This is a genomic window from Pseudomonas sp. PDM18 (genome assembly GCF_014852585.1).
GTDB lineage: Bacteria > Pseudomonadota > Gammaproteobacteria > Pseudomonadales > Pseudomonadaceae > Pseudomonas.
This window is the reverse complement of the sequence record NZ_JACVBX010000006.1, coordinates 55,662-111,232: the sequence shown is the minus strand read 5'-3', so window position 1 is coordinate 111,232 and position 55,571 is coordinate 55,662. Positions and strand designations below refer to the sequence as shown.

The window sequence follows — 55,571 nt, the reverse complement described above, 5'->3', positions numbered from 1 at the left end:
CGCTCCTACGAAAAGCGTTCAGATCCCGGAGGTATCAGAAGGTGCCGGGATAGGCGCCGCCATCGAGCAGCAGGTTTTGCCCGGTCAGGTAGCCGGCGTGGGCGCTGCAGAGGAAGGCGCAGAAGGTGCCGAACTCCTCGGCAGTGCCGAATCGCCCGGCGGGGATTGCCCGTTTTTCGGCTTCCACCAGTTCGCCTTCGTCGCGCCCGCTCAGTTGTGCCGCGCGATGGAGGCCGCTGCGCAGGCGGTCGGTATTGAAGGAGCCGGGCAGCAGGCCGTTGATGGTCACGTTATGGCCGGCCACCCGCGGCTGGCGGGCGAGGCCGGCGACGAAGCCGGTCAGGCCGCTGCGCGCGCCGTTGGACAGGCCGAGCACGTCGATGGGCGCCTTCACTGCGCCGGAGGTGATGTTGACGATGCGCCCGAAGCCGCGCTCGGCCATGCCATCGATGGTGGCCTTGATCAGCTCGATGGGCGTGAGCATGTTCAGCTCAAGGGCGCGCAGCCAGTCCTCGCGCTCCCAGTCGCGGAAATCGCCGGGTGGCGGGCCGCCGGCATTGTTCACCAGGATGTCCACCTGCGGGCAGGCGGCGAGCAGCGCGGCACGCACCTCCGGCTGGCTGATGTCGCCGGCCACTTCGCGCACTTCCACGCCCAGTTGGCGCAGCTCGGCGGCGGTAGCGGCGAGGGTATCGACGTCGCGGGCGTTGATCGCCAGGTTCACGCCCTCGCGGGCCAACGCCACGGCGCAACCCTTGCCCAGCCCCTTGCTGGCGGCGCAGACCACGGCCCAGCGGCCCTTGATGCCCAGATCCATGTTGTTCTCCTGTGTGTTTGCCCGGGGAGTGTCTTTGTAGGACGTGTTCGTCCTGCGAAATGGGAGTTCCGCTTTCGCCCGCAGCGCTCTGGTCAGGCAACGACCATCGGCGCCGGCAGCAGACTGATCCATTTACCGCTGCCTTCGCCGGACTTCAAGCGCCGCAGCGCTTCGGGCAGTTCGGCGAAGTCGAACAACTGCTTCGCTGGCGCCTGCAACTGGCCGCTGGCGACGCCCTGCATCAGGCTCGCTGCCGCCTGGTGCAGCTCCTGCCAGTCCAGCGCTTCGCCGTGGGCATGGATGCTGTTGAGCGCCACTTCGTGCAGCGAGATGGCAGTGCTGAAGGCTGGCAGCGGAGCGTTTTCCTGGCGGTCCTGAATGCACACCAGGTGGCCGTTGTAGCCCAGCAGCGGGGCGAGGCTGGCGGCGTGGTTGCCGCTGACGGTATCGAAGATGCCCTGCAGGCGGCGCGGGCCGAGGGCTTCGCGCAGGTGCTGGGACCACTGCCCGTCGCGGTAGTCGAAGACCCCGGCGATACCCAGTTGCAGCAGGTGTTCGCGGTGTTTCGGCGCCGCGGTCACCCACACGCGCAGCCCACGTTGCAGCGCCAGTTGCGCGAGCAGATAGCCGACCGCACCACCGGCGCCGGTCACCAGCACATCGCGGTGGTTGCAGGCCGGCAGCTTATTCAGTGCTTGCCAGGCCGTGAGGCCGGGGCAGGGCAGGCTGGCGGCGGTGGCGTCGTCCAGCGAATCGGGCACCGGGTAGACAGCACGGGCGCGCAGCAGGGTGTACTCGGCAAAGCTGCCGCCACGGGTCAGCGCCTGGTGGTAGGCGACGCGGGCGCCGGCGCGCAGGTTCACTTCGCTGCCCACCGCAATGACGATGCCGACACCATCCACGCCAGGTACCTGGCCTTGCTGCCAGTCGTCGCGGCCCCAGTCGATCATCTTCCAGTCCACCGGATTCAGCGCGATAGCGGTGTTGGCCACCATTACCTCGTCCGGACCGGGCTGCGGAATCGGCAGGCGCACCTGTTTCAGGCCATCGAGGCCGGCGCCGGGCGTCCAGGTCCAGGCGGCATAATCTGCAGTGATAGCGCTCATGAAGACTCCTTGGAAACGGGAAAGCCGCCCTCGGTGGGGCGGCTGTCGGTCAGCGGCGGATCAATCCCAGGCCGGGGCCAGGCTTTCCGGGCTGGTGATGCGTTCGTTGCGCTCCAGTGCGGCGATGGCGGCCATGTCGGCGTCGGTCAGGCGCAGGTCCACGGCACGCAGGTTGCCTTCGAGGTTCTCGCGCTTGGTCGACGACGGGATCACCGAGTAGCCCAGCTGCATGGCCCAGGCCAGGGTGACCTGCGCCGGGGTGACGCCGTGGCGCTTGGCGATCTCGATGATCGCCTCGTCGCCCAGCACCTTGCCGTAGCCCAGGGTCATGTAGGAGGTGATGTGGATGCCCTGGCTGCGGGCAAAATCCACTACCTTGCGGTTCTGCAGGTAGGGGTGCAGCTCGACCTGGTTGGTGGCGATCTGGCCGGCGCCCACGGCGGCAATGGCTTCCTGCATCAGCGCGATGGTGAAGTTGGAGACGCCGATTTCGCCAGTGAGACCCTGGGCCTTGGCTTCGGCCAAGGCGCCCATGAACTCGGCGACCGGCACTTCGCCCTTGGGCGACGGCCAGTGGATCAGGGTCAGCTCGACGCGGTCGGTACGCAGCTTGTGCAGGCTGTCCTTGAGGCTGGGGATCAGCTTGTCGGCGGCGTAGTTCTCGGTCCAGATCTTGGTGGTCAGGTACAGCTCGTCACGCTTGACCTTGGCACCTGCGATGGCCTCGCCGACATCGGCTTCGTTGCCGTAGATCTGCGCGGTGTCGATGGCGCGGTAGCCCAGGTCCAGTGCGGTGCGGATGGAGTCGATGACGGTCTGGCCCTTGAGGCGGAAGGTGCCGAGGCCGAATGCGGGAACGCTCATGGGAAGTCTCCTTGGTCGATCAGTGAGTGGGAACCGCGCCAGGGGCGGCGGGTTCCATGGAATTGCTGCGGTCCAGACGACCACTCAGGGCGGTCAGGCCGAAGGCGGCGAGGGTGACGACGGCGGCGATCCAGGGCGTATGACCCAGGCCCAGGTGGCTGACGACCAGGCCGCCCGCCCAGGATCCGCCGGCCACGCCGAGGTTGAATGCGGCGATGTTGAAGCCGGCGGCGACGTCTACGGCATCCGGCGCCACGCGCTCGGCCTGCTGCACGACATACACCTGCAGACCGGGCACGTTGCCGAAGGCGACTGCGCCCCAGGCCAGCACCGTCAGTACCACCAGCCACGGGTTGCCGGCGGTGAAGGTCAGCACCAGCAGAACCGAAGCCAGCAGGCCGAAGATGATCTTCAGTGCGCTGACCGGGCCGCGCTTGTCGGCCAGGCGGCCGCCCCAGATATTGCCGATGGCCACCGAGACACCGTAGGCCAGGAGTACCGCGCCGACCATGTTCGGACTGAAGCCGGCCAGGTCCTGGAGGATCGGCGCGAGGAAGGTGAAGGCGATCAGCGAGCCGCCGTAGCCCACGGCAGTCATCGCATAGACCAGCAGCAGACGCGGTTGCAGCAGCACGCGGGCCTGGCGCAGTAGCGGCGCCGGCGGGGTGTGCTGGATGTTCTTAGGCACGAACAGCAGGCTGCCGAGCAGGGCGACCACGCCGAAGGCGGCGACCACCAGGAAGGTCACGCGCCAGCCCAGGTGCTGGCCGATGAAGGTGCCCAGCGGGATACCGGTGACGAAGGCGACGGTCATGCCGCTGAACATGGTGGCGATGGCGCTGGCGGCCCTGTCCTTGCTCACCAGGTTGGTGGCGATGATCGAGCCGACCGAGAAGAACACGCCGTGGGCGAGACCGGTAAGGATGCGCGCGATGATCAGCGATTCGTAGCTGGGCGCCTGCCAGGCCACCAGGTTGCCGACGGTGAACAGCGCCATCAGGCCGACCAGCAACGCCTTGCGCGGGATGCGCCCGGTCATGGCGGTGAGCAGCGGCGCGCCGATGGCGACGCTCAGGGCGTAGAGGCTGACCAGCAGGCCTGCGGAGGGCAGGGTGACGCCGAGGTCGGTGGCGATGGTTGGAATCAGGCCGACGATGACGAACTCCGTCGTGCCGATGGCGAAGGCGCTAAGCGTCAATGCCAGGAGTGCAAGGGGCATGGTGTGGGGCTCCGGACGAATGGGATGCGATGGGAGGCATTGTCCGGAAGTCGGCCCTTGAGAAAAACGAGGGTAACGACAAAGGATAGTTGATCTGGAGTCACGAATTGCCTGGCCGGCTACGCTGGGAATATCCATCAAGGAGTATTCAGCCATGCATTACACCGGCACCTGCCACTGCGGCGCGGTGGCCTTCGCCTTCGACGCGGAACTCGACGAACTGGTGCGCTGCGACTGCTCGTTGTGTGGCAAGCGCAACGCCCTGATGGCCACCGTGCCGAAGGACAGCTTCCGCCTGACCCGCGGCGACCAGGGCTTGCGTCTGTATCGCTGGAACAGCGGTGTCGCGCTGCATTATTTCTGCGGGACGTGCGGCATCTACGTCTATCACCAGCGCCGCAGCAACCCGGCGATGCTCAGCGTGAATGCCTGCTGCATCGACGGATTCGACCCCGAGTCCCTGCCGGTGCGGCGGGTGGATGGCAAGAGCATGACTACCGTAGCGGGGCAGTCGGATTAGAGCGTTCGCGCGCAAGCTCGCTCGCACAGGATCGTAGGGCGGATAACGCGCCAGCGTTATCCGCCGCGGTGACATAGGCGGATAACCCGTTCCGGGTTATGCGCCCTACGTGTTACGTGGGAAACCCACGGTCCAGCAGTACGCCGCGGAGGATTTCACGGGCAAGGTCCGCTCCCACGAAAAACCACGTCTTAACGCTCAGCCAGATCACCACAAAAAAAGCCCCGCACAAGGCGGGGCTTTTTCTTCATCTATTGCGCGATCAGTTGGTAGCGGCCGCGGCGGCCATCTCCGACACGCTCTCGCCACGGTGCTGGCTGAACTGCGGAGCCAGGGAGCCGACGATCATGCCGATGGCGCTGCAGATCAGGCCGACCAGCTGCGGCGGCCAGAAGTCGCCTTCCTGGTAGCCCAGCTCCAGCGATACCCAGCCGATCAGGCCGCAGGCGATGGCAGTGAGGGCGCCCTGGGTGGTCGCGCGCTTCCAGAACAGGCCGAAGAACAGCGGCACCACGGCGGCGACCAGGGTCACCTTGTAGGCGTTGCCGACCATCTCGTAGATGCTGGCGTTGGACAGCAGGGCGAACAGGCAGGTGGCGACGGTCATCGCCAGTACGCTGCAACGCATGGCCAGCAGGGCCTGGCGGTCGTTCATGTTGGGCAGGAAGTGCTTGACGATGTTCTCGGTCAGGGTCACCGATGGGGCCAGCAGGGCGCCCGAGGCGGAGGACATGATGGCCGAGAGCAGCGCGCCGAAGAACATGATCTGGGCGAACAGCGGGGTACGTTCCAGGATCAGGTGCGGCAGGATCTGCTGGGAGTCTTCGGCCAGCCAGTGCTTGACCATCTCCGGCTCGATCATCGAGGCGGCGTAGATCAGGAAGATCGGCAGCATGCAGAAGACCAGGTAGCAGCAGGCACCGGTCATGGTGGCGCGCTGGGCGATCTTCTCGGTCTTGGCCGACATCACGCGGGCATACACGTCCTGCTGCGGGATGGAGCCGAACATCATGGTCACCGCGGCGCCGAGGAAGGCGACGATGTCCTTGGCCGAGGTGCCGTGCAGGAAGGTGAACTTGCCTTCGCTGGCGGCGTGGCTGATCACGTTGACCGGGCCGCCGGCCATGTCGCCGATGAGCCAGACCAGGTAGAACAGGCCGCAGACGATGATGATCATCTGCAGGAAGTCAGTCAGCGCAACGGACCACATACCGCCGAACAGGGTGTGCAGCAGGACGATGACGGTACCGATGATCATGCCCTGGGTGGTGGTCAGGCCACCGTCGGAGAGCACGCTGAAGACCACGCCCAGCGCGGTGATCTGCGCGGCGACCCAGCCCATGTAGGAGATGATGATCACCAGACTGGTGAAGATTTCCACGTGCTGGCCGAAGCGCTTGCGGAAGAAGTCACCGATGGTGAGCAAGTTGAGGCGGTACAGCGGGCGGGCGAAGACGACGCCGACCAGCATCAGGCAGCCGAAGGAGCCGAAGGGGTCTTCGATGATCCCGGCGAAGCCTTCTTCGAGGAAGGTGGCCGGAATGCCCAGCACGGCTTCGGAGCCGAACCAGGTGGCGAACACCATGGTCACGACGAGGGGGAAGGACATGCTCCGGCCAGCGGCGGCATAGTCCGAGGAGTTGTGCACGCGGGTGGTGGCGTAGAAACCGACAGCTACGGTGATCACCAGATACACCGCTACAAACCAGATCAGCATTTGTTCGTTCCGTTGGCTCGCCGGGAACCGTACCGCCGAGACGAAGCTCGGGCAGGTGGGCCACGACTGACAAAGTTGTTTTTGTTGGGTTGCGCGGCCAAGGTCATCCGGTGCCCCAGGCAGTGGGAGCCGGAAAAACGTAACCAGTTGCGACAACGGGCCGCAGTCTGCCAAATCCGTCAAATATGTCAAACACTTGAATTGCTCATGAGCGAAAAAAATTACATCTCAAGACGAATGGCGTAGTTAAAGGATTGATTTGATTGGTTGCTAACGATCCTGACTGACCAGTTAGTCGTTTATTTTTTACAGTCATTGTTCGATAAGCAGAACATCCGCCAAGCCGCTAGGCTCTTGGCACGGCATGCCTTCGAAGGACCTTCATGTTCGAGCATCTCGACCTCGCCCAACTGCTTTCCAGCTACGGCTATCCGGTGCTGTTCCTCGGTTGCCTGCTCGAAGGCGAATCGATGCTGCTGCTCGCGGGCATCGCGGCGCACCAGGGGCTGCTCGGCTTCACCCCGGTGGTGTTCTGGGCGACGCTGGCGGGGACCCTGGGCGACCAACTGCTCTTCTGGATCGGCCGCCGTGCTGGGGATCGCGCGGTGCCTTGGCTGCAAAGGCGCGGCCTGGCCATCGAGCGGGTCACCGGATTGATCGAGCGTTATCCGCACCTGTCGATCTTCGCGGTGCGCTTTCTCTACGGCATGCGCCTGGCCGGGCCGCTGTTGATCGGGGCGAGCCGGGTAGGGCCGCTGCGTTTCCTGCTGATCAACCTGCTCGGCGCCTTGTGCTGGGCGCTGCTGTTCGCCAGCGCCGGATACTGGGCCGGCGAGTTGCTGGAACAATGGCTGGGCAACCTGCGGCCGTACCGTTTGCCGGTGTTCGTCGCGGTGCTGCTGGTGTTCGGCGGCCTGGCGGTGTGGCGCTACGGGCGGCATCGGCACAAGCGCAGGCTCGACAGATCGGCGAACTGATCGCCAAGTCCTTGATACAGAGCGGTTTGGATTCACGCGCGGCGCGATTAGAATCGCCGCTCTTTCGTTCAAGGACGCTGTCATGAGCCTTTACCAGCCCGGCATTCTCGCCACCCCGGTTCCCGCCCACGCCCGCCACCTGTTCTTCGATCTGAAGTCGCTGCAGGATCTGCCCGCCGCGCTGGAACGCCTGATGCAGTTCGCCGATGGCGAGCGCGCGGTGGTCGGCTTCGGCGAGTCGCTGGTGCGTGCGCTGGGCCGCCGCATCGAGGGGCTTCGCGAGTTTCCGGCGATCTCCGGCGTGGGCGTCGACAACCCGTCCACCCCGCATGCACTGTGGGTCTGGCTGCGCGGTGATGAGCGCGGCGAACTGCTTCTGCGCACCCAGCAAGTCCAGTCCCTGCTGGCGCCGGCGCTGGAGCTGGGTGGCCTGACCGAGGCCTTCCGCCATGGCAGCGGCCACGACCTGACCGGCTACGAGGATGGCACTGAGAACCCGCAGGACGATGATGCCATCGCCGCGGCCATCGTCGAAGGTGGTGCAGGCCTGGCCGGCGGCAGCTTCGCCGCGATCCAGCAGTGGCGTCACCAACTGCAGGATTTCGCGGCGCTGCCGCAGCACGAGCGCGACGACATCATGGGCCGTCGCCTGAGCGACAACGAGGAACTGGACGACGCGCCGGAATCCGCCCACGTCAAGCGCACCGCCCAGGAAAGCTTCGAACCCGAAGCCTTCATCGTGCGCCGCTCCATGCCCTGGACCCAGGGGCAGGACGCCGGGCTGATGTTCCTCGCCTTCGGCTGCACCCTGGATGCCTTCGAAGTGCAACTGCGCCGCATGAGCGGGCTGGAAGACGGCATCACCGACGCCTTGTACCGCTTCAGCCGGCCGCTGACCGGCGGCTACTACTGGTGCCCGCCGCGCAAGGATGGAATGCTGGACCTGAGTGCATTGTTGGGCTGATCTGCCGCTGCGCCGCGAAAGCCCCGCCAGCGTGCGGGGCTTTTTTGTGGCCGCTGCGCGGCCCGATTGGCACAAAGCAGCCGGTAACCGCCAATGGCCCCTCGAACTTCTGCCGAATTGGCTATTGGGCCTCCTGGCCGCCGGGCGTAGCGTGGACTCATCTTCCCACTGTCGAGAACGCCGCCATGCCTGCCACCACTTCGCTGAAATGCCTCCTCGCCGGCCTTGGCTTGGCCCTGAGCCTGCCGCTCTTCGCCCACGACGCCACCCAGGAAAAGATCGAGGTTCAGCAGGAGCACAGGCTGCCCGACGCTGCGGGCAAGAAGGGGCTGATGATCATGGTCTCCTATGCGCCCGGGCAGTCCTCCGGCGCCCATGTGCACAGCGGTTCGGTGTTCGCCTACGTGCTCGAAGGCGCGGTGATCTCCCAGCTGGAGGGGCAGAAGCCGGTGACCTACCAGGCCGGCCAGTCCTGGTACGAAGCGCCGAACACGCCGCACCTGGTCTCGCGCAACGCCAGCAACGAAAAGCCGGCGAAGCTGCTGGTGTGGATGCTGCTGGATGAGAAGGCGCCGGTGCTGACGCCGCTGAAGCAGTGAGCGCAGGACGAAGAACCCCGCCGATTGGCGGGGTTCTTCATTACAGCGTCAGCCTCACTCCGGCGCGCCGGGCACCTTGCGCGGGGCCATGAAGTACATCCAGGCCAGGGCCAGGAAGTACATGGTGGGGATGATGGTGAACAGCACCGCATAGTTGTTGTGGGTGACGGTGAGGATGTAGCCGACGATCTGAGTCATGAACATGCCGCCAATCGCCGCGCACATGCCGCCGAAGCCAAACACCGTGCTCATCATGTGCTTGGGCGTGTAGTCCATCACCAGGCTCCAGATGTTCGCCGTCCAGGCCTGGTGCGCCCCTACACCCAAAGCGATGGCAGCCACGGCGATCCACAGGCCGCTGGCCTTGGCGGCGAAAACCACGCCGATGATCGCGCAGGCGCAGATGAACATTGACAGTAGGCGCGCGTTGATCGGCTTCATGCCGCGGCCGATCAGCCAGGACGAGAGGATGCCGCCGCCGATGCTGCCGAAATCCGCGGTCAGCCAGATCAGCATCAGCGGGATGCCCATTTGGGTTACGCTGATACCCAGGCCATATTGCTGGTTGAGAAAGGGCGGCAGCCAGTAGAGATAGAACCAGAACACCGGGGCGGTCAGCGAAAGGGCCACTGCGAAGGCCCAGGTGCCGCGCATGCGCAGAATGACGGAAAAGGGCACGCGCTCGGCCGGCGGTTCTGCGGCTTCCTGGATGTAATCCAGTTCACTCTGCTTCACCGTCGGGTGTTCTTCGGGATTGAAGTACTTCAGGCTCCACAGCACCACCCAGACGAAGCCCAGCGCACTCATGCACAGGAACGCCGCCTGCCAGCCCCAGGCCGCGAGGATCAGCGGCAGCAGCGCGGGGGTGACCATGGCGCCGACGTTGGTGCCGGCGTTGAAGATGCCGGTGGCCATGGCCCGCTCGCCGGCGGGGAACCACAGGCGCGTGGTCTTCACGCAGGCCGGGTAGTTGGCCGCTTCCGTAAGCCCGAGGATGAAGCGGCAGACCATGAAGCCGGCTGCTGAACTGGCCAGGCCGTGGGCGCCGGTGGCAAAGCTCCACAGCAGCACGGCGAAGAAGAACGCGCGCTTCACGCCGATGCGGTCGATCAGCCGGCCCTGCAGCACGAAGCCGATGGCATAGCCGACCTGGAACCAGAAGTTGATGTTGGCGTAGTCCATGGCCGTCCAGGCCATCTTCTCGGCGAGCACCGGCTGCATCACGCCCAGCGCGGCGCGGTCGATGTAGTTCAGGGTGGTGGCGAAGAACACCAGGGCGAGCATGCCCCAGCGCACCTTGCCGACGGCCATGGCGCCACGCACCTTGCCGAAGAAGGAAGAACCATGCGGGGCGACCGCGGCGAGGGGAGCGGATTGCGTGTGGATCATGATCGGAGCCATCCGTTATCGGGCTGACGCGCAGCCTCAGGAATTATTGTCGTGCCGCAGCCGTTGCGCGTGGTCCGCCGCTTATCGGCGTTGACTGACACAAGGACGTGCGGTGGCTGGCGAAAATCAGTGCGCGCGATGGCGTCCGTGTAGGCTGCACCGCCCAGGCATCGGATGGGCCAGAGTGCTTTGCAGATGGGAAATGGCGGCGGCGAGGAGAGGGTGGAGGATGTACATGAGCATTTACCCGTTCTTGAAATTGTTATGGATGACACACAGGCCATCTCGCAGCGGCTGTCAGTTCGCCGGGGATTGAGGCAGATCCCCGGCCAGCCGGATTGCGTCGACGTGGCTAAATCTTGATCAGCGGCCGGAACAGCGTCAATTCGATAAACGGCCTTTGGTTCGGTAATCGAACACAAAACTAACCAGTTAGTACACTTTAAATTGCCGGCAACCCGGACCGCCAGAATAATCAGACTCAGCCGGAGACCGATTCCAACAAGCCCTCAGCACGCCCGGCAGGAGTCAAAGAAATGCATCGTTCGATCGCCACCGTTTCCTTGAGCGGAACCCTGCCGGACAAGCTCGAAGCCATCGCCGCTGCCGGCTTTGACGGCGTGGAAATCTTCGAGAACGATCTCCTCTATTACGGCGGCAGTCCGCGCGACGTGCGCCGCGTCTGCGAGGGTCTGGGGCTGGCGATCACCCTGTTCCAGCCGTTCCGTGACTTCGAGGGTTGCCGCCGCGATCGCCTGGCGCGCAACCTCGACCGCCTGGAGCGCAAGTTCGACCTGATGCAGGAGCTGGGTACCGACCTGGTGCTGATGTGCAGCAACGTCGCCACCGATTCGCTGGGCGAGCGTGAATTCCTCCTCGAAGACCTTGGTCTGGCCGCCGAGCGTGCCGGCGCCCGTGGCCTGCGCGTGGGCTACGAAGCCCTGGCCTGGGGCCGCCACGTGAACACCTGGCAGCAAGTCTGGGACCTGGTGCACGAAGTGAATCACCCAGCGCTGGGCGTGATCCTCGATAGCTTCCACACCCTCTCGCTTAAGGGCGACCCGGCCGGGATCGCGCAGATTCCGGGGGAGAAGATCTTCTTCGTGCAGATGGCCGACGCACCGATTCTGGCCATGGACGTGCTGGAGTGGAGCCGGCACTTCCGCAACTTCCCCGGCCAGGGCGAGTTCGACCTGCCGGGCTTCCTCGCGCCGATCCTCAAGAGCGGCTATCGCGGCCCGCTGTCGCTGGAAATCTTCAACGACGGGTTCCGTGCCGCGCCGCCCCGCGCCAACGCCGCGGATGGACTGCGCTCGCTGCTGTTCCTCGAGGAAAAGACGCGCGCCCGGCTGGAAAGCGAAGGCGCGCCCAAGGAGCAGCTCGACTGCCTCTTCGCGCCGCCGACGGCCAGCCAGCTGGATGGCGTGGAGTTTCTCGAATTTGCCGTCGACGAAGCCCTCGGTGCGCGCCTGGGCAACTGGCTGGAGCGCCTGGGTTTCGCCCGCGCCGGCGAGCACCGCTCCAAGGCGGTGAGCCTGTTGCGCCAGGGCGATATCAATATCGTGCTCAACGCCGAGCCCTATTCCTTCGCCCACAGCTTCTTTGAGGCCCACGGCCCGTCGCTGTGCGCTACCGCCTTGCGCGTGCGGGACGCCGCCAGTGCGCTGGAGCGTGCGCAGGCCTACAAGGGCCAGCCGTATCGCGGGCTGGTCGGCCCCAACGAGCGGGAGATTCCCGCTGTGCGCGCGCCGGACGGAAGTCTGATCTATCTGGTGGAAGAGCGGGCCGCCGGACAGACCATTTATGACATCGACTTCCGCCTCGACCCTGAGGCCAAACCCAGCGGCCAGCTGCAGCGCATCGACCACATGGCCATGGCGTTGCCGGCGGACGGGCTGGACAGCTGGGTGCTGTTCTACAAGGGCCTGTTCGACTTCGAGGCCGACGACGAAGTGGTGTTGCCCGACCCCTACGGCCTGGTGAAGAGCCGCGCCCTGCGCAGCACCAACGGCAGTGTGCGGTTGCCGCTGAATATCTCGGAGAATCGCAACACCGCCATCTCCCATGCGCTGTCCAGTTATCGCGGCTCCGGCGTCCATCACATCGCCTTCGCCTGCGAAGACATCTTTGCCGAGGTGGCGCGGGCGAAGGACGCCGGAGTGCCGCTGCTGGAGATCCCGCTCAACTACTACGACGACCTCGCCGCGCGCTTCGACTTCGATGACGAGTTCCTCAGCGAGCTGGCCTACTTCAACGTGCTCTACGACCGCGACGCCAGCGGCGGCGAACTGTTCCACGTATACACCGAACCGTTCGAGGAGCGCTTCTTCTTCGAGATCATCCAGCGTCGCGGCGGCTATGCCGGTTATGGCGCAGCCAATGTCGCTGTGCGCCTGGCGGCCATGGCCCAGGCGCGCAATGGGGCGACGCGTCGGCCCAAGGTCTAGCCCTGCCGCGCTTTGCCTCCGAAGGGTGCCGGCGCGCATAATCCGCGCACCCCTTCACACAGCAGGCGCCCCTGGCGCCTGCCAGACGATGCCGAGCCATGACCGACAGCGCTATCCAGCCGACTCCCGCCGAAACCGCTCGCCGGGGCCGCAAGAACAACCCGGAGAAGACCCGCGAGGACATCCTCCAGGCGGCCATCGTCGAGTTCGTCCAGCAGGGCCTTTCCGGCGCGCGGGTGGATGCCATCGCCGAGCGCATGAACACCTCGAAGCGGATGATCTACTACTACTTCGGCAGCAAGGAGCAGCTCTACCAGGCGGTGCTGGAGAAGCTCTACGGTGATATCCGTGGCACCGAGCAGAGCCTGCACCTGGCCGAGCTGGACCCGCTGGAGGCGATGCGCCGGCTGGTGGATTTCACCTTCGACCACCATGATCGCAACGTCGATTTCGTGCGTATCGTCAGCATCGAGAACATCCACTACGGTCAGTTCGCCGCCGGCTCCGAGGCGATCCGTTCGATGAACAGCAACATCCTGCGCACCATCGAGGACATCCTCCAGCGCGGCGCCGCCAGCGGTGCGTTCCGCGATGGCCTGCAGGCCATCGACGTACACATGCTGATCAGCGGGTTCTGCTTCTATCGCGTGTCCAACCGGCATACCGTCGGCTCGCTGTTCCAGGTTGAGCTGGAAGACCCGGCGATCAAGGCGCGGCACAAGGACATGATCATCGAGGCGGTGTTGCGGTTTATTCAGCCGTAAGCCGGTTCGAATTGGAGCGCGGCTGTTCGCGAGCAAGCTCGCTCCTACAGGCGGGCACCTTTGCTCCTCGTAGGAGCGAGCTTGCTCGCGAACCCGGACTTGCGCCGGCCTTGCCGGCGGATCGCGGGCATGGTCCGCTTGCAACATCACATCGCGGCGAAATGCGCCAGCATCCGCTCGGCGTCCGCCTCGACGCCACTGAACAGCTCGAAAGCCTTCACCGCCTGGAACACCGCCATGTTGCCGCCATCCAGCGTGCGACAGCCGAGGCTGCGAGCGTGCCGGAGCAGTTCGGTCTCCAGCGGGAAGTAGATGATCTCCGCCACCCACAAGCCCGCGTGCAGCAGTTCCAGCGGCAGCGGCGCGCCGGGCAGTTTGGCCATGCCCACCGGCGTGGTGTTGACCAAACCGTCCGCCTCGCTGACTGCGCCGGCGAGGTCGTGTCCGATCCGCGCGCGCTGGCCGCCGAAATGCGCGTTGAGGTTGTCCACCAGCGCCTGGACGCGAGCTGAATCCACTTCGAAGATCGTCAGTTGCCGCACGCCTTCGCTGAGCAGAGCGTGGGCCACCGCTGCGCCCGCGCCACCAGCGCCCAGTTGCACCACGCGCTCGCGCGGTGCATCGCTGAGGTTGCGCCGGAAGCCTTCGGCAAAGCCCAGGCAGTCGGTGTTATGGCCGATGCGCTGGCCATCGCGGAGCACCACGGTATTCACCGCGCCGATGCCGCGCGCCTCGTCGGACAGCTCATGCAGCAGCGGAATCACCGCCTGCTTGCAAGGGAAGGTGATGTTCAGCCCGGTGTAGCCCATGCGCTCGGCGGCGGCGAGCAGGTCGGGCAGGGCGCCGGCATCGACGCCGAGGGTGTCCAGGTCGATCAGCCGGTAGAGATAGCGCAGCCCCTGGGCATCGCCCTCGCGCTCGTGCAGGGCGGGGGTGCGCGAGGCTTGGATGCCGGCGCCGATCAGGCCGGCCAGCACGGTGCGGTAGTCGTTCATGGCGCTCCCCCCTTCAGCAGCTTGGCGAAGTGCTGGATGCCGGCGCGATAGCCGTCGCTGCCCAGCCCGGCGATGACGCCCACGGCGACGGCGGAGACGAACGAGTGATGGCGGAACTCCTCACGCTTGTGCACGTTGGACAGGTGCACTTCGATCACCGGCAGCTCCACGGCGGCGAGCGCGTCGCGGATAGCCACCGAGGTGTGGGTCCAGGCGGCCGGGTTGATCAGGATGCCCGCACAGCGTCCGCGCGCCTGGTGGATCCAGTCGATCAGCTGGCCTTCATGGTTGGTCTGGCGGAACTCGATTTCCAGGCCGTGCTCGGCGCCGGCTTGCTGACAGAGAGCAGCGATGTCATCGAGGGTTTCGTGACCATAGGTGGTGGGCTCACGGGTGCCGAGCAGGTTGAGGTTCGGCCCGTTGAGCACGAGCAGGGTGTGGGGCATGAAGGGTGGCTCCGTTGTTTTTGTATGGCCGAAAGGAGAAAGGCCTGTAGGAGCAAAATGTACCAAATGGTTAATTTGGTCAATGCGACAATAGAGCAACGGTTAGTGTCACGATATCCTCGGTTAAAACGGCAAAAATCCGGGTAATGGCTCCTATCTGATGCTTTCGTGCGAAAAGTGCCGTGCGAGAGCGATGCCACAATCCGTGCGGTGATCGACCACGTGCGTAGGGGCGAACTCCGTCCGCGATCGATTCGACGTGGCAGAGGACTCTGCGGCGGACGTTGTCCGCCGTTCGCGGGCATGGCTCGCTCCTACACAAGCGCAAGTCTCCCTGTAGGAGACACCCAGCGAATCCTTGGCGACATCAATTCCGATCACCGCAACCTGGCTTGTCATGGGGCTCTCCGACGCTGCAGATGGAACTGCCTGTCGGGGGCTCACAGTGGCGCAGGCTTGCCGGTATCGTCGGTCTGGGGGGCTACCCAGTCCGATGGATTCCTTATCGGCGCTTGTCGTGAACGCGTGGGTGGGAAGTCTCCTACCGTCTGGCTTGCAGAAGCGGGTCTTGTCCCTCCACCCCCGACAGGTTCCTACCCTAACGCCATACAAGTGGGCCATGCCCGCGAACCGCCCAGCGCCGGGCCGCCGGCAAAAAAAGACCCGCCAGAAGGCGGGTCAGGAGGGGGAAGCCTGGAGGCCAGGCCAGTTGGAGAGATCAGGCTTCAGACGTGCAAGGCATGCCCCAGCGCGCGCAGCGCTGCTTCCTGCACCGCTTCGCCGAGGGTTGGGTGGGCGTGGATGGTGCCGGCGATGTCTTCCAGGCAGGCGGCCATTTCCAGCGACTGCACGAAGGCCGTGGACAGCTCCGAGACCGCCTTGCCCACGGCCTGCCAGCCAAGGATCAGGTGGTTGTCCTTGCGAGCCACCACGCGGACGAAGCCGTCGCTCGATTCCAGGGTCATGGCGCGGCCGTTGGCGGCGAACGGGAAGCTCGCGGTCAGGACCTCGTAGCCGGCGGCCTGGGCCTGTTCCGGTGACAGCCCGACCACCACCACCTCCGGATCGGTGAAGCACACCGCCGGGATCGCCGTGGGAGCGAAGGCGCGGCGCTTGCCGGCGATGATCTCGGCGACCATCTCGCCCTGGGCCATGGCGCGGTGGGCCAGCATGGGCTCGCCGGCGATATCGCCGATGGCCCAGACATCGCGCATGGAGGTGCGGCACTGGTCGTCGATCTGCACGGCGCGGCCGTTCATGTCCAGGCGCAGGGTGTCGAGGTTCCAGCCGGTCGTGTTGGGGTGGCGGCCGACGGCGACCAGTACCTGGTCGGTCTCGATCACCCGCTGCGAACCGGCGCCGTCCTGCACGCGCAGGCCTTTGCCGTCCGGCTCCAGGCCCATCACGCTGTGGCCCAGGTACAGCTCGATGCCCAGCTTGCGCAGGGAATTGGCCGCTGGCCTGGTCAGTTCCTCGTCATAGGTCGGCAGGATGCGCGGCTGCGCCTCCACCACCGTGACTTCCACGCCGAGCTTGCGGTACGCGATGCCCAGCTCCAGGCCGATATAGCCGCCGCCAACCACCGCCAGGCGCTTGGGCAGTGTCTTCGGCGCCAGTGCTTCGGTGGAGGAGATGACATTGCCACCCACCGGCAGGAAGGGCAGTTCCACGGATTTCGAACCGGCCGCCAGCAGCAGGTGTTCGGTGTGGATGTGCTGGGTGCCGCCTTCGGCAAGGTCGACCTCGACGGTCTTGCCGTCGACGATCTTCGCCCAGCCGCTGACCACGGTGACACCGTGCTTCTTCAGCAGCGCGGCGACGCCGGTGGTCAGGCGGTCGACGATGCCGTCCTTCCATTCCACAGTGCGCTGGATATCGATGCTCGGCGTCTGCACGCTGATGCCCAGCGGCGACTTGCCGGCGAACTCACGGGCCTTGAGGTATTCCTCGGCGGCGTGGATCAGCGCCTTGGACGGGATGCAGCCGATGTTCAGGCAGGTGCCGCCCAGGGCGGCGCCTTCCACCAGCACGGTGCGGATGCCCAACTGGCCGGCGCGGATCGCCGCGACGTAGCCGCCGGGGCCGCCACCGATCACCAGCAGGGTGGTTTCGAGAGTCTGGTTCTGTTTCATGTCAGCGGCTTCCGTCAATCGATGAACAGGGTAGCGGGGTGTTCGAGCAGGGCGCGTACGGCCTGAATGAAGGCCGCCGCGTCCATGCCATCGACCACCCGGTGATCGAAGGACGAGGACAGGTTCATCATCTTGCGCACCACCACCTGGCCGTTGACCACCATGGGCCGCTCGACCATGCGGTTGACGCCGACGATGGCCACTTCCGGGTAGTTGATCACCGGCGTGCTGACGATGCCGCCCAGGGCGCCGAGGCTGCTCAGGGTGATGGTCGAGCCGGAGAGCTCCTCGCGGCTGGCCTTGCCATGGCGCGCGGCTTCGGCGAGGCGCGCCACTTCTGCGGAGTTGCCCCACAGGTCGCGGGACTCGGCGTTGCGCAGCACCGGAACCATCAGCCCGTTGTCGCTCTGGGTGGCGACACCCAGGTGCACCGCGCCGTAGCGTGTGATCACGTCGGCTTCGTCGTCATAGCGCGCGTTGAGCTGCGGGATGTCGCGCAGGGCGACGACCATGGCGCGGGCAATGAAGGGCAGCAGGGTGAGCTTGCCGCGTGCCGCCGCGTGCTTGGCATTGAGGTGCACGCGCAGCGCTTCGAGGTCAGTGACGTCGATTTCCTCGACGTAGCTGAAGTGCGGGATGCGCCGCTTGGCCTCGGCCATCTTCTGCGCGATTTTGCGGCGCAGGCCGATCACCGGGATCTGGTGCTCGTCGTGGCGCGCGGCGTAGCCGGAGGCGATGGTCGCGCCGCCGTGTTCCACGAAGTGCTCCAGGTCCTCGCGCAGGATGCGCCCGGCCGGGCCGCTGCCCTGCACGAACTGCAGCTCCACGCCCAGGTCGCGGGCACGCTGACGTACCGCCGGCGAGGCCAGCGGCTTCTCGCCCGGTGCGCGGCGCGGAGCCGGCGACGGAGCAGGGCGCGCGGCCGGGGCGACCGGCTTGCTCTCCACGCGCGGTGCCGGCTTGGGCGCTTCGGCGACGGGAGCGGGTTTGGCTTCCGGCTTGGCCGGCACTTCTTCGTGGGCTTTGGGTTGTGCGGCTTCACGGTGGTTGCCGAGGCCTTCCACTTCCAGGCGGATCAGCTCGCCGCCCACGGCCATCACCTGGCCGGGCACGCCGCCCAGGGCAATGATCTTGCCCGACACCGGCGAAGGGATTTCCACGGTAGCCTTGTCGGTCATGACTTCCGCCAGCAGCTGGTCCTCGTGGACCTCGTCGCCGACCTGGACATGCCACTCCACCAGCTCGACCTCGGCAATGCCTTCGCCGATGTCCGGCATCTTGATGACGTGAGTGCCCATTCAGACCTCCATGGCGCGCTTGAAGGCCGCGCCGACGCGCGCAGGCCCCGGGAAGTAGTCCCATTCCTGGGCGTGCGGGTAGGGGGTGTCCCAGCCGGTCACGCGCGCAATGGGGGCTTCGAGGTGGTGGAAGCAGTTTTCCTGGACCAGCGACATCAGCTCGGCGCCGTAGCCGCAGGTGCGGGTGGCCTCGTGGACGATGACGCAGCGACCGGTCTTCTTCACCGACTCGACGATGGTGTCCAGGTCCAGCGGCCAGAGGCTGCGCAGGTCGATGATCTCGGCATCGATGCCGGTTTCCTCGGCGGCGGTCTGGGCCACGTAGACGGTGGTGCCGTAGGTCAGCACGGTCAGCTCGCTACCGGGGCGGGCGATGGCCGCCTTGTCCAGCGGCACGCTGTAGTAGCCCTCTGGCACCTGGCTGGCCGGGTGCTTGGACCAGGGCGTCACCGGGCGGTCGTGGTGGCCGTCGAACGGGCCGTTATACAGGCGCTTGGGTTCGAGGAAGATCACCGGGTCGTCGTTCTCGATGCAGGCGATCAGCAGGCCCTTGGCGTCGTAGGGGTTGGACGGCATGACGGTACGCAGGCCGCAGACCTGGGTGAACATCGCCTCCGGGCTCTGGCTGTGCGTCTGCCCGCCGTAGATGCCGCCGCCGCAGGGCATGCGCACCACCATGGGCACGGTGAAGTCGTTGACCGAGCGGTAGCGGATGCGCGCCGCCTCGGACACCAGCTGGTCGGTGGCCGGGTAGACGTAGTCGGCGAACTGGATTTCCACCACCGGGCGCAGGCCGTAGGCACCCATGCCGACGGCGGCGCCGATGATGCCGCTCTCGGAGATTGGCGCGTCGAACACCCTCGAGGTGCCGTACTTCTTCTGCAGGCCTTCGGTGCAGCGGAACACGCCGCCGAAGTAGCCGACGTCCTGGCCGAACACCACCACGTTGTCGTCGCGCTCGAGCATCACGTCCATGGCCGAGCGCAGCGCCTGGATCATGGTCATGCTGGTGACCGCCTGGGCGTTCTCGTGTTGCTGGTTCATGGCATTCATACCCCGAGCTCCTGGCGCTGCCGGCGCAGGTGTTCCGGCAGGTCCTTGTAGACGTCGTCGAACAGGTTGGCGGCGCTGAACACGTGGCCGTCCACCAGCGAGCCGTGGCGTTCGGCTTCCTTCTGCGCGGCGATCACTTCGGCCTCCAGTTCCTTCTTCAGCGCTTCCTGCTGCTCCTCGGACCAGATGCCGAGGCCGATCAGGTGCTGCTTGAGGCGGGCGATGGGGTCGCCCAGCGGGAAGTTGGTCCAGTCGTCGGCGGGGCGGTACTTGGACGGATCGTCCGAAGTGGAGTGCGGGCCGGCGCGATAAGTGACCCACTCGATCAGGCTCGGGCCGTGGCCACGGCGGGCGCGCTCGGCGGCCCACTGCGAGGCGGCGTAGACGGCGAGGAAATCGTTGCCGTCCACCCGCAGCGAGGCGATGCCGCAGCCCACGCCACGGTTGGCGAAGGTGGTGCCTTCACCGCCGGCGATGGCCTGGAAGGTGGAGATCGCCCACTGGTTGTTGACCACGTTGAGGATCACCGGCGCGCGGTACACGTGGGCGAAGGTGAGGGCGGTGTGGAAGTCGGATTCGGCGGTGGCGCCGTCGCCGATCCAGGCGGACGAGATCTTGGTGTCGCCCTTGATCGCCGAGGCCATGCCCCAGCCGACGGCCTGGATGAACTGGGTGGCGAGGTTGCCGGAGATGGAGAAGAAACCCTTCTCGCGGCTGGAGTACATGATCGGCAGCTGGCGGCCCTTGAGCGGGTCCTGCTCGTTGGAGAGCAGTTGGCAGATCATGTCCTTGAGCGGGTAGTCGCGGGTGATCAGGATGCCTTGCTGACGGTAGGTCGGGAAGGTCATGTCACCGTCGCGCAGCGCCATGGTGTGGGCGGTGGCGATAGCCTCTTCACCCAGGCACTGCATATAGAAGGACATCTTTTTCTGGCGCTGGGCTGTGAGCATGCGCGCGTCGAAGATGCGCGTCTTGAGCATCAGGCGCATGCCGCGCAGCAGTTGCTCGTGGCTCAGGTCAGGGGCCCAGGGACCGACGGCGTTGCCGTCTTCGTCGAGCACGCGCACCAGGCTGAAGGCCAGGTCGGTGGTCTGCGCGGGTTCCACGTCGATGTCGGGTTTTCGCACCTCGCCGGCGGGCGACAGATGCAGGTAGGAGAAGTCGGTCTTGCAGCCCGGACGCCCGGTGGGTTCGGGGACGTGCAGGCGGAGCGGAGCGTAGTCGGTCATGGCGGGTCTCCAGTTGTGATCGTGGGTGTGGATCAGCGAACGGAAGAAGCCATGCCTGGCGGGCGCACCCGGCCTGGTTGGGCTACGGTGCGGTTGCCGCGCGGGGTCGCGTGGCGGGTGGTGACATCACTCATGGTGAGGTCCTCGGTTGTTGTAGTTGTGGTTTCAGTATAGGTGTGACCGATTGGTTTTTTGCTCCAAATTGACTAGCTCTAACCTTCAGGTTTAGTGTGTTTGAACTATAAAAACAGCTCTGGGTAGTACAGCGAAAAATGGCCGATCTCGACCGCACCGACCTGAAAATCCTTCGCGCCCTGGCCGACGATGGCCGGCTCTCCTGGCGCGATCTCGCGCAGAACATCGGCCTGTCGCTGACCCCGACACTGCGCCGGGTCCGCCGCCTGGAGGAAGAGCACTACATCCAGGGTTACTTCGCGCGCCTGGACGAGGAGCGCCTGTCCGGTGGCATGAGCGTGTTCGTCTCGGTGTCCCTGGAAAAACAGACCGGTGACTACCTCGCGCGGTTCGAAGAACGCATCGTCCAGGCGCCGCAGGTGATGAGTTGCTTCCAGATGACCGGCGACGCCGACTACATGCTGCGGGTGGTGGTGAAGGACCTGTCGGCGTACCAGCTGTTCCTCACCAACACGCTGACGCAGATTCCCGGCGTAGCGGGGATCAAGTCGGCCTTCGCGCTGAAGTCGGTGATGCTGCGCTCGGCGCCGCCGATCTGAGGCGCTCGACACCATCCTACGACGAGGCACGCCGGACACTTTGGCGTGGAGGCTCAACCCTCGCGGCGGAACTGTTCGCGATACTGCGTCGGCGTCACCCCCAGACGCTGGGCGAACACCAGGCGCATGCGCGCGGCGCTGCCGAAGCCGCAGCGCCATGCGATCACTTTCAGCGCCAGATCGCTGCCTTCCAGCAACCCGCGAGCGGCGTCGATACGGGCACGCTGGACGAACTCCGCAGGCGTCACGCCCGCCTCGCGGACGAACACGCGGGCGAAACTGCGCGGGCTCATCGCCACCTCGGCGGCCAGTTGCGGCACGCCCAGCGGCTGCTCGAGGTTTTCCTGCACGTAGCGCTGGATGCGCGCCACCGGTGAGCCTTCGTCGGCCGGCGCCTGTAGGAAGGGGCTGAACTGCGATTGCCCGCCCTGACGCTGCGTTACTACCAGCAGCCGTTTCGCCACCGACAGCGCCACCGCCGCGCCATGGTCCTCGGCGACCAAGGCCAGTGCCAGATCGATGCCGGCAGTCACGCCGGCCGAAGTCACCAATGCACCATCGCGCACATGAATCCGGTCCGGCTCGACCAGCGCCTGAGGGAACAGCTCGGCAAGCCGACGAGCGTCGCTCCAGTGCGTCGTCACTCGCTTGCCGTCGAGCAGCCCGGCATGACCAAGCAGGAAGGCCCCGGTGCAGATTGATCCGTAACGCGCCGCCATGGCACAGGCCGTGCGTAACCACTCGAGCAACTCGGGTGCGGGTGACTCTTCTGGCAATCGCGGCCCACCCGGCACCAGCAGGATGTCAGCCGCGCTGTCACCCTGTTCGAGACTGAAGTCGGCGCCAAGCAGTTGGCCGTTGGAGGCGCGCAGCGGGAAGGGCGGCGCGGCGAGGGTTACCACCTGGTAGCCCTGGCCGGCAGGGACGAAGGCATTGGCCTCGGCGAACACGTCCAGCGGCCCGGAAACATCCAGCGCCTGCACGCCGGGGAACAGCAGCATAGCCACGCGTTTCATGGCGCCTCCCGATCCAATCGATGGCGTTCATTCTTGCGGGAGAAAGCGTTGGCCGCAAACGTGTCGGGGGTGCGAATGCTGCCAATCAGCCGTCAAATGGCGTGACAATCACAGGGCAGTAACGCCAGCAAGCCACTATTGTTGCGCTATTTGCAGAAATGCATTGTCGAAGTCGATCTGTGTAGGAAAGGTCCGATCGGCTAGATTTATGGCAGTGGGCCACGATCGGCGCGACCCGCGTGATCCCTGAGGTTCCTGCCATGAAATCCACTCTTTCCGCACTCATTTCCATCCCCGCCTTGCTGTTGTCCTTGAGCGCTTTCGCCGACGCTGCAGCCGTTTACCACTACGGTATGCCGCTGGACGTGGCCAAGGTGCTGAGCATCTCCCAACCCAACGAGCGCTGCGAAGTCAGCCAGGCCACCATGGTCTACCTGGACTCCCAGGGACAGCAGCACACCGTCAAGTACCTGCGCCAGACTCCGCGCTGCAGCGACATCTGAGTCAGGCGCGGAACTGCTCCACCAATCCCTGCTGCCGGCTGGCCAGGTCGTTCAGTGAACGACTGGCGCTGGCGGCTTGTTGCGCTTGATCGGAAATAGTCTGGGTGACGTCGCGGATGCCGGCGATGTTGCGGTTGATCTCCTCGGCGACGCTGCTCTGTTCCTCCGCCGCGCTGGCGATCTGCAGGTTCATTTCGCTGATCAGGTTCACCGCCTCGCCGATCCGGCGCAGCGCGTCGATGGCTTGGCGCGCCTGATCGACGTTGCCCTGGGCCTGGGTGAAGCTGCCTTGCATCGCGCTGGTCACTGACTGACCGCGCGCCTGCAGGTTTTCGATCACCTCGCGAATCTCTTCCACCGATTCCTGGGTGCGCCGGGCCAGCCCGCGTACTTCGTCGGCGACCACAGCGAAGCCGCGCCCGGCGTCGCCCGCGCGCGCCGCTTCGATGGCGGCGTTGAGGGCCAGCAGGTTGGTCTGCGCGGCGATGCCGCAGATGACTTCGAGGATCGAGCCGATCTGCTCGTTGCTCGCCGCCAGTTGCTGCAACTCCGTCATGGCCTGGTTCATCCCGGCGGCGAGCAGGTCGATGCCGCTGTTGGTGGCGTTGAGCGTGCGGAAGCCATCGTCGCAGGCCTGCTCTGCGGTGCGTGCGGCGTCGGCGGCGCGGGCGGCGCTGCGGGCCGAGTCCTGGGCGGTGGCGGACATCTCCTGGAGCGCCGTGGCGACCATGTCGATCTCGCGGAACTGTTGCTGCATGCCGTCGCTGGTCTGACGGGCGATCTGCGCCGAGCGGTCGGCGGTGGAGTGTGCCTCGCGGGACGCCGACTGCACGGCGGCGATGCTCGGCTGAAGTTTGTCGAGAAAGCGGTTGAAGGCGGTGGCCAGGCGGCCCAGTTCGTCGCGGCGCGGGTAATCAAGGCGGCGGGTGAGGTCGCCTTCGCCGTCGGCAATGTCTTCCAGCATCCGCGCCAGACGCAGGATCGGCCGGCTGATGCCGAGCGCGGTGAGCGCCACCAGCAGCATGCCGAGCAGCCCGGTGGCGATGCCGACGCCGGTTTCCAGCGCAGTGCTTTTCCAGCGCAGGTCGTCCAGCGTGCCCTTGAGGCGTTCAGCCGGGGCGAGCATCACCGCGCGCGGCACGCTGAGCAGGATGCCCCAGGGCGCGGCGTCCGGCACCGGGGCGAGGCTGTGCAGCACGCTGATGGATTCACCGTCCTCAAAGGACTGCGAGCGTCCGGCGGCGATTTCCTCGAACACGGTTTTGTCTTCGAATTTCTGCCCCAGCTTCGAGGCGTCGCCACTGTCGCTGGCGATCAGGCCGTTGGGGCTGAGGATGCGGATGCGACCCTGGCCGTCGAACAGGCTGCGGCTCCCGTCAGCGCTGCTTTGTTGCAGGGCCGCGAGGTCGATGTCAAAGCCCACGGCGGCGATGGCCTTGCCGTTCTCCAGCAGCGGCAGGGTAACGCTGGTGACCAACCGGCGCTGCCCCGAGGCGTCGTCGAAATACGGGTCGAGCACGCAGGGGCGGGCATGCCCGGTGGAGCAGGTGAAGAAGGCGTTGTAGGGCTGGCCGCTGGGGCCGGGCGTGATGTCGCCGAGGACCTGCTCGGTGCCGATTACCCGCTGGGTTTGCCCGCCGTTCTGCAGCAGGTAGAGGGCGAAGCGGCCGGTCTCGTTGCTGCCCAGATCTTCGCGGGCTACGAACTGGCTGTCGGCGGCATCCAGAGTATCGGGCTGGAACACCAGGAACAGGCCAAGCAGCTCCGGGTGCGCGCCGAGGGTTTCGGCCATCGCCTGGTTGAGCGCGGAGCGCAGGGCCGCGGCGTCGAGGACGCCCTGATGCTGTTGTGCGCGCAGGGTCTGCACGGTGCGCAGCAGGCCTTCACCGAGCAGCAGGTTGTTCTGCAGGCGCTCGCGGATCAGCAGGGCCTGGACCTGGCCCTGGGTTTCCAGATTGTGCCGCGCGGCAACGGCGAAGAGTTCGCCGCTGTCGTGCTGGATGGTGCGACTGTCCTGCCGCGCCTGGTACAGCGAAAGACCGATCAGGACGCTGGCGACGAGGATCAGGCAGAGGCCCGCCAGCCAGGTGATACGGCCCTGGATGGACGTCAGGAGGCTGGGCATGGCGGGCTTTCCTTATGCTTCGAATCCCTGGATCAGAACGTGGTGGAGAACAGCAACTGGCTGTAGAGGTTGCTGTTGTCGTTGCCGATCTGAGTGCCGCCTTCGGCTGCGCTTTTCTTCGGCTGGTACAGGCCCACCAGCGGGATGATCACCAGGTGCTCGTTGATCGCCCATTCGGCGTAGAGGTCCAGCTCGCGGCCATCGGTGTTGCCCAGGTCGGTGTCCAGGGTGTGGAAGTCGAAGAACTGCGCGCCGATGGAAAGGTTCTCCAGCGGGGTGATCTTGGCGCCGACGTTGTGTACGCGGGTGTTGTTGTTGAACGGGCCGGAGTAGTTGCCCGCCACCTCGCCCTGGAACCAGGTGCCGAAGCCACGGCTGAAGCCGTAGAAGAGGGTGTCGTAGCCTTCGGAGAAGCGGCTGAAGCGGTAGCTGATATAGGGCTTCCAGGTGACGTCGGAGAATGTCCAGCCGGCCTCCAGGTACCAGGCGTTGGCGGTGTCGTCGGTGTACTGGGCATCGCGCTTGTCCTGCCAGGCGTACTCGCCGGAGAGGAACAGGTTCTCCACGCCGGCGTTGCCGGTGCCGCGCAGGCTGTAGGTCTTCATATCCTTGCGGTCGAGCTGGATGGGCGAGGCGTAGCGCTCGTCCACATCGGTGACGTCGATGTAGGTCAGGCCGAAGGTGGCTTCCGGGGCGACGTGTTCGAGGGTTGCCACGTACAGCTCGGAGTTGGCCTGGGCGCGGTTGTCCGATTTCAGGCGCATCAGGTCGCCGCGCCAGCCTTCCTTGCCGCCGATGCGCAGCACGGCGGTTTCGTCGAAGTCGCGACGCGCCGCCAGATAGTAGGCGCCGCCGCGGTTGTATTCGCCGTCGGCCAGGCCCTTGCCCATATTCAGAGCATCGCCGTCGATCAGAAAGCCATCGCCGACCACGATGTTCTGGCGGCCGAAGGACAGGTCGATGCCATCCTCGCCCAGCACCGGGAACAGCCCGGCCGAACGCCAGCCGGCGTAGGCGTCCTCGATCTTGGTGGTGCGCTCGGAACCGTCGCTGAAGCCCGCGGCATCGCCATCGCCCCAGGTGCCGGAACTGAGCAGGTTGAAGGCGCCGTAGGCGGTGCCCGCGCCGCCCAGCTTCTGGTCGCCGCTCAGACCGTACTTGATGAAACCTTCCTGCCAGGAGGACGAGCCTTCATCCAGGGTGCCGGTCATGTTGTAGCGTTCCTGGCTGTGGAACAGCCCGAAGGTCGCCGAGAGGTCGGCGTTCAGGTGCGTGTCGTCGGTCGCGTACAGCTGGTAGGCGCTGGCGGAACTGGCCCCGGCGATGAGCAGGGCGAGCAGGGTGGGGCGCAGCACGGCGGCGTGGGTCATGGTGAAGGCATCCGTTTCGTTATTGTCGATTGAGGGGATGTGACTTCTGCCGATGCTAAGTAAGGGCTGGCCCTGTGCCGTTGCTCCTGTCTGCCAAGTGATTGGGTGTGGTTGCCAGATCGGGCGATAGTGCTTTTGTAGGAGCGAGGGGGGCGCCTAGCTCTTGCTCGCGAACCCGCTTGACGCGGGAGCTGCCGGTGAGTTTGTTCGCGAGCAAGCTCGCTCCTACAGGTGGCGCCGATCAGCGCGAGCGCGAGATCAATGACGGTTGTTCGGCGTACAGGCGCTTGTAGAGCGCCGAGAAATGACTGGAACTGGCAAACCCCAGGTCCAGCGCCAGGTGCGTGATGCTCTGCTGCGGCTCCTGCTTGAGCCGGCGGCGCGCCTCGGCCAGGCGCAGGCTGAGGAAGAACTGCTGCGGTGTGCTCTGGCAAATTTGCCGGAAGCAGTACTGCAAAGTGCGCTGGCTGGTGTTCAGGCTCTGGCTCAGTTCCAGCAGCGACAGCGGCTCGGAGAGGTCCGCCTGCATGCGTTCGATGGCCGCCAGCACCAGGCGGCGATGCTGCTGCAGTGAGCGTGGCGCGCCTTCGCGGTCATTGCCAGGGAGGATTTCTTCCAGCGCCTGCAGCACATGACTGAGCACCAGCGCCACGGCGTGCCCGGCCTGTTGCGGGTCGTCCACCCGCCACGGCTCACCTTCGAAGGCGGCGAGGGCGTCGCACAGGCTGCGGCGCAGGCCGCCGGCGCCGGTAGGCGAAAGCTCCAGGCGTCGTTGCTGCAGCGCGCGCTCGAACAGCTCGCGTTCCTCGGCGCCGAGCAGGCGTTCCAGCTGTGGCTGGCTGAAGGTCAGGCCGAGCATGTGGATTTCCCCGGCGGCGCAGATTTCCAGCTCGCGTCCGCCTTCGAGCACCAGCAGGGTGTCGTCGTGCAGGGCCTGGCCGTTGAAGCGCGAATCGGCACTGGCACTCAGCGGGATGCCGATCACCAGGTGGCCGGCGGGCGGCGCCATGTTCTCGTGCAGGTGTAGATTGGAGTGTTCGTAGATCAGCGAGGCGTCGGGCAGCTGCACATGCAGCAGCTCCGCCTGCAGGCGGCCGTGGCCGAGCTGGGTGTAGTCCTGGCTCCAGCCGGCGAGGGCGCAGGCCAGTTCATCGGAGTCGGTTGCCTGGTGGCGGGCGATGCCGGTCATTGCGGTTCACCTCGGTTGTAGGCCGAGTATCGGTCAGTGCTGGCGCGCAGGCTTGTGCCTGCGCGCCAGGGTGTTGCGGCGCTCTGCCAGTTTCAGCGGCCGGCGAGGTAGGCGGCGGCGAGTGTACAGGCGCGCTCGATCAGCATGGGCGCCAGTTCCCGGGCGGTTTCGCTGTTACGTCGGGTATGCACCCAGCCCAGGTAGGTGGTGCCGCGCAGGGCAAGGAACAGCGGCAGCGCGGCGCGGTCGGCTTCGGACAGTAGCTTGACCGAGTCGTAGCCGGCCAGCAGCACCGTCTGAATCTGCGCCAGGCGCGGGTCGTCCAGGCAGAAGTACAGCGCGGTGGCCAGCTCGAACATGTGCCAGCCGAAGCCGGCATCGTCGAAGTCGATCAGCTGCAGTTCGCCGCCTTCGAGCAGCAGGTTCTCCGGCACCAGGTCGGCGTGGATCATACCGAAGTTGCCCAGGTTGCGGCCGTAGCGGCGCAGGTCGAGGCGGGCTTCCTGTCGAGCTCTCTGCAGAAGCTCGCGTTGCCCATCGCTGAGCAGGTCCAGCTCCCAGAATCGCCCCCAGAACGGGTTGGCGCCGACAAGGCCTTCCTCGTCCCAGGCGTGCCGGGTGAATTCGTTGGGCTGGCGCCACTGGGCTGAATTCAGGTGGATGCGCGCAGCCACCGCGCCGGCCTGATGGAACAGCGCCTCGATGTCGCCATCGGCGCTCAGGCCCTGTTCGGCAGAGCCCAAAGTGCTGCCGGACAGCCAGCCGAGCATGTCGACGAAGCGCGATTCCTCCAGGGCGGCGCTGCGCACCTCCGCCAGGTGTTCGCCGCTGCGGGTGCGGATGATGCTCGGTACGCCGATGCCGCCGGCGGCCAGTTGCTCCATCCAGGTCAGCTCTGAACGCAGCGCCGCCTCGCTGTGGTAGCCGCCGCGGTGCACGCGCAGGGCGCTGCGGGTTCCGTCGCTGCGGGTGGCGCAGAACACCGCGTTCTCGCGGTACTTGAGCAGTTCCAGGCCGACGAAATCGCCGTCCCAGTGGCGCAGGGCGTCCAGCGCAAGGTCGCGCAGGCAGGCGATCTGCTGGTCGTGATCGAGCTCTGCGAAACAAGCCTTGGAAAAGTCGTTCATGGTGGCTCCTCAGAGTTCGCTCAGGACCTGGTCCAGGGTGTCGATGAACAGCTCGCCGTGCTCGGCCTCGAACACCAGCGGCGGGCGGATCTTGAGGATGTTGTCGGCGCCGCCGATCTTGCTGATCAGCACGCCACGCTGGCGCATGCTGTTGACGATGCGCCGCGCTTCCAGGCCGGCCGGCTCGCGGCTGGCACGGTCGCGCACCAGTTCCACGGCGAAGAACAGGCCCTGGCCGCGCACGTCACCGATGATCGAATGGCGCTCGGCGAGGCGGTGCAGCTCGGCGCTGAGCTGCGCGCCCTGGCGCCGGGCGTTGCCTTGCAGATCCTGTTCGGCGATCACGTCCAGCACCGCCTGGCCGACGGCCGCGGCCACCGGCGAGCCGCCGAAGGTGTTGAAGTACATATTGCTGCGGCCGAAGGTCTCGACGCGCTCGCGGTTGGTCACCACACCCGCCAGGGGGAAGCCGTTGCCCATGGGCTTGCCGAGGGTGACGATGTCCGGCACCAGCGGGTGCGACTGGTGGCCCCACATATGGTCGCCGGTGCGGGCGAAGCCCGATTGCACCTCGTCGGTGATCAGCAGGCCGCCGGCCTCGCGCACCAGCTTCGCCACGCGCTCCAGGTAGCCGGCCGGCAGGCGCGGGATGCCTTCGTTGGCGAACAGGGTGTCGATCAGCATGGCCGCCAGGCCGACGCCGGCCGCCTGCAGTTCGGCGATGGCCTCGGCGACCTTGGCCACGTAGCGCTCGGCGACCTGCTCGGGTGCGCCGTCCGCGTGGTACAGGCAGGGTATCGGCACGGCCCGCGCATGGGCCGAGAACGGCTCGGAGCTGGGCAGTGCGGTGGTCACCGCCGCCAGCGTGGTGGTGTTGCCGTGGTAGTTGTAGTCGCTGACGATCACGCCCTTGTGGCCGGTGGCGAAGCGCGCCATGCGCAGGGCCAGCTCGTTGGCCTCGCTGCCGGTGCAGGTGAACATCAGGCTGTCCAGGGGCCCTGCGAAGGTCGCGGTGAGGTTCTCGGCGTAGCGCACCACGCGCTCGTTGAGGTAGCGGGTGTGGATGTTCAGCGTCGCCGCCTGTTCGGCCATGGCCGCCACCACCTTCGGGTGGCAATGGCCGACGCAGGGCACGTTGTTGTAGCAGTCCAGGTAGCGCTTGCCGGCGGCATCGATGAGCCAGACGCCTTCGCCTTTCACCAGCTCCAGCGGTTCGTCGTAGAACAGCGGCGAGGCATCGCCCATGACCTGATGGCGGCGTTGCAGCAGGGTTGCTTCAGACATTCTCGGCATTCTCCAGGGGCTTGCCGGCGCGGGATGCGGCGCGCAGCAGGTAGTTGAGGATCAGCGCGGCGACCACCAGGGCCAGGGCGCTGAGCATCGCCACTTCCAGCTGGAAGCAGGCGGCGATCACCACCAGCGTCAGCAGCATGCCGACGCTGGCCACGACCGGGCCGCCGCGCAGGCGGAAGGGGCGCACCAGGCCGGGCTGGGTGCGGTGCAGGCGCAGGTAGGCGGCGAACAGCACCAGATGGCAGCTACCCAGCAGCAGGACGATGCACAGCAGGAGTTTTTCCGGTGGCACCAGGGTCAGCGGCAGGCCGATCACGGTCAGCACCAGCAGGGCGACATAGGGCGCGCCACGGCGGTTGGTGCGGGCCAGCGCGGCGGGGAAGAAGCCGTCACGGGCCAGGGCAAATAGTTGGCGGGAGGCGGAGAACACCACCGAGAAGAACGTCGCCAGCAGGCCGCACACGGCGCCCGAGCCGACCAGCAACGGCAGCCAGTCGCGCTCGCCGTAGAGCCCACCGTGGGTCATGGCGGCGTACAGCGGATCACCCGCGTTGCCGACCACTTCCACCCCTGCGGCGCCCGGCGCGCTGATCACCACGGTCAGCGCCGTCAACAGCAGGGTGCCGACGGCGGCGATGATCCCGCGCGGCATGCTGCGGCCGGGTTCGGCGGCTTCCTCGGCGGCGGAGGCGACCTGCTCCAGGCAGATGAACATCCAGATGGCGAAGGGTACGCAGGCAAATACGCCGCCGACGCTCACGTCCGGCAGTGCGCTGCCGGCGCTGGGCAGCAGGTTTTCCCAGTGCACGTGGGGCAGCATGGCACCGCCGAAGGCCAGCAGCGCGATGGCCGCCACGGCACCGGCCAGCAGGGTTAGCCCAAGAGCCTCGCCGACGCCGATGATGTGGATGCCGATGATCGCCGCGAACAGGCCGATGCGCACCGGCCAGCCGCCGAAGCCGAACACCGACTCCATATACGCGGCGAGGAAGTTGGCGGCCGCGCCGGTGCCAATGGTCAGCGCCAGCGCACAGGCCGCGCCGACCAGGTAGCCGACGAAAGGCCCGAAGGCCAACTGCGCATAGGCAAACACGCCGCCGGCGTGGGGGCGTGCTGTGGAGAGTTCGCATACGCACAGCGCCAGGCCGCCGCAGAGCACGGCCATGAGCAGCGTGGCGACGAGCATATTGGCCCAGCCGCTGCTGGCCAGGCCGTAGTTCCAGCCGGAGAACTGCCCGGCGATAACCAGTGAAATACCGAGCCCGGCGATCTGGGGCCAGCGAAGTACGCCTTGTTTGAGCATGTCGAGTGTCCCTTGCCTGTGAGTGATGAGGGGTGAACGGCAGTCAGCCGCGCGCGCCGGAGCGCAGCGGGCAAGGGAGGGCGCCGGCGGATGCCGACGGTTGGATGCGTGAAGTCATGGGGTGGCCCTTCTTGTTGTTTTGTGGGTTGCACGCGCCTGCCGTCAGGTGCGGCCGGCAGTGAGAAGGTACGAAGGGCGCGGGGTGGGGCGATATCAGAAATGCGCAAAGACGCAGGAGGGGCGTTGCATGCCGGTGCGGGTATGCCATGAACCCCGTGGCGTTGAAGTCACCATGGCGTCCGTTCGCGAGCGGGCTCGCTTCTACCGGCTGGGGCGTGGGAATGAGGAACCGGCCCGAAGGCCGGTTGGGTGTACAGCGCACAGTGCATGACGTGCGCTTGAGTGCCGGGGCTGAGATGGGGGGCTGACTGTGAGGCCGCTCGGACGCGGACAGGATTATCGTGAAGCGGATTACTGAATCGCCGCCACCGGTTGCCCGGCGAGCTGCCGACTTGCTGCATCCTGTGGTGCCGGGTTGGCCCAGTCGGCGGCCTTGAAGTCGCGACGGATCAGGCCGTAGGACTTCGCCGCCGTGATCGAGGCGTCCAGGCGACCGAGGAAGTCGGCGTCCAGCTTGGGCGAAAGCACCTCCAGCAGCGGGCGGCCCTGGTATTCGCTCTTGAAGATCACGGCAGGGTAGTTGGCCTGCTTGGATATCAGGTCGATGAAGGCATCGCGGTTGGCATCGGCGCTGGCCCATTGAACGGCCTGCAATTGCACCTTGAGCAGGCGCTCGACGATGTCCGGGTGGGCGTCGATGAACTCTCCGTTGCCCACCAACAGCGCCTGCAGGGTCCCGGCGCCGCCGAGGTCGTGGGTGCTCAGCGGGATTTCCGCCAGCCCCTTGTCACGCAGGGCGAACAGACCGGCCAGGCCCCAGGTGGCGTCGATCTGCTTGGCAGCGAGCGCGGCGAGGGCGGCGCTGAAGTCGAGGTTGATCACCTTCAGGTCCTTCTCGGTCAGGCCGGCGCTGGCAAGCGCGTTGTCGAACGACAGCTGGCTGGCGGTGCCACGGAAGATGCCCACGCGCTTGCCCTTCAGGTCAGCCAGGGTCTTGATCCCCGAGCCCGGCTGCACGCCCAGGTAATGGTTCACCCCGCGCGCCGTGGCGGCCAGTACACGGCTGTCCAGGCCGCTGGATTTGCCGATGATCGCCGCCAGGTCGCCCAGGTAGGCGAAGTCCACCTGGCCGTTGGCGAATGCTTCATTGACTACCGGGCCCGCCCCCTTGAAGAAGCTCCATTTCACCTGGATGCCGTCGGCGGCGAATTCCTTCTCCAGCAACTGGCGGGTGTAGAGGATGTCCGCCACACCGCCGCTGGAGTGGTTTTGCCCGGCGCTGACGTCGGGCACGGCGATGCGGATTTCCCTCACCGGGTCAGCGGCCTGGGTGACCAGCGGATAGGCGCCGAGCAGGCCGGCCAGCACCGGCGCAGCGAAAAGGGACAGCAATTGATTGGTGAGGGCCTTCATGGCGCCTGCCTCCTGCAGTGGGGGAGCGCATGTGGCTCCGGCGCCAGCACTAAAGACATGAGGCTGTCCATCAACAAAATAATAAAAATGCATTTTTTAGGAATTATTCGAGCTAAGCGAGAGATCACAGGGCCTCGAGGGAAGATGCCCGTAGGGCATAAAAAATATTCGGCGAATGCATTGGATGAGCACCGGGACCTTCCCTTAAATGGCCCGTGTTAGCTCATAAATGCATTGATATAAATATTTATATTCCAATGAAGAATATTACTAAGCCGTATCGCCTTGCTCTTCCAAACCCCCGTCTGAGGCCTGCGGCCCTAGGCTGGCGTGGCTTCGAACCCTTGTTGCCGTGGTTGGTGCCGCTGGCCATTGCGGTGCTTTGGTGGGCCGCCAGCCATCGTCATTGGATGTCCGCGCAAATCCTCCCCACCCCCGAACTGGTGCTGCAGGCCGGACGAGAACTGCTGACCGGCGAGCTCTGGCAGCAGTTGGGCGTCAGCCTGAAACGTCTGCTCTGGGGCCTGCTGGCCGGCATCCTCAGCGGGCTGGCACTGGGCGCCTGGCTCGGCTTCAGCCGCCGCGCCGAGCGTCTGGTGCTGCCCACCTTCACTGCCCTGGCTCAGGTTCCGACCCTCGCCTGGATTCCGCTGTTCATGCTGTTCTTCGGTATCGGCGAACTGCTCAAGCTGGTGGTGCTGATCAAGGCCATCATCGTGCCGGTGACGCTGCACACCCTGGTCGGCGTACGTGATTCCCAGCCGCGTCTGCGCGAGGCCGCCGCCGTGCTGCGCCTGCCGCGCAGGCTATTGCTGTGGCGACTGATCCTGCCAGCGGCGCTCCCGGCGTTCCTCACCGGTGTGCGCCTGGCACTGGCGCAGGGCTGGACCTCCTTGCTGGCGGTGGAGTTGCTGGCCTCCAGCGAAGGTATCGGCTACCTGATGGTGCAGGCGCGCCAGTTGTTCATGCTCGACATCGTGTTCGTCTGCATCCTGGTCATCGGCCTGGTAGGCGCGGCTATGGACCGTGGCATCCAGGCACTGGACCGACGTCTGGTGCACTGGCCGCAGCAGGCCGCAGGGGAGTTCCGACGTAGTGGCGCGGGGCAAGGGTGGGAGCGCCTTGAGCCATGGCTGCTGCCATTGGCCCTGTTGGCGATCTGGCAGGCGGCAAGCACCCTGGAATGGGTCGATCCGGCGATTCTTGCCAGCCCCGCGTCGGTGGCTGTCGCGTTGTGGGATGGCCTGCTGGACAACAGCCTGACCGTCGCACTGCTTGCCAGTCTGCAACGCACGCTCGCCGGCTTGCTGCTGGGCGGTTCGCTGGGCTTCTTGCTTGGCCTCGGCCTGGGCTTGTGGCGCCGGGCGGAACGACTGCTTGGCCCGTCCTTCGCGGCACTGCGGCAAGTGGCGATCTTTGCCTGGGTTCCACTGCTCACGGCTTGGTTCGGCCTGGGTGAACTCGCGAAAGTCGTGTTCGTCGGTCTCGCCGCCTTCTTCCCGTTGCTGCTGGCGACCCAGCGCGGCATCGCCAGCCTGCCGCCGCAGCTGAGCGAGGCGGCGATCGCGTTGCGCCTTTCGCCCTGGCAACGCCTGCGCCGGCTGGTGTTGCCGGGTGCCGCGCCCTCGGTGTTCGCCGGGGTGCGCCTGGCGCTGATCTACGCCTGGCTCGGAACCATCGGCGCTGAGTACTTCATGCCTTCGGACGGCGGCATCGGCAGCCTGATGATCGGCGCGCAACAACTCTTCCGCATGGACCTGGTCGGCGCCGGCATGTTGCTGGTCGGCCTTACTGGAGCCTTGCTGGCCGCTCTCGGCCAGCGCATCGAAGCGCGGGTGACGCGCTGGAGACACGCATGAACGCATTCGCATCCCAGGCGCTGGTGAGCTTTCGCCAGGTCGCCAAGAGCTTCCCCGTGGATGGCCGCGAGCTGCAGGCCATCGAACGTTTCGACCTGGAGATCGCCGACGGCGAATTCATCGCCATCGTCGGCGCCAGCGGCTGTGGCAAGTCCACGCTGCTGCGCCTGCTGGTGGGGCTGGATCGCGAATTCCAGGGTGAGATCCGCATCGACGGCGCGCTCATCGATGGCATCGGCGGCGAGCGGGGCATCGTCTTCCAGGAGCACCGTCTTTTCCCCTGGCTGAGCGTGGAGCAGAACGTCGCCCTGGGCCTGGTCAACGAACCACTGAGCGAGACCGGCAAGGCCGCCAAGGTTGCCGATTACCTGCAACTGGTGGGTCTGACGGCGTTCGCCCGCGCCTATCCGCACCAGCTGTCCGGCGGCATGGCACAACGAGTGGCGATTGCCCGTGGCCTGGTCGCGAGCCCGCGCATTCTGCTTCTGGACGAACCCTTCGGCGCGCTGGACGCGCTGACTCGTCAGCAGTTGCAGGAAGAGCTGCTGCGCATCCGCCAGCGCGAGCGGATCACCACGGTGCTGGTGACCCACGACGTGGAGGAGGCGCTGTTCCTGGCTGACCGCGTGGTGGTGATGGCGCCGCGGCCGGGGCGCATCAAACGCATCGTCGAAGTGCCGCTGGTGCATCCCCGCGAGCGCGGCGGATACGACTTCCTGCGCCAACGCGAGGCGCTGCTGCACGAGCTGACGGGCGAGGGTGACTATGTCGCGCCTCAGCTCAAACGGGTGGAAGACCTGCCGTTCGAGTTCATTGCCTGCTGATCCAAACAACCCACCCTTGTAGGAGCGAGCTTGCTCGCGAAGCTCTTCGACCAGGCCACTCTGGAATATTCGCGAGCAAGTTCGCTCCTACGAAAAGCCAACCTACCGAGTCCGACCATGAGCAAACGCCCCAACTTTCTCGTCATCGTCGCCGACGACCTCGGCTTCTCCGACCTCGGCGCCTTCGGTGGCGAGATTGCCACGCCGCACCTGGACGCCCTGGCTATCGAAGGCCTGCGTCTGACCGATTTCCACACCGCGCCGACCTGCTCGCCAACGCGTTCGATGCTGCTCACTGGCACCGACCACCACATCGCCGGCATCGGCACCATGGCCGAGGCGCTAACCCCGGAGCTGGAGGGCAAGCCGGGCTACGAGGGCTACCTGAACGATCGCGTGGTGGCGCTGCCAGAGCTGCTGCGCGAGGCGGGTTACCAGACCCTGCTCTCGGGCAAATGGCACCTGGGCCTGAAACTGGAGCAAGCACCCCACGCGCGCGGCTTCGAGCGCTCCTTCTCGCTGCTGCCGGGCGCGGCCAACCATTACGGTTTCGAGCCCCCCTATGACGAAACCACCCCGCGCATCCTCAAGGGCACGCCTGCGCTGTACGTCGAGGACGACCAATTCATCGACGAGTTGCCGGCGGACTTCTATTCCTCCGACGCTTTCGGCGACAAGCTGATCCAGTACCTGAAGGAACGCGACCAGAACCGACCATTCTTCGCCTACCTGCCGTTCTCCGCGCCGCACTGGCCGCTGCAGGCGCCCAAGGACGTGGTGGACAAGTACAAGGGGCGCTATGACGCCGGCCCGGAGGCGCTGCGCCTGGAACGCCTGGAGCGGCTCAAGCAACTGGGTCTGATCGACGCCGACGTGAAGGCGCATCCGGTCCTGGCGATCAGGAAGGAGTGGGCGCGTCTCACCGACGACGAGAAGGCGAAATCGGCGAGGGCCATGGAGGTCTACGCAGCGATGGTCGAGCGCCTGGACTGGAACGTCGGCCGCGTCGTGGAATACCTGCGCCAGCAGGGCGAGCTGGACAACACCTTCGTCCTGTTCATGTCAGATAACGGCGCCGAGGGAGCGCTGCTGGAAGCCTTCCCGCGCTTTGGCCCGGACCTGCTGAGCTTCCTCGATCAGCACTACGACAACAGCCTTGAGAATATTGGCCGCGCCAACTCCTACATCTGGTACGGCCCGCGCTGGGCGCAGGCGGCCACGGCACCGTCGCGGCTGTACAAGGCCTTCACCACCGAGGGCGGCATTCGTGTGCCGGCGCTGGTGCGCTACCCGGCGCTGCAGCGCCAGGGCGAGATCAGCCATTCGTTCTCCACGGTGATGGACATCACCCCGACTATCCTCGACCTGGCCGGCGTGCGCCATCCGGGCAAGCAGTGGCATGGTCGAGAGGTGGCCGAGGTGCGTGGCAAGTCCTGGCTTGGCTGGCTCTCCGGCGAAACGGAACAGGCCCACGACGAGAAGACTGTCACCGGTTGGGAGCTGTTCGGCATGCGCGCCATACGCCAAGGCGACTGGAAGGCTGTGTATTTGCCCGCGCCGGTCGGCCCTGCCACGTGGCAGCTCTACGACCTGTCCAGCGACCCGGGCGAAACGCAGGATCTGGCCAAGAGCGAGCCGGCGAAGCTTGAGGCCCTGATCGAGCACTACAAGCAGTATGTCAACGAGACCGGTGTGATCGACGCGCCGCCACCGTTCCTGTCGCGCTGACAGCGAGCTTCACAGCGCTCCTTCGCACCTTCTTTTGGGAAGAGAACCGGCGGCCGCCCGACTGCTCGGACTGACGGCGGCCACCGGAATGCACTTTCCGTCGGCTTGGCGACGCTGGCGGTCTATCTAGGCTCATGTCCTTATCGGCTCATGTCGGCCCGTCCTTGAGGCCGTCCTGTTGGGCGGCAGACAGGTGGGTTCCTGCCGGCTGTCCTCCGGTTCGATGTCCACCAGTTTTTCCAGTGAGTCCTCGCGGGTCACTCTGGGATCGGGGTCGGGGGTATCCACGGGGGTTTTCATGCTCACCTCGCTTGCCGGGCCTGCTTGTCCGCCAGGGCGCGCAGACGTGCGCCGGCGACCACCACCTTGCGCGGCCGGTGGGTCGGGTTCACCGGGACGAAAGTCTGCAGTTCGATACGCTTGAGGAACCAGTCGACATTGTCCTCCTCCAGCGGCCCTTCCACGGTCATCAGGTCGCGGCGGATGCGCTCCACAAGGTTGTTCAGCAACACGGCGCTGGACTGTTCTTCCTGCTGGATAACACGGGAGATCAGCCGCTTGCCCCTGGCATTGCGCAGGTTGATCAGCAGCGTGCCATCGGGCCTCGTCGTGAACTGTGGACGGTAGTCGCTGAATAGGTGGCTCAGGTGTTCGATGGCAGTGTGGCGGCAGCTGGACATGTCGATCCCTCCCGATGGTAGGCAAAAGCCAGGATCTGGCTTGAGCCAGGAACCTCGCATCAGCCGTGCCAGGCCCGGGGCGACTGTTTCATCCGCTTAACAGGTTGTTATTGCTGGAGATCGCTACGGCGTACTGGCCTTTGGCTGCTTGCAGGATGCAAGGTCGCACTGCCAAGGGGCTGGAAAATGCACGGCCAGGTGCGTCGCCGCCTTTCTCGCCACGCTGACAGGCCTTCCGTCAGAAACACTCGTCGGGTCCGAAGGGTGCCGTCTCGCCAACGGCGCCGCCAGCGCTGGCGATGCGCGTGGCATTGCCGGTGCACCGCGTTGCCTGGGCCAATCGCCAGCATTTCCCTCGGACAAGTCAGCGGGCAGGGTTGAGCCAGGGAAAGGAGGTGGCCATGACGCAGTTCCGACGCCTGGACGTGGAGGCGGTGCTCCACGAAGCCTATCCACTGTTCAACTTCTCTTGTTACCGGGAGGAGGGTGGCCGCTATTCAATCCGCTTCAGCAGCCAGCTGGCAGACATGCCCTCTACCACCGTGGTCGGCATTCACGGTGACGAGCTGAGCAGCGCCGGGCGGGTGCGTAGTCTTGGCCTGGAGCTGATCGACAGCTTTATCGATTAGGCTGTGCCGCTGTGCACGGCGACCGGCGCAGCTGCAGCCGGTCACCGTCCGGGCGTCATTGCTGATTTCGACTAAATGCGCAGACCGCTGCGAGCAGTCCCGCGGCGGTGGCCAGCACTGCGACGGTTTGCCAGGGGTGCTCACCGGCATACTCGCCGCCCGCCCGAATGGCTCGGCGGCTACGTTGAATCAGGTGATCGCTGGTTTCGCGGCTGTTGTCCACCAGGTCCCGCAGCCTCGTCTTGAACGCTGGGAGCTGTTCTGCCGTCAGGTCCCGGCTGCTGGTCAGCAGGGATTCCAGGTCGTTCACCAGGGATTGCAGCTCCTGCACGCCACTGTTGCGGGTAGAGGGGAACCATCGATAGCTGCCCATTGATTGTCTCCTTGATTGCTTCTGGTTGAAATTCGGGGACCGGCTGTGCATTCGGCCATCGATCCGCTATTGGCGTCGGGGCGCGCTGCCTCGCGCGTTGGCGGATCTGCCGGTCCCTTCGAGAGAGCGCGCATACCGCCGGTCGTTCACTGATTCTGATGAGTGGAACCTGACGGTTCGCTTCGGGCGTGCTTGAGTGCAAAGGTCGCTCGCCGGCTCTTTTTTGCCATTGTTGGAGGCTGTGCAGGTGCGACGATTGGTGGCAGTGCGCGGGGGAGCGCAGGGGCGTTCGCTTATGCGAGGATGCCGCCCGCCACGCCATGAGCACTTCAAAAGACCGGGAGACGACTCCGATGCAGATCCGTGACTTTCGCGATGACGACATGGACCGGGTGCTGGATATCTGGCTGCGAGCTTCGCAGCAGGCCCACAACTTCATCGATACCGATTTCTGGCAGCAGCGCTTGCAGGACATGCGCGATGTCTACCTGCCTGCCGCCGCCTCGCGCGTTGTCGAAAGCGATGGCTGCGTGATTGGCTTCTACAGCCTGCACGACGGCGCGTTGGCAGCGCTGTTCGTTGCCCCCGAGTGCCAGGGCCAAGGGCTGGGCTCGCACCTGCTGAGTGACGCCAAGGTTCACTTGCCGATGCTGGAAACTGCGGTTTATTCGGCCAATGCCGGTGCGGTGGCGTTCTACCAGCGGCATGGATTCGAGGTGCTGGAGGAGCGCGAGGACGAGCACACCGGGCATCCCGAGATGCGAATGGGCTGGACCGCGCGTCCGGCGGTCTGCGGATGCTGAAGAAAGCCGCTGCCGTTCTGCTGCTCGCCATTGCCGGCCCCGCCGCTGCCATGGATGGCAAGGGCAACTCCTCTGATCACTTCACCGTCGGCACCAGCCTCGGCACGGCCGCTGTCAGCGAGTCCAGCAGTCAGGCGCCGCGCGCGTATCAGCAGGCCCGTGATGACGCGCTGGCCTACGTCGCCTCCGCTGGAGACATCCATGGTGCTCAGTTTGAGCAGGCCCTTCGCCTGTACCGAAGCGAGCACCCGCAATCGCCCTTGAGTGACTTGCAGGTGGCCCAGGCCATCGCCAGCCAGGGCTGAAGGTTTTTCTACATCCAGATAAGTAATCCGGCTTTCATTCGTGAGCTGGAATCGGAAGCAGAAGCTCGAAGGCTGTGCGCGCCCCGTAAAAAAGCCCCTTACCCGGTGACGGACAAGGGGCTTCGTTGTACCGGCTCGATGGCTACCAGAACCCCCCGGCATGCCGGCTGGACGCGTAGTCCAGGTGCAGGGCGAAGGAGCTCTGGAAGAACTCCAGCAGCCGGGTATCCAGCACCATTTCGTTGAGTGAAGCGAGCGATCCGATCACCTGCTGCACGTCGGCTTCGGTCTCGCCGCAGCGGTTCTCGTGGCACAGGCGCTGGGTCTGCGGGTCGGCGCTGATACGGCAGATGCATTCGGCGTCGTAGCACGAGTGGCGGGCCTTCAGGCGCAACTCCGGCAGGTCGCGGCGGCCCTCCAACAGCTCCACGCTGCATTCCAGGCCGTGCTGGCGGGCGAATTCGCTGGCGCGGGCAAAGGCTGGCAGGGCCACCTCCACCAGGGCGCTTTGGTAGGCACTGGAGAAACTCTCCGGGTCGTCGCTCATCCGCGGTCTCCTTTGCAGGTTGCACGATGCCCTGCCGCCAGGCGGCAGGGGTTGAGTGATGGACCACGGATCACGCGCCATTTGCAAAATACAGGTGGACTTTCCGCCGAGCGGTCGGCAGCGCTATTCCCATGCCGGCAGGGGCTAATAGCTGGCGTCGGGAAGTAGCCCGTTTCGGCAATTGAGCTCTTCGCGATAGATGTTTCCGGCAAGATCGGGATGCGAAAACACAGAAACGTGCGCGCGGCGCTCGACGTTGGGCTTTCAGTCGAGCAAATCCCGTGCCCTGGCATTCACCACCACCTCGGTGCGCCCCTGCGCACCGAGCTTGGCGTTTATGTTGCGCAGGTGCGACCTCGCGGTGAACTCGGAGAGGAACATCTTCCCGGCGATCACCTTGTTCCAGTGTCCGGCGGCCAGCGGGCAGATCATCTGGATCTCGCGCCGGCAAGTCCGTCTTCGTCGGTATCTGCAGCGCCATCCAGCACCTGGCGGGCATGAATGATTCGAAAGTGATCGTTGCGATCAGCAAGGACGAAGAGACGCCGATCTTCCAGGTCGCCGACTACGGCCTGGTTGCCGATCTGTTCGAGGCAGTGCCGGAGATCCAGGCGGCGATCTGGAAAACAAGCAGGGGCGCGAGGGGAGGCCCGCCCCTGGCGCATTGGCTCGGCGGTGCAAGGCCGCCGGCAACGCGGCGGTAGCGCCAGTAGAAATTTAATGCCCGGCACACCGGCAACAACGACGGACTGCTCCTATCTTCTGAAGATATTTCCTGCAAAAGAGTGCCTTCATGGAAGCATCCGGCAAGAAAATGACCCTAACCGGGCTCACCACCCTGGTCGCGGTCAACATGATGGGCTCGGGCATCATCATGCTGCCCACCAGCATGGCCCAGCTGGGGGCGATCTCCCTGCTGTCGTGGATCATCACCGCCGTCGGCTCGATGGCCATTGCCTACTGCTTCGCCCAGTGCGGCATCTACTGCCCACGCTCGGGCGGGATGTCGGCGTACACCGAGGAGGCCCACGGCAAGTCGGCGTTCTTCCTCTGCTCCTACCTGTACTTCCTGTCGCTGGCCATCGGCAACGTGGCCATCGCCATCTCTGCCGTGGGCTACCTGACGCCCTTCATTCCCTGGCTGGGCACCGGCGCCATGCCGCTGTTCATCGGCAGCGTAGCGCTGATCTGGCTGACCACCCTGGCCAACTTCGGCGGGCCGAAGGTGACTGGGCAGATCGGCTCGATCACCGTGTGGGGTGTGATCATCCCGGTCGCGGGGCTGTCGATCATCGGCTGGTTCTGGTTCGACAAAGAGGTCTTCGACGCCGCCTGGAACCCGAACAACATCGCCATGAACGACGCCATCACCCAGAGCATCCCGCTGACTCTCTGGGCCTTCCTCGGCATGGAGTCGGCGGCACAGAACTCCGACGCCGTGGAGAATCCCAAGCGCAACGTGCCGCTGGCCTGTCTGCTGGGCACCCTGGGCGCGGCGGTGGTCTACGTGCTGTCGACGACGGTGATCATGGGTATCGTGCCGAATGCCGAGCTGGCCAATTCCAGCGCGCCGTTCGCCTACGTCTACGCACAGATGTTTAATCCGATGGTGGGCAACATCATCATGGCGCTGGCGGTGATGGCCTGCGTGGGCTCGCTGCTGGGCTGGCAGTTCACCCTGGCGCAGACCGCCAAGGTCACCGCCGACCAGCGCATGTTCCCGCGTCTGTTCAATAAAGTGACGCTGCTTGGCGCGCCGATCCTCGGTCTGGTGGCCAACGCTGCGCTGCAGAGCGCGATGGCGGTATCGACCATTTCTCCCAACGCGTCGGAGCAGTTCGGCAAGCTGGTCAGCCTGGCGGCGGTGACCAACATCGTGCCTTACATCACCGCGCTGTCGGCGTTGCTGGTGATCATGCAGAAAGCCGGCGTGACCGGTTACGCGCACCACCGCAACGTGGCGGCGTTGCTGGTCGCCATGGCCTACAGCTTCTACGCGCTGTATGCGTCGGGGATGGAGGCGGTGTTCGGCGGCATGCTGGTCACGGCGGTGGGCTACCTGATGTTTGGCTACATCGCGGACCGTTTCATCGATCCACAGGCGAAGCTCAAAGCGGAGGCTCAGACATGAAGCGCTGGTTCAACCTCGCCCTCGTCATGCTGGCCGCCGCGCTGCCGCTGGTGGCCCCGGCCCAGACGCTGGAACGCATCCGGAGCAGCCACACCCTGACCCTGGGTTACCTGCCGAAGCGTCCACCATTCTCCGCCAGCGAAGGCGAGGCCGCCGTCGGCTACGGAATCGACCTGTGCCAGAAGGTGGCAGACCAGCTGCGCATCCAGCCAGGCCTGGCGCAGATGCGGGTGCGCTTCGTCCCGCTGAGTGAGGACAAGGCTCTGGAAACGGTGGGCGCCGGCGGGGTCGATCTGCTCTGCAGCCCGATGGTGGAAACCCTCAAGGCGCGGCAGAGCCTCGATTTCTCCCTGCCTGTCTACACCGCCGGCCTGGGCGTGGTGGTGCGCAAGGATGCGCCGTTCTTCCTGGTGCGCTCGCTCAATGGTGAGGTGGACAAGAGCGGCCCGACCTGGCGCGCCACCCCAAATCGCGGCCTGGCGGACTACACCTTCGCGGTGCCCGCCAATACGCGGGTGGAAACATGGGTACGGGAAAAGCTGCGTCTGCTCAAGGTGCTGGTCAATGTGCAGACGGTGGCAGGCCCGGCTGAAGGCGTTGACGCAGTGGCCGCCGGCAAGGCCGACGCCTTCTTCTACGACCAGATGGCATTGCGCAGCCTGGTAGAGCACAGCGCGGGCAAGGCCAACCTGATGGTGCTCAGCCGTCGCTTCGAGTTCGCGCCCGTGGCGCTGGTGATGCCGCGCGGTGATGAGGACTTCCGCCTTCAGGTGGACACGGCGTTGAGCGAGCTCTACCGCTCCGACGCTTTCGTACCGCTCTACAGCAAGTACTTCGGCGCGCCGAGCGAGTTGGACCAGAACCTGTTCAAGGTCTATTCGCGGCCGTAGGCGCGGGTGGAACTACCAGCGGGCACTTCGGTGCCCGCTGGCGTTTCAGGGTTGCGCGAGCAGATGGGCATTGGCGTTGATCAGCGTCTGTGCGACCTCCACCAAACCGTTAATGGCGAACTGAACGCCCATGCACACCAGCAGGAAGCCCATCAGCCGCGAGATGGCGTCGATTCCGGACTTGCCAGTGGCCTTCATGATCAGGTCCGAGGCGCGCAGGCAGCCCCAGAGGATCAACCCCGTGCAGAGGAAGATCAGTGGCGGTGCGACCAGGATCACCCAGTGCGGGAAGGTAGTGCTGTGCTTGATGCTGGACGCGGAGCTGATGATCATCGCGATGGTGCCGGGCCCGGCCGTGCTGGGCATGGCCAGCGGAATGAAGGCGAAGCTGGTGCGTTCGGGCAGGTCTTCACGGGAGACCGGGGAGGGCATGGGGGCGGGAAACAGCATGCGTCCGCCGATGATGCAGAGGATGCCGCCGCCGGCGACGCGCAGGCCAGGAATCGAGATGCTGAACACCCCCATGATGAACTCGCCGATGTAGTAGGTCAGCGTCATGATGATGAACACGTAGCAGGCGGTCAGCAGCGCCTGCTGGTTCTTCTCTTCGCGGCTGAAACCCTGGGATAGGGCGAGGAAAAGGGCCACCGTCGTCGGTGGATTGATCAGGGGCAGCAAAGCGAGCAGCCCAAGTAGGATAGCGTCGAACAAACTGCTCATGGTCGGGCGTTTCTCCGCTGGTGTCTGGCAGCAGTGAGTCTAGGCGCGAATCTGCAAACCGCCGGCAAGCCGGCATCGCCGCGGTGCGGGCGCTGATCTACGCTGTACCACGAAGGTTGCCGCTTCGCTTGAGCCTTGCAGTACTCGCCAGGAGCCTTTCCCTGATGTCCGAAACCCCGTCGCGATCCCAATCCGGCTTCGACTGGCAGCGCTGGCTGCCTGGCCTCGTCACCCTGCGTCATTACCAGGCAGGCTGGCTGCCCCGTGACTTGGCCGCCGGCCTGGTGCTGACCACCATGCTGGTGCCGGTGGGCATCGCCTATGCCGAGGCTTCCGGCGTGCCGGGCATCTACGGCCTGTACGCAACCATCATCCCGCTGCTGGCTTACGCGTTGTTCGGGCCGAGCCGGATTCTGGTGCTCGGCCCCGACTCGGCGCTGGCCGCGCCGATCCTCGCGGTGGTGGTGCAGTACGCGGCGAGCGACCCGCAACGGGCCATCGCCATCGCCAGCCTGATGGCCCTGGTGTCCGGCGCGGTGTGCATGATCGCTGGGCTGTTGCGCCTGGGCTTCATCACTGAACTGCTGTCCAAGCCGATCCGCTACGGCTACATGAACGGCATCGCGCTCACGGTGCTGATCAGCCAGTTGCCCAAGCTGTTCGGCATCAAGGTCGACAGCGAAGGGCCGCTGCGGGATATCTGGCACCTGGGGCAGGCGCTGATGGATGGGCGCGCCAACTGGACGAGCTTCGCGGTGGGCGCCGGCAGCCTGGTGTTGATCCTGCTGCTCAAGCCCTACAAGCGTATTCCGGGCATTCTTATCGCGGTGATCCTGGCGACGCTGGCGGTCAGCCTGTTCGACCTCGGCAGCCAGGGCGTCAAGGTGCTGGGGCAGTTGCCGCAAGGGTTGCCGTCGTTCGCCTTTCCTTGGGTAACCGAAATCGACCTGCTGGAAGTGGTGCTGGGCGGTGTCGCGGTGGCGCTGGTTTCCTTCGCCGACACCAGCGTGCTGTCGCGTACCTACGCGGCGCGGCTGAAAAGCCCGGTGAACCCCAACCAGGAAATGTTCGGCCTTGGCGTGGCTAACGTCGCCTCCGGACTGTTCCAGGGGATCCCTATCAGCAGCAGTTCCTCGCGCACCCCCGTGGCGGAGGCCGCCGGCTCGAAAACCCAGCTCACCGGCATCATCGGCGCGCTGGCGGTGACGCTTTTACTGTTGGTGGCACCGAACCTGATGGAGCATCTGCCCAACAGCGCGCTGGCTGCCGTAGTAATCGCCGCTGCGCTAGGTCTGTTCGAGTTCGCCGACCTCAAGCGCATCTACCGCATGCAGCCCTGGGAGTTCTGGCTGTCGATCAGTTGCTTCGTCGGCGTGGCGGTATTCGGCGCCATTCCGGGTATCTGCATCGCCGTGGTGATCTCGGTGATCGAGTTCCTCTGGGACGGCTGGCGGCCGCACCATGCGGTGCTCGGTAGAGTAGACGGGGTGCGGGGTTATCATGATGTAACGCGTTACCCGAATGCCCGGCGCATCCCAGGCCTGGTGTTGCTGCGCTGGGATGCTCCGCTGTTCTTCGCCAACGCCGATCAGTTCCAGAATCAGGTGCTGGCGGCGCTGGACGAGTCACCGACGCCGGTGCAGCGGCTGGTGATCGCCGCGAGCCCGGTGACCAGCATCGACGTGACTTCCGCGGACATGCTCGCCGAGCTGGACAAGGTGCTGGAGCAGCGCGGCGTCGAGTTGCAGTTCGCCGAGATGAAGGACCCGGTGAAGGACAAGATGAAGCAGTTCGAGCTGTTCGAGGGCCTGGGCGAATCGGCGTTTCACCCGACGCTGGGCGCTGCGGTGGATGCCTACCTGGCTGACTCCGGTGTGGACTGGAAGCCCTAGGTCGCGCGGGCCCGTGCGCGGCGGCCGTCGATCCAGATGAGCATGCCGCTGGCGTAGAGCGACACCGCGAGGAACAGCGCCATGCGGATGGCGAAGGCGCGGTAGACATCCTGGCCGCCGGCGCTGTCCGCCACCGACTGGCCGAGCAGGATCAGCATGGTGGTCAGGCAACTGACCCAATACGCCGGGCTCTTGCGCGTGGCCACCGCGGCATACAGGCGGCGCCCTTGCCAGAGAGTGACTAGCAGCACCCAGAGGAAGAACATCCACAGGTGCACGAACAGGCTCAGTGCGCCCCAGACCAGGATTGCCAGCACGCCGGCCAGCAGGGTGGAGCCGATCAGCTCGCGGCTGGCGTGGCGCGCGCGGGTTTCCCCGGCCTGCTGGCCGAGGCTCACCGACTTCATGATCAGCGGCATGAAGCGGTCGGGCGCGATGATCGCCAGCAGGAAGGCTGGCATCACGATCAGCACGGCTCGCAGGGCGATCCAGGCGGCATCGTCCTCGCTGGGCAGAGGCGGGGCAGGGGGCGAGGGCGCATTGGCCGGCTCCGGGAACAGTGCATGGGCGACAGTGGTGCTCAGCACGGCCAGCAGCATCCCCTTGGCCAGTGCCTCGACCACCGACAACGCCAGCGTGAAATCACTGGTGCCGGCGGCGGCGATCATGGTCAGGCCGATCACCAGCAGATTCGCCAGCAGGCCGTTGCCACCACGCAGCGCATAGCGGAAAACGCAGTACAGACCGACGCCGACCAACAGTACGCCGCTCAGTGGCGCGTGGCGCAGCAGTGGGATCAGCAGCAGGCCGATGCCGCAGCTGAGCATCACCAGTACCGCCAGGGCCGGGGCCGCTTTGAGCGGCAGTGCCTGAGCGCGCATCGCCAGCAGGAGCACGGCAAGCACGGGGGCGAGGAACGGGATGGGCATGCCGATGCCATAGCTGGCCGCCAGGCACAGCGCCGTGCCCCAGGCCAGCCGGAGAGCCCGGCGGCGCCGCAACTCAATAGGCATACGACAGCCAGCTCATTAGCCACATGAACACGCGGCCGAGCAGGTTCAGCGGATTACCTTCGCTGGGCAGCGCCATGACTTCGGCCTGGCCGCCCACGCGCAGGCCGGCCGGGCTTTCCAACTGGTCGCGGTCCAGCTCGACAATCACCGGGAAGCGCTGCGCCGAGCGCAGCCATTCGCGGCTGTTCTGCACCGTCGGCAGCGAGCCCGGCGGCGTACCCTGGCCGACACTGACGCCGTAGCCGATGCTGCGAATGCGCCCCTTGAGCAACTCGCCGGGCAGCGCATCGAGCACTACCAGCACCGGTGTGCCGTTGCGCAGGTGGCCGAGGTTGTTCTCGGTCATGTCGGCGCTGATCCACAGGTCGTGGATGGCGATCAGTGTCATCACCGGGCTGCCGGGGCCGACGTAATGGCCGACGTCCGTGCGCAGGTCGGTGATCAGGCCGTCGGAATCGGCGCGGACCGTAGTACGGGCGAGATCGAGGCGGGCCTTGGCAACGGTGGCCGTAGCGCTGCGCAGCTGGGCATTGTCTTCGTCATGCCCGCCTTGCTGTTCGCGGGCGCGCTCGACTTCGGCGCGGGCTGCCGCGACCTGGCTGGCCGCCTGTTCACGGGTTGCCTGCGCGGCTTCCAGCCGGCGCACGGAAACCGTGCCGGGGTCTTCCTGGTAGAGCCTTTGCAGGCGCTCGGCATCTTGCCGGGCCTTGCGCTCGTTGGCCTGGGCGGCGGCAAGCGAGGCTTGGGCGGAGTCGATGCCGGCAGTGCTGGCACCGATCTGTCGGCGTACCGTGTCCAGGTCCGCCTCGGCGCGCTGCAGGGCGATGCGGTATTGCTCCTGATCCAGTTCGAAAAGCACGTCGCCCTTGCGCACTTCCTGATTGTTGCCCACCGCCACGCGCTTTACCGGGCCGGCCACCTCGGCGCTCACCGCGACCACGTAGGCCTGCAACCGCGCCTGCTGGGTATAGGGCGTGAAGCGATCGGCGAGCAGGTACCAGACCAGGCTGACGACGATCAGCAGCAACACCAGGCGCATGCCGCGATCCGGCGCGGACTTGCCGGGGGCGGGGGGCGAGCGCGGTGCCGGCGGGGTAGCTGGGGTGTCACTCATTTCGGGATTCCTTCGTCCTTGGCGGCTGGGGAGGGCTCATCGAGCAGGTCACCCCAGTCGGTGCGTTGCTGCATCTGTTGCCGGGTGGCGGAATCGATGGGCGCGCGCTGGCTGTCCCAACCGCCGCCGAGCGCCTTGTACAGCGCCACCAGGCTGCTAACGGCGTTACCGCGGCTGACGAGGTAGCCGTCCTGCTGTTGCAGCAGCAATTGCTGGGCATCGAGCACGCGCTGGAAGTCGGCGAAACCTTCGCGGTACTGCGAACTGGCGAGGTTCAGCGAGCGCTGCGCCGCCTGCGAGGCCTGTTCGCGGATACCGGCGCTCTGCAGTGAGCGCACCAGGCCACTGGCTGCGTCGTCGGCTTCGCGCGCGGCGTTGCGCACATCCTGCTGGTACAGCTCGATCAGTTGCTGCAGACGCGCATCCTCCACGCGCACGGCGTTCTTACGCCGGCCGTAGTCAAAAGGATTCCAGATCAGGCTCGGGCCGGCGGCGAGGTTGAAGCTGTCGGGCAGGTTGCTGGCCGAGACGAAGCTCCAGCCCAGACTGCCGATCAGGCTCAGCGACGGGTACAGATCGGCCTCGGCGACGCCCACCAGGGCCGACTGCGCAGCCACCGCCTGTTCGGCGGCGCGGATGTCCGGGCGGCGCTGCAGCAGGCGGGCCGGCACATCCTGGAGGATCGCCCCGTTGGGCATCGGCAATTGGCCGTGGCGCGCGAGCAGCTCCGGCATCTCGCCCGGCGGGCGGCCGAGGAGGGCGCAGAGGATGTTGCGCAGAGCGTTCACCTGGTTCTCGAATTCGGGGATGGTCGCTTTGGTCGCCAGGTACTGGGTACGCGCCTGCTGCCAGTCCAGCTCGTCGTTTTCTCCGTGGCGGAACAGCCGCTCGGTGATTTCCAGGCTGCGCTCCTGGCGCCTGGCGTTCTCGCGGGCGATATCCAGGCGCGCCTCGGCGGTACGCAGGCCAAAGTAGGTGTCGGCGACCTGCGCGCGCAGCAGCACCATGGCGTCGGCGTAGTTGGCCTGGGAGGCGAAATACACCGCGTCAGCCGATTCGATGGCGCGGCTGAAACGTCCCCAGAAGTCAATCTCCCAGCCGATGTCGAAGCCGACGCTGGATTGCCAGAACACCGAGTCCCGTGCGCTGGGCGCACCGTGCTGGTTCTGCTTGAGGTAGAGGCTGTCGGCGCTGATCTGCTGCAGCTGCGGATAACGCCCGGTCTCGGCGATGGCCAGTTGTGCGCGCGCCTCGGCGATGCGCAGGCCGGCCACGCGCAGGCTGGTGTTGTGCGCGTCGGCCTCGGCGATCAGCGCATCCAGGGTCGGGTCGGCGAACACTGTCCACCAGCGGCTGAAATCCGGCGCGGCCGCACGCTGGCCGGCCTGGTCCAGCAGCGGCGTGCTCCAGTCGTTCAGCCACGGTTGTTCCGGCTTCTGGTAGTCGAGGCCGACCTGGGTGCAGCCGCCCAGCAGGGCGGCGAGGATCAGGGTGCAGCGTCTGGCACGCTCTGGCATGGCGATCCCTGGGTCATTCGGACGGAGTGACGGGCTTGTCCATCTTCGGTACCTGCTGGTCCACCCATTGCCAGAACAGCTTGTAGGTCACGGCGAGGATCACCGGGCCGAGGAACAGGCCGATGATGCCCTTGACCACCATCCCGCCGAGGGCGCCGATCAGCACCACCGGCATCGGTACGTCGACGCCACGGCCCAGTAGCAACGGCTTGAGCACGTTGTCGGCGAGGCCGGCGACGAAGATGTAGATGGCGAACACGAGGGTCGTGCCGGTGAAGCCTTCGGTGCTCAGCACATAGATGATCACCGGCAGGGTGATGAGGCTCGCTGGCGCCTGGGCGATGCCGAGCACCAGTACGATCAGCGCCAGGATGCCCGCGCCCGGCACGCCCTTGATGACGAAGCCGATGCCGATCAGCAGCATCTGGATGAAAGCGATGCCGATCACGCCCAGAGCGACTGCGCGGATGGTGGCGGTGCACAGCGCAGCGATGTGCACGCCTCGTTCCGCTCCAGAAATCCGCAGGGCAATACGCTGCGCGGCAATGGTGCCCATCTCGCCAAAGGCCATGATGATGCCGGAGATGATGATCGCGCCGATGAATAGCAGGAAGGCGCCGCCCGCGCTGGCCGCAGCGCCCAGGAGCATGCGCCCGGCGTCCTTGAGGTTGGGCACCAGGGTGCGCAGCACATCGCTCAGGCTATGGGAAGCAGCCAGCCAGAAGTCGTACACGCGTGGCCCGATCAGCGGCCATTCGGCAACCGAAGGCGAGGGAGCCGGTACGCTCAAGGTGCCGCTCTTGAGGATCGCTCCGACGCTGTCGACCGAGTCGGCAATGGACGTCGCCATCAGGTAGATCGGCGCGATCAGGACCAGCAGCACGAAGAGCACGATCAGTGTCGCCGCGTGGCCGTCCTTCAGCCCGGTGCGCGCTTTGACCCAGCGCAGCACGGGGTAGAGGGTGACCGCGAGGATCACCGACCAGAGCATCAGCTCGAGGAACGGCTGGAACACCTCGAAGGAAAAGATCACCAGAGCGGCCACCAGCCCCGCCTTGATGAGTATGTCGAGCATGCCCTGGGAAAGGGCTCCGTCGAGCTTGAATCCTGGTTGCATGGTTCTTCTCCTCAGGCGGGGCGGTCAGTGCGCCCATCGGCGCTTTGCATGGCGGTTTCCGACGTAGATTCGGGCGAGCCTGGCGCGGTGAAAGTCGCAACACTTGCAAGGGTATTGCCGATGCCGTCGTCATCGAAGCGGCCGCCGGGTTCGTCGTCACGGCCCTGGCGGTGCAGTTCCAGCAGCGACTGCACTTCCTGCAGTTGATAGCGGCGCACCCAGGCCGCGGCCTGCTCCTCGCTCACGCCCAGCTCGATGAAGGCGCGGCGCCCCATCTCCAGGCTGGAGTGGAAGGTTTCGCGCACCGGATTGGCGCCCCGATCGAGCAATTGCAGGACCTGCTGGCGATTCAGCGCGCGGGAGATCACGCGGGTCTTGGGATAGAGGCGGGAGAGGGCGTCCACGGTGTTCAGGTTGATCTGCGGATCGTCGGTGGCGACTATCACCAGCTCCGCCTCGCCGACCTTGGCGGCGTGGAGGATTTCCGGGCGCGTCGGATCGCCGTAATAAACCGGCACGCGGCCTTCCTTGCCTTGGCGAACGATGGCGTCCATCGAGGTATCCAGCGCCACCACCGACACGCCCTGGGCCTGCAGCAGGTTGGCGACCACCCGGCCCATGCGGCCCATGCCGGCTATCACCACGCGCGGCTCATCGCTCACATCCGGAGGCCCATCCGGCACCGCGGCGGAGGGCGTATCGCCGCGCAACTGACGGGCCAGAGCCATCATCACCAGAGGCACTACGGCCATCGACAGGGTAATGACCAGCACCAGCACATCGTGCACCCGCTGCTCCAGGAGTTGGTGATCCAAGGCCAGCTTGAACACCACGAAGGCAAACTCGCCACCGGATGCCAGCACTACCCCCAGGCAGATCGCCTCGGAGCGCTCCAGCCCGCCGGTGAAGCGCCCGAGGCCGAACAGCAGCGGCAGCTTGATCCCCACCAGCAGCACCGTCAGCCCCAGTACCAGCAACGGCGTATCGACCAGCAGACTGAGGTCGGCAGTCATGCCCACGCCGACGAAGAACAAGCCGAGCAACAGGCCCTTGAGCGGCTCGATCTGGGATTCCAGCTCATGACGGAACTGCGATTCGGCCATCAGCATGCCGGCGAGGAACGCGCCCAGCGCCATGGAGACACCGACGTGCTCCATGATCCAGGCGGTGCCCAGCACCACCAGCAGCGCGGTGGCCGTGGAAAGCTCGCGCAAGCCCGAGCCGACTGCCCAGGTGAACACCGGGCGCAGCAGGTAGCGGCCACCGATGACCACCACGCCAATACCGACAGCCACTGTCAGTAGCGGACGAGTGCCTTCGTTTGACGGGTCGCCGCTACCGGCCAGCAAAGGCACCAGGGCGATCAGCGGAATGGCGGCAATGTCCTGGAATAAAAGGATGCCGACGGCCAACCGGCCCTGGGGCTTGCCCAGTTCCTTGCGCTCGGCCAGCACCTGCAGGCCGAAGGCGGTGGAGGAGAGCGCCAGGCCCACGCCCAGCACCACCGCCGCGGCGGGCGACTGGCCGAACAGCAGAAAGGCGATCAGACCGAGCACCAGGGCTGTCAGTCCTACCTGCAGCGACCCCACGCCGAACAGTGAGCGGCGCATCATCCACAAACGGCGCGGAGAAAGCTCCAGGCCGATAATGAACAGCAGCATCACCACGCCCATTTCCGAGAGACGGCTGACGTTCTCCGGATGACTGACAAGGCCCAGAACGGACGGGCCGATCAGGATGCCGGCCAACAGATAGCCCGGCACCGCGCCGAGCCTCACGCGCTGCGCCAGGGGTACAAGAATGACGACCGTCAGCAGGAAGATTACCGTCGCCTGCAGCAGGCTCCCGTCATGTGGCATTCATCAGCCCTCTTGTGATTCCTTGCGGGCCTCTTGGCCCTGTCGATACTGCCCGGCGGGTGTTCACCACGCCGGCTGCTTCCTGGCTGCCACGACACCCCGCTCCCAGGGCTTCTCTATGGAAAGAGAGCAGGGGCTTGCATCTGCTACTACGCCGCTCAAGCACTCGCCTTGCTCGGGCCTCTCTTTTTGAAGGGCTTGGCGGGTGTTGGTCGGTGTGGAATGAGTATGGGTGATCCGCAGCATTTTGCCGGCCAGCGAGCTTAAGTCGCGATGACCTGTCTAGAAAGGCAACTCCAGCAGATTCAAATAGTTACGAGAAGAAGGTGAAAACTAGAGCTTCCAGATGGGGCCGTAGCTGCCAAAGCAGGCATTGGACAGCGCCTGCGGGCGCACGCCGTGGGTTTCGTACCCGCCGAATTCGTTGATTTCCAGGGTCAGTTGAGGGGTGAGCTCCTTGCCGCTCTTCAGCCGAACGCTGTCGAACACCTGCAGTTTCTTGCCAGTGTTGACCACGCTGGTTTCCATCCAGGCATCAGGCGTGCTGCCTTCATCCAGGCGCGCCAGAAGTGCGTTGTAGAGCGGTAGGTAACGACCATCGGGAGCCTTGCAGTCGATATTGATCTTCTTCACCAGGGCCTCGGCCTCGGCGGAGCTGAAATACAGGCGGCTGCCGAAATCACGCTGCAGCCTGTCGACATAGCTTCCCCGGCCGTCGTTCTTCACGGCAGTCGCCGTCGGTTTCGGCGAAAGGTCTGCAAGGCATGACTGCCGGTTTTTGTAGAAGGTGTGCGAAACGCGAACGCCAGTTGGCTTGTAGATCGCCGAAGTGATCAGCACGCCGCCATCGGCACTCAGGTGTTCGCCATCGGGAACGTAATCGCCGCCGTTTCCCCAGACGCCATCGGGGAGGCCGCTCGGCCATTCGGTGCACGTGGCTGGCGAAGTGTCGCGACGAAGCTCGTAGAGACGGCCCTGGAGAAAGGCCACCGGGGTCTGGGCATGGGCAAAGAACGAAATCAGTGACAGGCAGGATGCAATGAGCAGTCGAGTCCGATTCAAGAAGCGTCTCCTGGTTGCCTCCCGGAGTTCCGGCAGGCGATACGCACAGAAGAATAGTCGGACTCGTGCCAAATGCTTTCGAAGTCAGGGTCGAAGGACAGGAATTGCGTGCACTCACTGACTCGCGGTCGTTCATGTTACCGGCCAAACGCTACAGAGTCGCAGCTGGGTAGCTGGTCTGCTGACCGGTAGCCGGGCGCTGAGCGATCAGCGCCGAAGGCTCCAGCTCAACGCCTATTTGGAAGGGTGCACCTTGACCAGTTCCTGCGCCATCTCGAGGTGCTGCTGGAGCACCGGGAGGGTGTCCTGGGCGAATTTCTTGATGTCCGCGTCTACGGCATTGTTGGCTGCGTCGGTGAAGACCTTCACTGCCTCCTCATGAGCGCTGACCTGGTTGTTGGCATAGGCTGCGTCGAACGACCCTTCGCGCGCGTCAAGCACCTTGGCCTTTGCCTGGCTGGTCAGGCTGGCGCTGTCGGAGAGCTGCAGTTGATGCGCTGCGGCGAGCTTCTTCAGCGTGGCATTGGCCTTTTCGTGATCATCGATGATGTGTTGGGCGAAGGTCTTCACATCGGCGGACTGGCTTTTCTTCAGCGCCAGTTTGGCGGCATCGATCTCCGCCATGCCGGCGGCTGACGCTTCGCTGACGAAGTGCTGGTCCTGGGCTGATTTCTGTTCCGCCATCAGCGGGGTGGCGACGAGGACGAGGGCGCACAGGAGTCCGCCTCGCAGGTGGGCTGTCATGTTCATGGTGATTCCTCTGGTCAGATGAGTGCCCCGCCAGCTGGGGCATGTCCGGATGACGGGGCCTGGCCAATGAGCGTTCACTGCAGTGGATGAACGGTCGCTAACAAACGGACTGGCCACGGCTGGAGAAACTCGGCGTGAGGAAGAGCCCGCCAGCAGTTGCCGGGGCCGCCGAGGACTAAGGACCGGGGCGCGCTCGGCGCAGGCCGACCGATTATCTGAACTCTCAGGTGCAGGTCTGTCCCATCAGATAGATCGAGGCGCGGCAGTTCTTGTATGTCGCGTGCTGGTTTGAACCCTGATGAGGAGAAATCCACCGTGACCAAACCCACTGCAAAGAAGAGCGAATTGGCGGGCACCCAGACTATCGATCGGGGCAACACCAATGAAAAACTGGAAGACCTTGAACGCTATCGTGAAGATGCGACTGGCGAGGCGCTGACCACCAACACCAATGTGCGCATCGCCGACAACCAGAACAGCCTGCGTGCCGGCGAGCGTGGGCCGTCGCTGCTGGAAGATTTCATCCTGCGGGAGAAGATCACCCACTTCGACCACGAGCGGATTCCCGAGCGTATCGTCCACGCCCGCGGCGCGGCGGCCCATGGCTACTTCGAGTCCTATGACGACTGGAGCGCGCTGACCAAGGCATCCTTCCTCGGCAAGGCCGGCAAGCAGACGCCAGTGTTCGTGCGTTTCTCCACGGTGCAGGGGCCGCGTGGTTCGGCCGACACCGTAAGGGACGTGCGGGGTTTCGCGGTGAAGTTCTATACCGACGAGGGAAACTACGATCTGGTGGGCAACAACATGCCGGTGTTCTTCATCCAGGACGCCATCAAGTTCCCAGACTTTGTCCATGCGGTGAAGCCCGAACCCCACAACGAGATACCCACGGGGGCCTCGGCACATGACACCTTCTGGGATTTCGTCTCGCTCACCCCGGAGTCGGCGCACATGGTCATGTGGGCCATGTCGGATCGGGCGATCCCCATCTCGCTGCGCCACATCCAGGGTTTTGGCGTCCATACGTTT

The 55,571-nt window shown here is 65.5% G+C and carries 50 protein-coding genes and 2 pseudogenes (1 of these 52 only partly in view); 19 read left to right on the top strand and 33 right to left on the bottom strand.

The features are described from left to right. Positions 1 to 34: 34 nt before the first annotated feature. The 4 genes from IB274_RS14305 to IB274_RS14290 form a co-directional block, all read right to left on the bottom strand. Complete coding sequence (locus tag IB274_RS14305; protein ID WP_192432594.1) at positions 35 to 817, bottom strand: SDR family oxidoreductase; 783 nt, start codon at positions 815 to 817, stop codon at positions 35 to 37. Positions 818 to 909: 92 nt separating this feature from the next. After that, positions 910 to 1,914, bottom strand: coding sequence for a zinc-binding dehydrogenase (locus tag IB274_RS14300; protein WP_192432792.1), 1,005 nt, complete (start codon positions 1,912 to 1,914; stop codon positions 910 to 912). 69 nt (positions 1,915 to 1,983) lie between these two features. Continuing rightward, positions 1,984 to 2,787 carry a 2,5-didehydrogluconate reductase DkgB gene (gene dkgB / locus IB274_RS14295; protein ID WP_192432593.1) on the bottom strand — a complete coding sequence of 268 codons (804 nt, stop codon included), beginning with the start codon at positions 2,785 to 2,787 and terminating at the stop codon, positions 1,984 to 1,986. A gap of 19 nt (positions 2,788 to 2,806) precedes the next feature. After that, positions 2,807 to 4,006 carry an MFS transporter gene (locus IB274_RS14290; protein WP_192432592.1) on the bottom strand — a complete coding sequence of 400 codons (1,200 nt, stop codon included), beginning with the start codon at positions 4,004 to 4,006 and terminating at the stop codon, positions 2,807 to 2,809. A 154-nt stretch (positions 4,007 to 4,160) separates the two neighbouring features. On the opposite strand from IB274_RS14290, the gene IB274_RS14285 reads away from it, so the two are divergent. After that, positions 4,161 to 4,526, top strand: a complete 366-nt coding sequence (locus tag IB274_RS14285; RefSeq protein ID WP_192432591.1) for a GFA family protein — start codon at positions 4,161 to 4,163, stop codon at positions 4,524 to 4,526. Between the two features lie 262 nt (positions 4,527 to 4,788). On the opposite strand, the gene IB274_RS14280 is transcribed toward IB274_RS14285, so the two are convergent. After that, a complete protein-coding gene (locus IB274_RS14280; RefSeq protein ID WP_192432590.1) occupies positions 4,789 to 6,243 on the bottom strand; it encodes a sodium:solute symporter family protein in 1,455 nt (484 codons plus the stop codon). Positions 6,244 to 6,626: 383 nt separating this feature from the next. Here IB274_RS14280 and IB274_RS14275 point away from each other — a divergent pair, with 383 nt between their 5' ends. The 3 genes from IB274_RS14275 (at position 6,627) to IB274_RS14265 (ending at position 8,783) form a co-directional block, all read left to right on the top strand. Beyond that, positions 6,627 to 7,220, top strand: a complete 594-nt coding sequence (locus tag IB274_RS14275) for a DedA family protein (RefSeq protein ID WP_192432589.1) — start codon at positions 6,627 to 6,629, stop codon at positions 7,218 to 7,220. Between the two features lie 82 nt (positions 7,221 to 7,302). Next, positions 7,303 to 8,184 carry a Dyp-type peroxidase gene (locus tag IB274_RS14270; protein ID WP_192432588.1) on the top strand — a complete coding sequence of 294 codons (882 nt, stop codon included), beginning with the start codon at positions 7,303 to 7,305 and terminating at the stop codon, positions 8,182 to 8,184. Positions 8,185 to 8,369: 185 nt separating this feature from the next. Next, positions 8,370 to 8,783 carry a cupin domain-containing protein gene (locus IB274_RS14265; RefSeq protein ID WP_192432587.1) on the top strand — a complete coding sequence of 138 codons (414 nt, stop codon included), beginning with the start codon at positions 8,370 to 8,372 and terminating at the stop codon, positions 8,781 to 8,783. A gap of 54 nt (positions 8,784 to 8,837) precedes the next feature. Here IB274_RS14265 and IB274_RS14260 read toward each other — a convergent pair whose 3' ends face one another. After that, entirely contained in the window at positions 8,838 to 10,172 is a 1,335-nt protein-coding gene (locus IB274_RS14260; RefSeq protein WP_192432586.1) for an MFS transporter, read from the bottom strand. A gap of 536 nt (positions 10,173 to 10,708) precedes the next feature. On the opposite strand from IB274_RS14260, the gene quiC reads away from it, so the two are divergent. Together quiC and IB274_RS14250 are read left to right on the top strand one after the other, a co-directional pair. Then, positions 10,709 to 12,619: a 3-dehydroshikimate dehydratase QuiC gene (quiC, locus tag IB274_RS14255; RefSeq protein ID WP_192432585.1), complete on the top strand. Its 1,911-nt coding sequence runs from the start codon at positions 10,709 to 10,711 to the stop codon at positions 12,617 to 12,619. A 98-nt stretch (positions 12,620 to 12,717) separates the two neighbouring features. Beyond that, on the top strand, positions 12,718 to 13,383 hold the full coding sequence (locus IB274_RS14250; protein WP_192432584.1) for a TetR/AcrR family transcriptional regulator: 666 nt from the start codon (positions 12,718 to 12,720) through the stop codon (positions 13,381 to 13,383). 146 nt (positions 13,384 to 13,529) lie between these two features. Here the strand turns inward: IB274_RS14250 and IB274_RS14245 are convergent, their stop codons facing one another. The 6 genes from IB274_RS14245 to IB274_RS14220 all read right to left on the bottom strand — a co-directional run bounded on the left by IB274_RS14245 (position 13,530) and on the right by IB274_RS14220 (position 20,536). Beyond that, complete coding sequence (locus tag IB274_RS14245; protein ID WP_192432583.1) at positions 13,530 to 14,378, bottom strand: shikimate dehydrogenase; 849 nt, start codon at positions 14,376 to 14,378, stop codon at positions 13,530 to 13,532. After that, positions 14,375 to 14,824, bottom strand: a complete 450-nt coding sequence (gene aroQ, locus IB274_RS14240) for a type II 3-dehydroquinate dehydratase (RefSeq protein WP_192432582.1) — start codon at positions 14,822 to 14,824, stop codon at positions 14,375 to 14,377. Before aroQ ends, IB274_RS14245 begins: the two co-directional genes overlap by 4 nt. A gap of 725 nt (positions 14,825 to 15,549) precedes the next feature. Beyond that, positions 15,550 to 16,956 carry a dihydrolipoyl dehydrogenase gene (lpdA, locus tag IB274_RS14235; protein WP_192432581.1) on the bottom strand — a complete coding sequence of 469 codons (1,407 nt, stop codon included), beginning with the start codon at positions 16,954 to 16,956 and terminating at the stop codon, positions 15,550 to 15,552. Positions 16,957 to 16,970: 14 nt separating this feature from the next. Continuing rightward, positions 16,971 to 18,254: a dihydrolipoamide acetyltransferase family protein gene (locus tag IB274_RS14230; protein WP_192432580.1), complete on the bottom strand. Its 1,284-nt coding sequence runs from the start codon at positions 18,252 to 18,254 to the stop codon at positions 16,971 to 16,973. Continuing rightward, on the bottom strand, positions 18,255 to 19,307 hold the full coding sequence (locus IB274_RS14225; protein ID WP_081519779.1) for an alpha-ketoacid dehydrogenase subunit beta: 1,053 nt from the start codon (positions 19,305 to 19,307) through the stop codon (positions 18,255 to 18,257). It abuts the gene before it with no gap. Next, positions 19,304 to 20,536 (bottom strand): 3-methyl-2-oxobutanoate dehydrogenase (2-methylpropanoyl-transferring) subunit alpha, encoded by a 1,233-nt coding sequence (locus tag IB274_RS14220; RefSeq protein ID WP_151187004.1) that lies wholly within the window; start codon positions 20,534 to 20,536, stop codon positions 19,304 to 19,306. The genes IB274_RS14225 and IB274_RS14220 overlap by 4 nt, the downstream gene beginning before the upstream one ends. Positions 20,537 to 20,808: 272 nt before the next feature. On the opposite strand from IB274_RS14220, the gene IB274_RS14215 reads away from it, so the two are divergent. Next, complete coding sequence (locus IB274_RS14215) at positions 20,809 to 21,270, top strand: Lrp/AsnC family transcriptional regulator (protein WP_024762520.1); 462 nt, start codon at positions 20,809 to 20,811, stop codon at positions 21,268 to 21,270. 53 nt (positions 21,271 to 21,323) lie between these two features. On the opposite strand, the gene IB274_RS14210 is transcribed toward IB274_RS14215, so the two are convergent. Further along, on the bottom strand, positions 21,324 to 22,286 hold the full coding sequence (locus tag IB274_RS14210) for a GlxA family transcriptional regulator (RefSeq protein ID WP_192432579.1): 963 nt from the start codon (positions 22,284 to 22,286) through the stop codon (positions 21,324 to 21,326). A gap of 260 nt (positions 22,287 to 22,546) precedes the next feature. Here IB274_RS14210 and IB274_RS14205 point away from each other — a divergent pair, with 260 nt between their 5' ends. Next, positions 22,547 to 22,789, top strand: a complete 243-nt coding sequence (locus tag IB274_RS14205) for a DUF2790 domain-containing protein (RefSeq protein WP_192432578.1) — start codon at positions 22,547 to 22,549, stop codon at positions 22,787 to 22,789. A 1-nt stretch (position 22,790) separates the two neighbouring features. On the opposite strand, the gene IB274_RS30145 is transcribed toward IB274_RS14205, so the two are convergent. The 8 genes and pseudogenes from IB274_RS30145 to IB274_RS14170 form a co-directional block, all read right to left on the bottom strand. Further along, on the bottom strand, positions 22,791 to 23,519 hold the full coding sequence (locus IB274_RS30145) for a methyl-accepting chemotaxis protein (RefSeq protein WP_412548429.1): 729 nt from the start codon (positions 23,517 to 23,519) through the stop codon (positions 22,791 to 22,793). 129 nt (positions 23,520 to 23,648) lie between these two features. Then, positions 23,649 to 23,813: pseudogene (locus tag IB274_RS30140) on the bottom strand (HAMP domain-containing protein); the annotation flags it as partial. Between the two features lie 1,133 nt (positions 23,814 to 24,946). Beyond that, entirely contained in the window at positions 24,947 to 26,284 is a 1,338-nt protein-coding gene (locus IB274_RS14195) for a hypothetical protein (RefSeq protein WP_192432576.1), read from the bottom strand. Positions 26,285 to 26,525: 241 nt separating this feature from the next. Next, the gene (locus tag IB274_RS14190; RefSeq protein WP_192432575.1) at positions 26,526 to 27,473 is read right to left on the bottom strand and encodes a helix-turn-helix domain-containing protein; all 948 of its coding nucleotides are present in this window, start codon (positions 27,471 to 27,473) and stop codon (positions 26,526 to 26,528) included. Positions 27,474 to 27,565: 92 nt separating this feature from the next. Continuing rightward, positions 27,566 to 28,600, bottom strand: coding sequence for a phosphotransferase enzyme family protein (locus IB274_RS14185; RefSeq protein WP_192432574.1), 1,035 nt, complete (start codon positions 28,598 to 28,600; stop codon positions 27,566 to 27,568). Positions 28,601 to 28,609: 9 nt separating this feature from the next. Beyond that, a complete protein-coding gene (locus IB274_RS14180) occupies positions 28,610 to 29,884 on the bottom strand; it encodes an aspartate aminotransferase family protein (RefSeq protein WP_192432573.1) in 1,275 nt (424 codons plus the stop codon). Beyond that, complete coding sequence (locus IB274_RS14175) at positions 29,877 to 31,196, bottom strand: amino acid permease (RefSeq protein ID WP_192432572.1); 1,320 nt, start codon at positions 31,194 to 31,196, stop codon at positions 29,877 to 29,879. The genes IB274_RS14180 and IB274_RS14175 overlap by 8 nt, the downstream gene beginning before the upstream one ends. 471 nt (positions 31,197 to 31,667) lie before the next feature. Continuing rightward, positions 31,668 to 32,729, bottom strand: a complete 1,062-nt coding sequence (locus IB274_RS14170) for an ABC transporter substrate-binding protein (protein ID WP_192432571.1) — start codon at positions 32,727 to 32,729, stop codon at positions 31,668 to 31,670. Positions 32,730 to 32,986: 257 nt separating this feature from the next. Here IB274_RS14170 and IB274_RS14165 point away from each other — a divergent pair, with 257 nt between their 5' ends. From IB274_RS14165 to IB274_RS14155, 3 genes are all read left to right on the top strand, one after another. Next, a complete protein-coding gene (locus IB274_RS14165) occupies positions 32,987 to 34,588 on the top strand; it encodes an ABC transporter permease (RefSeq protein ID WP_225614863.1) in 1,602 nt (533 codons plus the stop codon). Beyond that, the gene (locus IB274_RS14160) at positions 34,585 to 35,412 is read left to right on the top strand and encodes an ABC transporter ATP-binding protein (protein WP_192432570.1); all 828 of its coding nucleotides are present in this window, start codon (positions 34,585 to 34,587) and stop codon (positions 35,410 to 35,412) included. Before IB274_RS14165 ends, IB274_RS14160 begins: the two co-directional genes overlap by 4 nt. A gap of 117 nt (positions 35,413 to 35,529) precedes the next feature. Continuing rightward, complete coding sequence (locus IB274_RS14155; protein ID WP_192432569.1) at positions 35,530 to 37,140, top strand: arylsulfatase; 1,611 nt, start codon at positions 35,530 to 35,532, stop codon at positions 37,138 to 37,140. Positions 37,141 to 37,442: 302 nt separating this feature from the next. On the opposite strand, the gene IB274_RS14150 is transcribed toward IB274_RS14155, so the two are convergent. Next, entirely contained in the window at positions 37,443 to 37,820 is a 378-nt protein-coding gene (locus IB274_RS14150) for a DUF3509 domain-containing protein (RefSeq protein ID WP_192432568.1), read from the bottom strand. A gap of 401 nt (positions 37,821 to 38,221) precedes the next feature. Between IB274_RS14150 and IB274_RS14145 the strand changes: the two genes are divergently transcribed. Then, the gene (locus IB274_RS14145) at positions 38,222 to 38,449 is read left to right on the top strand and encodes a hypothetical protein (protein ID WP_192432567.1); all 228 of its coding nucleotides are present in this window, start codon (positions 38,222 to 38,224) and stop codon (positions 38,447 to 38,449) included. Positions 38,450 to 38,504: 55 nt separating this feature from the next. On the opposite strand, the gene IB274_RS14140 is transcribed toward IB274_RS14145, so the two are convergent. Beyond that, positions 38,505 to 38,822, bottom strand: coding sequence for a DUF883 family protein (locus tag IB274_RS14140; protein WP_192432566.1), 318 nt, complete (start codon positions 38,820 to 38,822; stop codon positions 38,505 to 38,507). Between the two features lie 353 nt (positions 38,823 to 39,175). Between IB274_RS14140 and IB274_RS14135 the strand changes: the two genes are divergently transcribed. After that, positions 39,176 to 39,625, top strand: a complete 450-nt coding sequence (locus IB274_RS14135) for a GNAT family N-acetyltransferase (protein ID WP_192432565.1) — start codon at positions 39,176 to 39,178, stop codon at positions 39,623 to 39,625. After that, on the top strand, positions 39,619 to 39,930 hold the full coding sequence (locus IB274_RS14130; protein ID WP_225614862.1) for a DUF2388 domain-containing protein: 312 nt from the start codon (positions 39,619 to 39,621) through the stop codon (positions 39,928 to 39,930). Before IB274_RS14135 ends, IB274_RS14130 begins: the two co-directional genes overlap by 7 nt. Before the next feature lie 142 nt (positions 39,931 to 40,072). Here the strand turns inward: IB274_RS14130 and IB274_RS14125 are convergent, their stop codons facing one another. Together IB274_RS14125 and IB274_RS14120 are read right to left on the bottom strand one after the other, a co-directional pair. Beyond that, positions 40,073 to 40,477: a hypothetical protein gene (locus tag IB274_RS14125; RefSeq protein WP_192432564.1), complete on the bottom strand. Its 405-nt coding sequence runs from the start codon at positions 40,475 to 40,477 to the stop codon at positions 40,073 to 40,075. A gap of 264 nt (positions 40,478 to 40,741) precedes the next feature. Then, on the bottom strand, positions 40,742 to 40,915 hold the full coding sequence (locus tag IB274_RS14120; RefSeq protein WP_318652880.1) for a LuxR C-terminal-related transcriptional regulator: 174 nt from the start codon (positions 40,913 to 40,915) through the stop codon (positions 40,742 to 40,744). Between the two features lie 17 nt (positions 40,916 to 40,932). On the opposite strand from IB274_RS14120, the pseudogene IB274_RS14115 reads away from it, so the two are divergent. The 3 genes and pseudogenes from IB274_RS14115 to IB274_RS14105 all read left to right on the top strand — a co-directional run. Further along, a pseudogene (locus IB274_RS14115) lies at positions 40,933 to 41,097 on the top strand (electron transfer flavoprotein subunit alpha/FixB family protein); the annotation flags it as partial. Between the two features lie 173 nt (positions 41,098 to 41,270). Next, entirely contained in the window at positions 41,271 to 42,608 is a 1,338-nt protein-coding gene (potE, locus tag IB274_RS14110) for a putrescine-ornithine antiporter (RefSeq protein ID WP_192432562.1), read from the top strand. Then, entirely contained in the window at positions 42,605 to 43,498 is an 894-nt protein-coding gene (locus tag IB274_RS14105; protein WP_192432561.1) for an amino acid ABC transporter substrate-binding protein, read from the top strand. The genes potE and IB274_RS14105 overlap by 4 nt, the downstream gene beginning before the upstream one ends. A gap of 45 nt (positions 43,499 to 43,543) precedes the next feature. On the opposite strand, the gene IB274_RS14100 is transcribed toward IB274_RS14105, so the two are convergent. Next, positions 43,544 to 44,218: a MarC family NAAT transporter gene (locus IB274_RS14100; protein WP_192432560.1), complete on the bottom strand. Its 675-nt coding sequence runs from the start codon at positions 44,216 to 44,218 to the stop codon at positions 43,544 to 43,546. A 164-nt stretch (positions 44,219 to 44,382) separates the two neighbouring features. On the opposite strand from IB274_RS14100, the gene IB274_RS14095 reads away from it, so the two are divergent. Then, positions 44,383 to 46,110 (top strand): SulP family inorganic anion transporter, encoded by a 1,728-nt coding sequence (locus IB274_RS14095; protein ID WP_192432559.1) that lies wholly within the window; start codon positions 44,383 to 44,385, stop codon positions 46,108 to 46,110. Here the strand turns inward: IB274_RS14095 and IB274_RS14090 are convergent. The 7 genes from IB274_RS14090 to IB274_RS14060 all read right to left on the bottom strand — a co-directional run bounded on the left by IB274_RS14090 (position 46,107) and on the right by IB274_RS14060 (position 54,542). Next, positions 46,107 to 47,123 carry a DUF2955 domain-containing protein gene (locus tag IB274_RS14090; RefSeq protein WP_192432558.1) on the bottom strand — a complete coding sequence of 339 codons (1,017 nt, stop codon included), beginning with the start codon at positions 47,121 to 47,123 and terminating at the stop codon, positions 46,107 to 46,109. The genes IB274_RS14095 and IB274_RS14090 overlap by 4 nt on opposite strands. Next, a complete protein-coding gene (locus IB274_RS14085; RefSeq protein ID WP_401088911.1) occupies positions 47,113 to 48,237 on the bottom strand; it encodes an HlyD family secretion protein in 1,125 nt (374 codons plus the stop codon). The genes IB274_RS14090 and IB274_RS14085 overlap by 11 nt, the downstream gene beginning before the upstream one ends. Beyond that, complete coding sequence (locus tag IB274_RS14080; protein WP_192432557.1) at positions 48,234 to 49,754, bottom strand: efflux transporter outer membrane subunit; 1,521 nt, start codon at positions 49,752 to 49,754, stop codon at positions 48,234 to 48,236. Before IB274_RS14080 ends, IB274_RS14085 begins: the two co-directional genes overlap by 4 nt. Positions 49,755 to 49,767: 13 nt before the next feature. After that, positions 49,768 to 50,871 carry an AI-2E family transporter gene (locus IB274_RS14075; protein WP_192432556.1) on the bottom strand — a complete coding sequence of 368 codons (1,104 nt, stop codon included), beginning with the start codon at positions 50,869 to 50,871 and terminating at the stop codon, positions 49,768 to 49,770. An 11-nt stretch (positions 50,872 to 50,882) separates the two neighbouring features. Further along, on the bottom strand, positions 50,883 to 52,730 hold the full coding sequence (locus IB274_RS14070; protein ID WP_192432555.1) for a monovalent cation:proton antiporter-2 (CPA2) family protein: 1,848 nt from the start codon (positions 52,728 to 52,730) through the stop codon (positions 50,883 to 50,885). 333 nt (positions 52,731 to 53,063) lie between these two features. Further along, entirely contained in the window at positions 53,064 to 53,792 is a 729-nt protein-coding gene (locus IB274_RS14065) for a hypothetical protein (RefSeq protein ID WP_192432554.1), read from the bottom strand. 234 nt (positions 53,793 to 54,026) lie between these two features. Beyond that, complete coding sequence (locus IB274_RS14060; RefSeq protein WP_192432553.1) at positions 54,027 to 54,542, bottom strand: DUF4142 domain-containing protein; 516 nt, start codon at positions 54,540 to 54,542, stop codon at positions 54,027 to 54,029. A 273-nt stretch (positions 54,543 to 54,815) separates the two neighbouring features. Here IB274_RS14060 and katE point away from each other — a divergent pair, with 273 nt between their 5' ends. Continuing rightward, positions 54,816 to 55,571, top strand: partial view of a catalase HPII gene (katE, locus tag IB274_RS14055; RefSeq protein WP_192432552.1) — the 5' portion only. It continues 1,413 nt past the right edge of the window; 756 of the gene's 2,169 nt are visible here — the first part of the coding sequence; its start codon is at positions 54,816 to 54,818; the stop codon falls past the right edge of the window.

What these genes read in the sequence shown, in the direction of transcription:
- IB274_RS14220 (WP_151187004.1), bottom strand. Translation starts at nt 20,536, where the DNA reads ATGACCGACTACGCTCCGCTCCGCCTGCACGTCCCCGAACCCACCGGG.
- IB274_RS14185 (WP_192432574.1), bottom strand. Translation starts at nt 28,600, where the DNA reads ATGAACGACTTTTCCAAGGCTTGTTTCGCAGAGCTCGATCACGACCAG.
- IB274_RS14250 (WP_192432584.1), top strand. Translation starts at nt 12,718, where the DNA reads ATGACCGACAGCGCTATCCAGCCGACTCCCGCCGAAACCGCTCGCCGG.
- IB274_RS14195 (WP_192432576.1), bottom strand. Translation starts at nt 26,284, where the DNA reads ATGACCCACGCCGCCGTGCTGCGCCCCACCCTGCTCGCCCTGCTCATC.
- IB274_RS14215 (WP_024762520.1), top strand. Translation starts at nt 20,809, where the DNA reads ATGGCCGATCTCGACCGCACCGACCTGAAAATCCTTCGCGCCCTGGCC.
- IB274_RS14070 (WP_192432555.1), bottom strand. Translation starts at nt 52,730, where the DNA reads ATGCCACATGACGGGAGCCTGCTGCAGGCGACGGTAATCTTCCTGCTG.
- IB274_RS14125 (WP_192432564.1), bottom strand. Translation starts at nt 40,477, where the DNA reads ATGAGCGACGACCCGGAGAGTTTCTCCAGTGCCTACCAAAGCGCCCTG.
- IB274_RS14080 (WP_192432557.1), bottom strand. Translation starts at nt 49,754, where the DNA reads ATGCCAGAGCGTGCCAGACGCTGCACCCTGATCCTCGCCGCCCTGCTG.
- IB274_RS14210 (WP_192432579.1), bottom strand. Translation starts at nt 22,286, where the DNA reads ATGAAACGCGTGGCTATGCTGCTGTTCCCCGGCGTGCAGGCGCTGGAT.
- IB274_RS14270 (WP_192432588.1), top strand. Translation starts at nt 7,303, where the DNA reads ATGAGCCTTTACCAGCCCGGCATTCTCGCCACCCCGGTTCCCGCCCAC.
- IB274_RS14105 (WP_192432561.1), top strand. Translation starts at nt 42,605, where the DNA reads ATGAAGCGCTGGTTCAACCTCGCCCTCGTCATGCTGGCCGCCGCGCTG.
- IB274_RS14175 (WP_192432572.1), bottom strand. Translation starts at nt 31,196, where the DNA reads ATGCTCAAACAAGGCGTACTTCGCTGGCCCCAGATCGCCGGGCTCGGT.
- IB274_RS14280 (WP_192432590.1), bottom strand. Translation starts at nt 6,243, where the DNA reads ATGCTGATCTGGTTTGTAGCGGTGTATCTGGTGATCACCGTAGCTGTC.
- IB274_RS14265 (WP_192432587.1), top strand. Translation starts at nt 8,370, where the DNA reads ATGCCTGCCACCACTTCGCTGAAATGCCTCCTCGCCGGCCTTGGCTTG.
- IB274_RS14060 (WP_192432553.1), bottom strand. Translation starts at nt 54,542, where the DNA reads ATGAACATGACAGCCCACCTGCGAGGCGGACTCCTGTGCGCCCTCGTC.
- IB274_RS14100 (WP_192432560.1), bottom strand. Translation starts at nt 44,218, where the DNA reads ATGAGCAGTTTGTTCGACGCTATCCTACTTGGGCTGCTCGCTTTGCTG.
- IB274_RS14260 (WP_192432586.1), bottom strand. Translation starts at nt 10,172, where the DNA reads ATGATCCACACGCAATCCGCTCCCCTCGCCGCGGTCGCCCCGCATGGT.
- IB274_RS14130 (WP_225614862.1), top strand. Translation starts at nt 39,619, where the DNA reads ATGCTGAAGAAAGCCGCTGCCGTTCTGCTGCTCGCCATTGCCGGCCCC.
- IB274_RS14095 (WP_192432559.1), top strand. Translation starts at nt 44,383, where the DNA reads ATGTCCGAAACCCCGTCGCGATCCCAATCCGGCTTCGACTGGCAGCGC.
- IB274_RS14165 (WP_225614863.1), top strand. Translation starts at nt 32,987, where the DNA reads ATGAAGAATATTACTAAGCCGTATCGCCTTGCTCTTCCAAACCCCCGT.
- lpdA (WP_192432581.1), bottom strand. Translation starts at nt 16,956, where the DNA reads ATGAAACAGAACCAGACTCTCGAAACCACCCTGCTGGTGATCGGTGGC.
- potE (WP_192432562.1), top strand. Translation starts at nt 41,271, where the DNA reads ATGGAAGCATCCGGCAAGAAAATGACCCTAACCGGGCTCACCACCCTG.
- IB274_RS14145 (WP_192432567.1), top strand. Translation starts at nt 38,222, where the DNA reads ATGACGCAGTTCCGACGCCTGGACGTGGAGGCGGTGCTCCACGAAGCC.
- quiC (WP_192432585.1), top strand. Translation starts at nt 10,709, where the DNA reads ATGCATCGTTCGATCGCCACCGTTTCCTTGAGCGGAACCCTGCCGGAC.
- IB274_RS14245 (WP_192432583.1), bottom strand. Translation starts at nt 14,378, where the DNA reads ATGAACGACTACCGCACCGTGCTGGCCGGCCTGATCGGCGCCGGCATC.
- IB274_RS14275 (WP_192432589.1), top strand. Translation starts at nt 6,627, where the DNA reads ATGTTCGAGCATCTCGACCTCGCCCAACTGCTTTCCAGCTACGGCTAT.
- IB274_RS14155 (WP_192432569.1), top strand. Translation starts at nt 35,530, where the DNA reads ATGAGCAAACGCCCCAACTTTCTCGTCATCGTCGCCGACGACCTCGGC.
- IB274_RS14305 (WP_192432594.1), bottom strand. Translation starts at nt 817, where the DNA reads ATGGATCTGGGCATCAAGGGCCGCTGGGCCGTGGTCTGCGCCGCCAGC.
- dkgB (WP_192432593.1), bottom strand. Translation starts at nt 2,787, where the DNA reads ATGAGCGTTCCCGCATTCGGCCTCGGCACCTTCCGCCTCAAGGGCCAG.
- IB274_RS30145 (WP_412548429.1), bottom strand. Translation starts at nt 23,519, where the DNA reads ATGGTCGCCACGGCGCTCCAGGAGATGTCCGCCACCGCCCAGGACTCG.
- IB274_RS14090 (WP_192432558.1), bottom strand. Translation starts at nt 47,123, where the DNA reads ATGCCTATTGAGTTGCGGCGCCGCCGGGCTCTCCGGCTGGCCTGGGGC.
- IB274_RS14135 (WP_192432565.1), top strand. Translation starts at nt 39,176, where the DNA reads ATGCAGATCCGTGACTTTCGCGATGACGACATGGACCGGGTGCTGGAT.
- IB274_RS14205 (WP_192432578.1), top strand. Translation starts at nt 22,547, where the DNA reads ATGAAATCCACTCTTTCCGCACTCATTTCCATCCCCGCCTTGCTGTTG.
- IB274_RS14180 (WP_192432573.1), bottom strand. Translation starts at nt 29,884, where the DNA reads ATGTCTGAAGCAACCCTGCTGCAACGCCGCCATCAGGTCATGGGCGAT.
- IB274_RS14085 (WP_401088911.1), bottom strand. Translation starts at nt 48,237, where the DNA reads ATGAGTGACACCCCAGCTACCCCGCCGGCACCGCGCTCGCCCCCCGCC.
- IB274_RS14160 (WP_192432570.1), top strand. Translation starts at nt 34,585, where the DNA reads ATGAACGCATTCGCATCCCAGGCGCTGGTGAGCTTTCGCCAGGTCGCC.
- IB274_RS14285 (WP_192432591.1), top strand. Translation starts at nt 4,161, where the DNA reads ATGCATTACACCGGCACCTGCCACTGCGGCGCGGTGGCCTTCGCCTTC.
- IB274_RS14225 (WP_081519779.1), bottom strand. Translation starts at nt 19,307, where the DNA reads ATGAATGCCATGAACCAGCAACACGAGAACGCCCAGGCGGTCACCAGC.
- IB274_RS14190 (WP_192432575.1), bottom strand. Translation starts at nt 27,473, where the DNA reads ATGACCGGCATCGCCCGCCACCAGGCAACCGACTCCGATGAACTGGCC.
- IB274_RS14075 (WP_192432556.1), bottom strand. Translation starts at nt 50,871, where the DNA reads ATGCAACCAGGATTCAAGCTCGACGGAGCCCTTTCCCAGGGCATGCTC.
- IB274_RS14150 (WP_192432568.1), bottom strand. Translation starts at nt 37,820, where the DNA reads ATGTCCAGCTGCCGCCACACTGCCATCGAACACCTGAGCCACCTATTC.
- IB274_RS14170 (WP_192432571.1), bottom strand. Translation starts at nt 32,729, where the DNA reads ATGAAGGCCCTCACCAATCAATTGCTGTCCCTTTTCGCTGCGCCGGTG.
- aroQ (WP_192432582.1), bottom strand. Translation starts at nt 14,824, where the DNA reads ATGCCCCACACCCTGCTCGTGCTCAACGGGCCGAACCTCAACCTGCTC.
- IB274_RS14140 (WP_192432566.1), bottom strand. Translation starts at nt 38,822, where the DNA reads ATGGGCAGCTATCGATGGTTCCCCTCTACCCGCAACAGTGGCGTGCAG.
- IB274_RS14290 (WP_192432592.1), bottom strand. Translation starts at nt 4,006, where the DNA reads ATGCCCCTTGCACTCCTGGCATTGACGCTTAGCGCCTTCGCCATCGGC.
- IB274_RS14230 (WP_192432580.1), bottom strand. Translation starts at nt 18,254, where the DNA reads ATGGGCACTCACGTCATCAAGATGCCGGACATCGGCGAAGGCATTGCC.